Here is a 53,278-nt window from a genome sequence, read left to right on the forward strand (position 1 = left end):
GTACATGCAGAGATCGCCTTTTCAATTCACTCCCCGTTTTTCTATGAATCCAAGAACGACGCCATGTCAGTTCTAACATGTCCTTCATTGTCGGTTGATAATCTATAAAAGTTACTTTTCTTTTCTCTACTTTGACTTTGGGCCGCTGGTTTATTATAGGTTTTATTATTTTATTTGAGCCTTCAAGCTTCAATTCTAATTCATGAGCCTCTGCGTATGTTCGTACAGATTTTCTAATTCTTTTTCCATCAACTGTCACATCGACTTGCCAGCTACTCCCCCTTTGCCTGATCATAATCACACACCATTAATAATGTAATTAGAGAGGGTGAGGAATTTAAATAATTATTTTGATACTTTCAACTGACAATTATTACAGATAGTCTCACTGATGGTATTAATACATTTTATTGTTTCGTCTTAAAAATAGAGGGGCCTTGAAATAGACCCCATCTCACTTTCGACTTTATTCAGGCAAAGCTACGCCGCTCTGGGTTGCGATCCGACGCACTTGGGACTTGCGCTGGGCGATCTCGGCAAGTTTGGCTTTCAGGACCTCTTCCTCGTCGCACAGCGTCATCCATTTTTCTTGAAGTTTCACAGGGTTGGCTTTGGCGGCTTCAACCCGCTCATACTCGGTGGAGGGCTTGGTGTGCTGGCAGAGGTCTTCACCGTAGCCGGTAGCAGCCAGGACGTCGAAGCGAGTGGCAGGAGCATCAGCTTCATCTTCACTCAGGGAAAAAGCAGCGTTACCGTCGGTGTCGAGGTAATCAGGCCCAAGCAACTCTTCGAGCTGTTCATTAACAAAGGAAGCTGTTGCACGGATGTCGGAGCGGTCTTCAGTGGACTTCATCGGGACGGTGGAGGTGGAGACCTCGGAGGTGTCCGATTTTACGGATTCCGTATTTCCGGACACTTGCTTGATCACTTCGTCAACGGTGGATTTACCTACACCGAACAGCTCACCGATCTTACGTACACTCAGCCCTTCCTTGTGCTTCTCCAGAATTGCAGAGTCACGGCGCTCTTTGCACTGCTGGGAAAGGGACGGGCCACCGTTCGGGAAGTAGTCGCTGTATCCAGCATTAACACGAGGACGGGGCGCCCCCAGCGCCTCTGCGATTTTCTTAATGTCCGCCTCGAAGACATTCTTCATGTACTTCCCGTCGCCCAGCTCCATCATTTTCTTGATGATGATGTAGTAGTCAGCCTCAGTGGTGCCTTTGCCGTGGGCCACGTTCGCCCCCATCGCCATGATGCGCACCTCTTCGAGAGAGGACGCAAGGACCACTTCATACTGGTCAGCGGGGATCTCGGTGATGCGCAGGCGTTCGTATGCTTCGAGGCGGTGGAAGCCGTCAGTCAGGTAAATGTTGTCTTCGATTTTGGCAAGGCGAATCTTTGTCTTGAAGGAAATCCCACGTTCGATCAGGTCCATCATTGCGACCACGTTGTCGTCGTCCATGTTGGCGCGGAACTGAGTGTCAGCGAAACGGATGATAGAAGCAATTTTGATGGCGGAAGTAGTCATTAAGTCATTCTCCTATTATCAATCGAGCCACTTGTGGGTCTCTTCGGGCAAAAGAAACCCAAACCCACAGGAGGTAGGTCTGGGCGAGGATCTTCAGGATTACTCAGATCGGGGCGAGATTATAACGACACCGATGCGGGGGGAAAATCAGGAAGCTCACAGACATGCTTATCAAGGTTCGCTGTATTCCCTGAGCACAGGGACCATAGGAAAAGTACCTACAGATTACCTATAGATAACTCCTTCTCCTGCCCTTGCTTGGATGGACAATGTTGATAGGTGATAAAAGGTAGAGCGGGGGGAAACGCTGGTGATGTCCAAATTCTCCAGTCTGACATTTTCGCACAGTCCCAAGTTCCTTCGCTGGGTGTTGCATGTTCCTGGTTCAAGATTTTGTACATGACCACTCACTGAGCCTCATTAGGAGCTCAACATGTTCATCCAACGAATACTGTTGATAGGTCTTCCTTGCTTGTCATCTGTCCTGAAGTCATCACTCGGTTGTCCTATGGATGATCAGGGGGAAGCGACAACAGGACAGCACTTGGGCCATCCTCGGGTAGTCTTAAAGATACCTGTAGTAAGTAGTGTATAGAGAGATAGTATCCAGGGTATCTAATAGAAGTCTTTTAGTATTGGTCTTTTCGTATCCCCCCCTATGGTCAGGGAAAAGTAACTAGCTCCAATTGCCCCTGCTCTGGAGGTCTCTGGAAGGTGTTTTATTGGTGTCTTCGGGATAATCGTCGGGAGTACAGACCTCGGGACAGACCCACGGACAACAAACAGGGGCATTCAGACGAACAAGCGCAGATTCGGCCCCAGGCACCCCCTCTGGTCCCTTCCAGATAGCCTCTCAGACGATCTCTCTGATCACCATACGCATTCCCCCATGTTACCCCACACGCTCACCCCTGCACGATCTCACAGGTCCACAGAGAAAGCCTGAAGACAGCAGGGACACGGATGGAAGGGAGGCAATGAGAAAGGTCCAGAGGGACAGGCGCAGGGTCATCGTCGAGTCCTCCCAAACGACAAACCCCCAAGGTGTCGCGGTGAACAGCCTCGGGGGTCGATTGAAAGATTCGATCAAAGTTGGTTACTCGATCAGTTCTTTCTATTGGTCAGGGTAAATTAGCTTTACCTAATGTTCTTTGGGACAGTCCCAGTGATTGATCCTTTCGATGGTCCCAGGCTCAACCGATAGACACACTCGATCAACTCAGCTCCCCATCTTCTCGCATCCTTGTTGATAGGCGATGGACAGTCGCTCGGCTGACTCCATGAAGCGTAGCGATTTCCCGCAGAGACTTACCGCCTTCCAACAGGGTCGCCTTGATTGCATCCTCGTCGATACTCTTGGGCCTGCCTGTGTACTTCCCCGCAGCCTTAGCTTTGGCGATACCTTCCATCTGACGCTCCTTGCGTAGAGCCGTCTCGAACTCAGCAAAGGCGCCCAGCATGGTGAACATCAGCTTCCCTTGGGCTGTCGTCGTCTCTAGGTTCTGGTCCAGTACACGCAGGGTCACACCCTTAGCTTCCAGTTGTTCCGTAATGTCCAACAGGTCAGCGAGAGAACGGCCCAGACGGTCCAGCTTGGTGATCACCACATCGTCCCCCTCTCGGACATACCGCAGTAGTTCGGCTAGCTGCTCACGGCCATCTGTGCTGGTCCCTGATACCTTCTCTTGGTACACACGCTCACAACCGGCCTTTGTCAGCTTATCCAGTTGAACATCCAGCGATTGACCGACAGAAGACACACGCGCATAACCGATAACCTGTCCCATCACTCTCTCCTACTCAATCCACCAATGCCCAAGCTGTCATAGGGACTTTCCCCGCGTCGTAATGCTTTCCAGCAGCTATCTCTGCTTGCCGGTGGTCAATCGCAGCGATGACCTTCAGTTCCTCTTGGAAGCCCGTAGCAGCAGCCTTATCAAGCATCCTTGGGGCGACTCTATCCAGTGACTTCCTGTCCTTGAATCGGCGAAGCCTGATAACCAAGTCATTCATGCGGAAATCTCCTTCATCTTCTTATTGCTTCAACGTGAGTCCTTGTCGGTGTCACGCTGTCACATTAAGGTCTTAATCCGATGGGACTTAGATTATGAAACAAAAATGAGACAGTCAAGACCCCCGTGTGAAAGAAGTCCATTAGGGTATACCTTTGAAGACGACATAACAGAGCTAGGACAACGGAGTGATAGAGACACAGAGGCGACCGCAGGCATTAGAGAAGGAAGGACCACAGGATGGCGCAGGGACCCCCTACGGGGGGTATTGGCTGGCGGTTTAATCCTCAAGTGTGGACTCACAGTTTTTTCCAAATTTACCGAAGGGTCCCTATTGGGTAAGATGCCATCTTGTCTGGATCTGACTGAGAACCCACATGGATCAAGCTACGAATACCTTGATAGCCCTCGGCGGGGGACTACTACTTGCCCTGCTTGGGTGGGCTTTTTCATCGTCTAAGGTTGAAACCCAAGTGGTTGACGCCGCTGACGCTTGGTCTCGATTTGATGGGGTCACTTCTTTCCAGCTCACCTTCTATCGCCAGTCAGGGAATACCCACCGTGTCGTGCAAATTCATGGCACTAGAGAGGACGTAGAGGCGGAAATCAGGAAGGTGTTCAACCGCGCCGGAATAAGGGACCAGTACATGGTGGAAACACGAGGGGACGCAATTGATTACTGCCGTGCATACCATAACCACCGTGGGTCAAATGAAGGTAAGAAGGTCGGCGGCTGCTTGGTATCAGCCGTGTAATAACAAGGACAGAAGATGAAGCGTGATTGGGATACCGTAAGAGATCTACTCACCAAATTAGAAGGATTACCAAACACAGACCACTACTTGTCACTTGGGAATTTTGAGCTTACCGATGCGAATGCCGCTTATACAATCTCCTACCACATGGAGTTGTTGATTGAAGCGGGGCTAGTTGAAGGGAAAATGAGCCGAGTTCTTGGTCGTGGTCCCATTAACTTCACCGCGACCCGCCTTACATGGACAGGCCATGAATTCCTAGACGCAACCCGCAGCGATACCGTGTGGAACAAGACTAAAGAGACCTTTACAACCAAGGGGCTCGACATGACCTTCGAGACAATCAAAGCGGTGGCTGCTGCTGCAATGACGTCAATGCTAGGGTTATCTGCGTAACATCACTTCTATCCGCGTTCCTGCTTGAAATCTTGGCCCCTGTGGGGCACAGATAGACCTGAAGATTTCAAGCAGGAGTACACCAGCAAAGCCCAGACTAAGGATTTTTATTGGCCTCGTGTGATGCCTGTGGCTATTAAGTGATCATTCAATTGCCCTCTAATACCCATTTGGGTTATAACCGTGCTTTCGTGCAACAACTGGGTCAACCTGCTATAAGTTGTTGAAATTTAGTCAATTAATTTGACGACCAATACGCGATAGAGTTGTAAGGGAGAATTGAAACATGGCTCAATGTACAGCACCAGTTCGGGGACATAGTTCAGCTGCGGCAGCGGCTGCCTGTCCTGCTTGTCGTAATAAAAGTCGAAGTTACGGTGGCGGATACAGCGGTAGTAGTTATGGTGGTAGTAGTTACGGTGGCTACAGCCCTTCATCATCTTCATCGGGAAGCAGCAGCCGTAGTGTGAAACCTAGCTGGTCAAAAGCCGGTTCCGTAGTTTTCTACACTCCCAATGAAGTGACATCACTCACGCCAATCCGTGAAACCGTAGAAACAAGAGCAGCAGCACAGCCAGACCTTCGTGATGTATTTTTGTGTCATGCGTGGGATGACCGTAAAGGCGCGGCCAAAGAGCTACATGATCTGCTTGAAGCGGCGGGAGTCAAAGTCTGGTTCAGTGAGAAGGATCTTGGTCTTGGTGTTCCGATGATGCGGGCAATCGACAGGGGTTTGGCAAACTCCCGAATTGGGCTTGTGCTTGTTACCCCTTCGCTTCTGGAAAGACTGCCCAAAGAGGGGGTTGCTGACAAAGAGCTTTCAGCTCTATTAGCGGGTAACCAGCTTGTCCCAATCGTGCATAACACAACGTATGCTGATCTTCGCAATGTAAGCCCCTTGCTCGCTTCACGCAGCGGCTTGGACACTGGGGAAGATACAATGTCGGTGGTTGCGGCCAAAATTGCAGAATTAGTCGCTGTTTAACTTGGCGACCCGCAGCGGTTCCTAATTCAGGTGCGATTGTTCTATGAGTACGCTTTAGTGATTAGGTAACTGGGCTTGCTTCTGGTTAGCTCAGTTACCGTACTCGTCCACATAGCCAAACCTCGGCCCTGTCTTCCAGACCTGCACACGGCCAGACCTCTTATTCACCTTCCTGTTCTCACCGCCAAGGCAGATTACCCAGGCGATCCCGTTCATAGCGCCGCTTCTATAGCTGCCAAGAGCTTCTCGACGGCAACCCCACCACCGTATCGGTCATAGCTGATGGCACCATTGGTATGCCCCAAGATCGCAGCCGCATACTGAAGCGGTACACCATGATCCTTCAACGCTGTTGCCACAGTATGCCGCAGGCTGTGGAAGTCTTTGTCTACAGGGCGATGACGACTAAACCACTGCCCCCAGAGATGGCTGTAACCGTATTGTCGATGAGGTAACTCAGGGAACAACCGCCCCCCTGCCCTTTCCTGTACGAAGTCGATAAAGCCACCAGCAATCAGCGAGGAGTGAATAGGGATCAGGCGGGCACTGTTGGCCGTTTTGAGCTTCTGGTCTGGGCGGTTGTCCCTGATGTTCAGGCACCATACCCCATCGACCTGCTGCACATCGTCCGCGTACAACTGGCAAATCTCATTGGCTCTCGCTCCGGTATACAGACCGAGCAGCGCAATCCACTTACGGTATGGCTCCTGCTGCTTCGCCCACTGGATCAACTGCTGTTTCTCCGCAGATGTGTACCCACTGCGAGCATTGACCTCTTTGACCCGTTGGAGCTTGAGCCCTGCAAAGTGATTTACGATGCCTTCGTGGTGATTGCCCAGCCAGACGAATAACAGAGAGAGCTTCTGGAGGTACTTGTTGATAGTCGTCGGGCTCTTGCCTGAATTCAGCAATTCGTCCTTGAACTTAACCACATCGGCCTTGCTGTATGCCGTGGGAGGTCTATCCCCCAGCGACTTTATGAAGTAGCCGATGTAGTTCTTCTGGTTGCTGAGCTCTTTCGGTGCCCAGGACAACGCCTTCTCTTTCAGGTAACGCTCACTGAGTTCTGAGAGTACAGGGGATGCAATGGCTGAAGGAGCCGCAGGGACTGACCGAGGAGCTGGATTGGCCGCTGAGAGTGTCTGTTGCGGTAGCTGCTGAGGCTCAGGCAGGGAGCTTGGTTGAGGTTCTAGCTGGACAGCCGCAGGCTTTACCCGAGAACGCACACAGGCAAGCATCTTAGCCACCTGTTCACGAGCGACCAGCTTGTCCCGAGTGCGGAGAGATTTCTTGATGTCTTTGCGGCGACCACAGGGGAGCACTGTCACCTTGCGGTAGTACCAGATACCTTGAGGACTGAGCCAGAGATTCACAGAGAAGACTCCTGATCCATCCACACAAAGTGGATTACCAAGAGGTCTGAAGGGGGTGATTAGCTGTAACTTATTGATTTCCAAAAACAAGTGGTGGCCCTACCAGCCACATCCCGGCACTCGAGTCCCCCGCCTTGGCTGCTACCTTCCGGTCCTGACCAGGTCGACGGGTTATCAATGCGAGAGGACCAATAGGACCACCGGCGAGGAGAATAGGCAAACTGGGCGTTCAATGCAACGGCTTTCTACCCTCCAACAGATCGTTTGCCTTATTTTTCAGCAATCTGCCGAATGAATCAGCTAAACAGCATAAATTTCGCCCCCACCAGCAGCATCAGCAGGGCAAAGGCCTGCTTGAGGCGTGTGGGTGACAGGCGGTGTGCCAGCTTGGCGCCAATGCGGGCGAACTGGGTACTGGTCAGCACAATGCCCAGCAGGGCGGGCAGATAGATGTAGCCCACACTCCACTCGGGCAGATCGGCATGATCCCAACCCGCATAGAGGTAGCTGAGGCTCCCCGCCAGCGCGATGGGCATGCTGCAGGCTGCAGAGGCCGCTACCGCATTGCGCATCGGCACCGAGTTCCAGCTCAGATAAGGGACCGTGAGCGAGCCACCGCCAATACCAAACAGCGCAGACATCCAGCCAATGATGGTACCGGCGATGCCTGTGCCGAGCGGACCCGGCATATGGCGTTCCGCTTTGGGTTTAAGGTTGAGTCCCATCTGTAGCGCCATGCTCCAGGCGAAGCAGCCGATGATGATATTGAGGGTGCTGGTGCTGAGCAGATTGGCGGTCATGCCGCCAAGCCAGCCCCCAATCAGCATGCCGGCGCCGAGTCGGCGGATCATCACCCAATCGACGGCGCCCGCCTCCCGGTGGGCCCGCAATGAGCTGAATCCGGTAAAGATCATGGTGGGCAACGAGGTGCCGAGGGCCAGATGGGTAATGATTTCAGGGTCGATGCCCTGGGCGCGAAAGGTCATGACCAGCACGGGGACAATGATAAGACCGCCGCCGATCCCGAACAGCCCCGCCAGCATGCCGGCAAAGGCGCCCAGCAGGAGGTAACCCATAAACAGCATAAAAATTCCTGTGTTAAACAAAAACTGGCCAACACGGCCGGGCAACAGTGGATATCTGCATGAAAAAAAAGAGATGGCGCGAGGGCCATCTCTTCATTGTGCCGGTTAGTGCAGTGGAATGGTACCGTCCATCACCTTGTAGAAGGCCAGCACGGCACAGCCGAGCAGGGCCGCCGTCATCCCCTGCTCCAATCGGTTAAGGCCGCGCAGACCGTGATGCTGACGCGCCTTCCAGTAGATGAAGATGCCCGGACTATAGAGCAGCGCCACCAGCAACAGGTACTCCACACCGGCAGCGTAGACCAGCCAGCAGCCGTAAACGGTCGCCACCAGGGCCAGCAGCAGGTCACGCTTGCGCTGATGAGGTTGACCCTGATAGGTCTCCCCTTTCAATGCCAGCTTCAGGCCATAGGCACCGGAGAAAACGTAGGGCACCAACGCTGCAGAGGTCGCGATGTTGACCAGCGCCAGATAGGTGCTGCTCTGGAAGTAGATGATGATCAGGAAGATCTGCACCAGACAGGTAGAGCACCAGAGGGATACCTGCGGCGAGCCGTTCTTGTTCTCCTTGGCAAACCAGCCCGGGAACACACCGGTCTTGCCCGCGATGTAGGGCACTTCAGCGGCCAGCACGGTCCAGCTGAGCAGAGCCCCCATCACCGACACCACCAGACCGATGTTGATAAGCCAGGCGCCCCAGGGGCCGACTACGGCTTCAAGGATCATGGCGGTCGAAGGGTTCTTGAGCGCCGCCAGTTGCGGCTGGCTCATGACACCCAGCGAGAACAAGGTCACCATCACGTAAAGCGTCAGGGCGCCGAGCAGCGCCAGCACGGTAGCTCGGCCCACATCCTTGCGATGACGGGCACGGGCAGAGACCACCACGGCCCCTTCAATCCCGATAAAGACCCAGAGGGTCACCTTCATGGTGGACTTGACCTGATCCATCACGGAGCCCAGCTCCATGTTGTTCTGGCCCCAAATATCCAGAGTGAAGGTATCCATGTTGAAAGCCAGCAGGATCGCAACACAGAAGACGATGAGCGGCACCATCTTGGCGATGGTGGTGACGATATTCACCAGCGCAGCAACCTGTACCCCGCGCAGCACCAGCGCATGCACCGACCAGATCAGGATGGAGGCCAGCGTGATGGCCACCGGCGTATTGCCGTCACCGAAGATGACGTTGTCAGGTGTATCGAAGAAGTAGCTCAGGGCGCTGAACACCACGATGGCGTAGGAGACGTTGGCCAGCAGTTGGCAGAGCCAGTAACCCCAGGCGGCGTTGAAACCGATAAAATCGCCGAAACCGGCTTTGGCATAGCTGAAGATACCGCCATCGAGATCGGGGCGGCGCATGGAGAGGTTCTGATAGACCAGCGCGAGACAGATCATGCCCAGACCGGTGATGGCCCAACCCAGGGCGACCGCCCCGGCACTGGCATGCGCAGCAATGTTTTGTGGCAGACTGAAGACCCCGGCGCCGACCATGGAGCCGATCACCAGCGAAATGAGGGCGCCCAGCCCTAGTTTCTTGTCCATTTCAATCCTGTTTATTTAGGCGGCGGCAGAGCGTCCGTATTCATACTGCGCGCAATATGGGAGGGGCTGGGAATCCTGACCCCGTGAAAAAGGCGGCAACTATATTGCATGACTATTCCGACCGCAATCCCTCGTCCCGTCAATCATGCACCGCCTTGACCGCGCGCAATTTTACAGCACTGACCCATATGGCCTGTGAGCTGGCTCAAATTAACCAAGACCCATTGATATTTCTCATTTTTCTGCCAACACAACCTGACTCGCATGGTTCCTATGCATCGCCATTCAGGCACTCTCTGTATAAATAATCTGCATAAAAAAGCCCCGGTGGAAACACCGGGGCCCATTATGTAAATCCCTATAAACGCAAACCACCATCCAGTTCTATCATCCTTCCCGACAGATAGTCGTTGGCAAAAATAAAGCTTACCGTCTCGGCCAGCTGTTGCGCCTCGCCAAGGGTGCCGACCGGAATGGCCTGCTGCATCCGCGCCATCGCCTCCGGCTTCATCGCCGCCGTCATGTCGGTGGCAAACACCCCGGGAGCGATCCCCATCACCCGAATGCCATGGCGCGCCAGCTCCCGCGCCCAGGTCACCACCAGCGAGGCAACCCCCGCCTTGCTGGCGGCATAGTTGCTCTGGCCGATATTGCCAGCGCGGGCGATGGAGGAGATGTTGATGATAACGCCCCCCTGCCCCCCTTGCGCCATCAGCGCCGCCCCTTCGCGACCGCAGAGGAAGGTACCAGTGAGGTTCACATCGATGACGCTCTGCCACTGGGCCAGCGTCATCTTCTCCATCAGATCACCCTCTTTCACCTTGATCAGCATGCCATCGCGCAAAATGCCGGCGCAGTTGATAAGACCGTGCAGCACGCCAAAACGCCCCTTGATGGCAGCAAACACGGCCTCGACCTCGGCTTCGCTCGCCACATTGCAGACAAACAGCTCGCACTGGCTATCTTGATCGCACTGATCATTCTGGCTGTGCACCATGGCTGAGGTCGCCTCCAGATCGGCGCGATTGATGTCGAGCAGCGCCAGCGTCGCCCCCTGTGCGCCCAAGGCCAGCGCAATGGCCCGTCCCAAGCCACGTCCGGCGCCGGTAATAACGATGACCTTATCTTTGATATCCATCAATGCTCCTTGTAGCTGGTCGAAGGGAGATGCCTTGAAGAGAGGTGGCCCGTCAGGCGGGATCCTCTTTATCCAGATAGAGTTCGACGATGCTGGAGAAATCGCGGCTCCCCTGCCCCTGAGCGGCATGCATGTTGAACAGGTTACGCGCGAGCGCCCCCATGGGCACAGCGCTGTGGCCATGCTCGGCCAGCGCCATGGCGAGCCCCAAATCTTTCACCATCAGCCGGGTCATAAAGCCCCCCTGATAGTTGCGGGCGGCAGGGACATTCTCCATCACCCCGGGCCAGGGGTTGTAGCGCTCCAGACTCCAGTTGTTGCCGGAGCTCTTGCCCATGATGGTGGAGAGTACGGCGGGATCCAGTCCCTCCTTCACCCCGAGGGCCAGCGCCTCGGCGGTACCCGCCATATGGATCGCAAGCAGCATGTTATTGCACATCTTGGCTATCTGCCCGGCGCCCAGCGCCCCGGCGTGAAACAGGTTCTGCCCCATGCAGGCGAGCAGAGGTTTCGCCGCCTCGAAATCCGCCGCGTCACCACCAACGATAAAGGTGAGCGTCCCGGCGGCCGCACCGGCGACACCGCCCGATACGGGGGCATCGATAAAGCACAAACCGCGGGCGCGGGCCGCCTCCCCGACCTGACGGGCAGAGTCGACATCGATAGTGGAGCAGTCGATCACCAGTGCACCAACCGGCAGGGCTGCCAGCAGATCCTGCCCCTCAGACAACCAAAGGTCGCGCACATGCTTCCCCGCAGGTAGCATGCTGATCACCACCTCGCAGCCGGTCACCGCCTCTCGGGCATCCCCCGCTGCGATACAGCCAGCGGCGATGGCGCGCTCAATGTTTTGAGCAACCAGATCAAACACCTGCACCGTGTGCCCGGCCCTGGCCAGATTGGCCGCCATGGGGCCGCCCATGTTGCCGAGCCCGATAAACCCTATCCTTGTCATCCCGCTTGCTCCTTGCGTTGCTGATGGCGGCGTCCGCCGGTTGCCAAGATGTTATTCCTGGCAGGCCAACGGATTGCACCCCTGCGGCCAGCGATAGAACTCATCCAGCCATTCCCCCTCCGATGGCAACTGTTGCCAGCGGGGATCTTTATCCTTGTCGATCAGCAGTGCCCGTACCCCTTCCACAAAATCCCCCTTGAGCACGCAGTTGACCGAGAGGGTCAGCTCCTCGGCAAATACCTCTGCCAGTGAGTTGCGGCGAGCCTGCCAATATTGACGCCACAAAATGGCGCGGCTGATGGGGCTGCCGGTGCGGCAAAGCTGCTGCGCCTGCCTGAGTACCGCCTCCTGTTCATCGAAATGGGCGCTGAACAGCCGCGCCAATACCCCTTGCAACGTGCGTCCCGCCAGCAAGGCATCGATCCTCTGTTGATGGGGCAGCAGCACAGGCGCAGGCAAGCGGGCCGCCACCTCACGGTGCAACCCCCTGAACAACTGATCGATCTGCTCACGGGGCTCACCACTGCCAGTCCAGTCGAGCACGGCGAGGCGTAACAACAGCGCACTGCGCTCGCCACTGGCGATGGCGTGATCCGCCAGCTCAAGACCGATGGCATCACTCCCGTTGAAGCGGGCGCCAGTCAAACCAAGCCAGAGCCCGAGTCGCCCCGGCATCCGGCTTAAAAACCAGCTCGCTCCCACGTCGGGGTAGAGTCCTATGGTTACCTCCGGCATGGCGAACAGGCTCTTTTCGGTCACCACCCGAAAATCGGCACCGGCATACAGGCCAATACCGCCCCCCATGCATATACCGTCAGCCACGCAGATAAGGGGCTTGCGGTAAGAGTGGATGTGGTGGTCGAGCCGGTACTCCTGCTCGAAAAAGTCGCGGGCATATTCGAACAGTTCCGCCTCGCTCGCCTCCTGCTTGCGGTAATAGAAGGAGCGGATATCGCCACCGGCACAAAATGCCTTCTCACCCGCCCCCTGCAGCAGCACACAGACGATGGCGGGATCCTGCTCCCAACGGGTCAGCGTCTGTTGCAGGATCTGGATCATCGGCAGGCTCAATGCGTTGAGAGACGCAGGGCTGTCGAGGGTCAATACCCCGATCTGATGACCATCTTCGGTGGGATAACAGCTAACCTTGACCGGCTCACTCATATACAGCTCCGTATGGATTTACTCTGTTGGGCCATATTGCCAGCGCGGTAAGCGTTTCTCCAGGAAGGCGGCCACCCCTTCACGCTGGTTGGCATCGCTAAAGAGATCGAGAAACAGCGACCGCTCAAGGGGCAAGGCGGCATCCCGCGGGCCACTGCGGCCCTGATTGATCAGGGTTTTGCAGGCGCGCAGGGCGCTCGGGCTCTGGCGCTCCACCAGATGGGCCATCTGGTGCGCGGCCTCCCACGCCTGACCGGTTTTCACCACCTCCTCCACCAGCCCCATCTCGTAGGCCAGCGAGGCACTCACCTTCTCGCCGCAGAGGATCATCCGCTTGGCCCAGCCCGGCCCCACCAGCTCGGTCAAACGCTGGGTGCCACCGGCACAGGGAAGCAAGCCCACCGAAGCTTCCGGCAGTCCCAGCAACGCCTGCTGCTCGGCGATACGGATATCACAGGCCAGCGCCACTTCCAGGCCACCGCCCATGGCATAACCATTGATGGCAGCGATACTGACGCCATGGAAACGGGCCAGCGCCTCGAAGGCATTGCCAAAGGCCTCGGCTACTTCGCGGGCCAGCTCGACATTCCCCTCGACAAACATATTGAGGTCGGCACCGGCGCAGAAAAATTTGTCGCCCGCACCACGGATCACCAGCGCCACCACATCGGGACGACTGTCGAGTTCCACCATCATCTGCAAAAAGGCCTGCAGGCTGGCGAGGGTCCAGGTGTTGGCAGGGGGATGGTCGAGGGTGATATAGGCCACGTGGCCATGATATTCGAGTCTGATCCTTGTCATAACCTTGTCCTTGTCGATGAAGCTGCCGTCATGATGACAGGCTTGAATGACACCAACCTGTGGCTGGCTCACAAAGCCGAAACCGGCATGGCATGGTGCAATCGGGTGGCAGGCAACACACCCTTGATGCGACCACCGGTTAGCCCAGCGACAAACCGGGATCGGCCAGCAGGCGGCGCGCGATGATGAGTCGCATCACCTCGTTGGTGCCCTCCAGAATGCGGTGTACCCGGGTATCGCGCAGATAGCGCTCGAGCGGATACTCGCGGATATAACCATAGCCGCCAAAGAGTTGCAGAGCCTCATCACAGATTCGATAACCCACATCGGTAGCATAACGTTTGGCCATGGCGCACCAGGCACTCTTGTCGGGTGCCCCGCGATCCAGCTTGTCGGCGGCCTGACGTACCAGCAGGCGAGCGGCAGCTAGCTCGGTCGCCATGTCGGCCAGGCGAAACTGCACGCTCTGGAATTCGCTGATCGGGTGACCAAATTGCTGGCGCTGCTGCACATAGGCCAGCGCATCGTCCAGCGCCTGCTGGGCGGTGCCCACCGAACAGGTGGCAATATTGATGCGCCCCCCATCGAGGGCCTGCATGGCGAACTTGAATCCTTCCCCCTCTTCGCCCAACCGATAACAGGCAGGAATGCGAACCCCGTTGAAAACAACCTCCCGGGTCGGCTGGCTGTTCCAGCCCATCTTATCTTCCGGCTTGCCATAGACGATACCCGCGCTATCTGCCGGCACCATAAAGGCAGAGATCCCCTTCGCACCTTCACCACCGGTACGGGTCATCACCACCAGCACATCGCTGCTGCCTGCTCCCGAGATAAAGACCTTGGTTCCCTCGATGAGGTAGCTGTCACCCTCGCGCACCGCCCGAGTCTTGAGTGCCGCCGCATCGGAGCCAGCCCCCGGCTCGGTGAGGCAATAGGAGCCCAGCAATTCGCCGCTGGCCAGTTTGGGCACCCACTCCTTGGCAACCTCGGTGGGCAACCAGCTACCCAGCATCCAGCTCACCATGTTGTGGATGGTCAAATACGCCGTGGTCGAGGTACACCCCATGGCGAGGCGCTCGAAGATGAGGCTCGCATCGAGGCGAGGTAGCCCCAATCCGCCAAACGGCTCCGGGGTATAGAGGCCACAAAAACCTAGCCCGGCCGCCTGCTTGATGGTCGGGATCGGAAACTCATGCTCCTTGTCCCAGCGCGCGGCATGGGGTTTGAGCGCCTCATCGGCAAAGGCGGCGGCCGCCTCCACATACGCCTGTTGATCATCGGTCAGGGTAAAATCCATTTTGTCGTTCGCTCCCTTGTTGCCCCGCGCTTACTTTCCTGAGTTGGTGCTTTATAACGCGGCGCCCACACGCTGCGTCATTCGGATCTACCACTATGGCGCTGTTGTCGTGGTAGCTGATGACACTCTCACTACCACCTCTCTATCGACACACAACAGATTAACAATTGATTTACGTTTACGCTAACGTAAACTTGTGGCAAAAGTGAAGTACAAAAATGGACCGACCACTGCCAGCCGTAACGCCGAGTCAGCCGGTCGAGCCAACCTTCCTACCCGACTGTCATATCCGCAAGGAGAGCATGGATGCAGATGGATGAGACCCTGAATGCCCTGACCGAACAGGTTGCGGCCTTCTGCCAGAAAGTGATCGCCCCACGCGCCAGCGAGATCGATCAGAGCAACGCCTTTCCCCGTGATCTCTGGCCCCGGATGGGTGAGCTGGGGCTGCACGGCATCACGGTGGCCGAGGAGTATGACGGGGTGAATCTCGGCTATCTGGCCCATGTGCTGGTGATGGAGCAGGTAAGCCGCGCCAGCGCCTCGGTCGGCCTCTCCTACGGCGCCCACTCCAATCTCTGCATCAATCAGATCCACCGCCACGGCACGGCGGAGCAAAAAGCACGCTACCTGCCCCCGCTGGTGAGCGGCGAGCATGTGGGGGCGCTGGCCATGAGCGAACCGGGAGCCGGGTCCGATGTAGTCAGCATGCGCCTCACCGCGGAGCGCGAGGGCGATCACTTCGTGCTAAACGGCAACAAGATGTGGATCACCAACGGCCCGGATGCCGACACCTTCGTCATCTATGCCAAGACAGATACCAGTGCGGGCCCCAAAGGGATTTCTGCCTTTATCGTTGAAGCCGGCACTCCCGGTTTTTCTACCGCCCAGAAGCTCGACAAGCTGGGGATGCGCGGCTCCAGCACCTGCGAGCTGGTGTTCGACAACTGCCGGGTACCGCAGGAGAACTTGCTGGGCACCTTGCACGGCGGGGTCAAGGTGCTGATGAGCGGGCTCGATTACGAGCGGGTGGTGCTGGCTGCGGGCCCCCTTGGCATCATGCAGGCCTGCATGGATGTAGTGCTGCCCTATGTGCGTGAGCGCAAGCAGTTTGGTCAAGCCATCGGCGAGTTCCAGCTGGTGCAGGGCAAGCTCGCCGACATGTATACCCGTCTCGCCAGCAGCCGGGCGCTGGTCTACTCGGTGGCGAGCGCCTGCGATCAGGGCCGCACCAGCCGCAAGGATTGCGCCGCCGCCATCCTGTTTGCCGCCGAAAACGCCACCCAGATGGCGCTCGATGCCATCCAGTTGCTCGGCGGCAACGGCTACATCAACGAATACCCCACCGGTCGCCTACTGCGGGACGCCAAACTCTACGAGATCGGCGCCGGCACCTCGGAGATCCGCCGCTGGCTCATCGGCCGCGAGCTGATGGGAGAAAATGCATGAGTCGTATCAACTCCCGCCTCGACACGGCGAGCCCAGAATATGCGGCCAATCGGGCCGCCATGCAGGGGCTGGTCGACGATCTCCACGCCCGCATTGCCGAGATCGCGCTAGGGGGCGGCGCGACCAACAACGCCCGCCATCAGGCCCGTGGCAAGCTGCTACCCCGCGAGCGCATCAATCAGCTGCTGGACCCGGGCTCCCCGTTTCTCGAACTCTCGGCGCTGGCTGGCTGGCAGGTCTATGACGAGCCGGTACCCGCCGCCGGTATCATCACCGGCATCGGCCGGGTCTCGGGCAGGCTCTGCATGCTGGTGGTGAACGACGCCACCGTGAAGGGTGGTACCTACTACCCGCTCACGGTGAAAAAACACCTGCGCGCCCAGACCATCGCCGAGCGGCTGCGTCTCCCCTGCCTCTATCTGGTGGATTCCGGAGGCGCCTTCTTGCCGATGCAGGACGAGGTGTTCCCCGACCGGGATCACTTTGGCCGCATCTTCTACAACCAGGCCCGCATGTCGGCCCAAAACATCCCTCAACTGGCGGTGGTGATGGGGCTCTGCACCGCTGGCGGCGCCTACGTGCCCGCCATGGCTGATGAATCCATCATGGTCAGGGAGCAGGCCACCATCTTTCTGGCGGGTCCGCCGCTGGTCAAGGCCGCCACCGGCGAGGAGATCAGCGCCGAGGCCTTGGGCGGCGCCGAGGTACACTGCGCCCACTCGGGAGTTGCTGATCATATGGCCCGTGACGATGCCCATGCGCTGGCCATCGCCCGCACGCTGGTTACTCATCTGGGTAACGAGCCGATAGAGAGCAGCCCCGGCTACGAGCCCCCCTGCTACCCCATAGAGGAGCTCTACGGTCTGGTGGGCACCAGTCTCAAACGCCCTTACGACGCCCGCGAACTGATTGCACGACTGGTGGATAGCTCTGACTTTGACGAATTCAAGGCGCTGTTCGGCACCACTCTGGTGACCGGCTTTGCCCGCATTTGCGGCATGGAGGTGGGGATCCTCGCCAACAACGGCGTGCTGCACAGCGACAGTGCCCAGAAGGGGGCCCACTTTATCCAGCTCTGTAATCGCCGCGCCATCCCGCTACTCTTTTTGCAGAACATCACCGGCTTTATGGTGGGGAGCAACGCAGAAAAGGAGGGGATCGCAAAGCACGGAGCCAAGCTGGTCACCGCAGTGGCCTGCAGCCGGGTGCCCAAGATCACCCTGATCGTCGGCGGCAGCTTTGGCGCTGGCAACTACGGCATGTGCGGCCGCGCTTATGAGCCCGATTTTCTCTTTAGCTGGCCCAACAGCCGCATCTCTGTCATGGGGGGCGAGCAAGCTGCCGGAGTGCTGGTGCAGGTGCGTCGGGACAAGCTGGCTGCCGAGGGCAAGAGCCTGAGCGAGCAGGAAGCAGCCGCCATCCGCGCACCAGTGATAGAACAGTATGAGCGCCAGGGCCACCCCTACTACGCCAGCGCTCGCCTGTGGGATGACGGCGTGATTGACCCGGCCCAGAGCCGCACCGTATTGGCACTGGCACTGGCTGCCTGTAAGGGGGCCCGCATTGCTCCCGAGCAGTACGGCATTTTCCGGATGTAAGGAGCAAACCCATGTCAGATCCACTTACTTCCTCCCAGAACCCGTTTCGGCTGGAGCGGCACGGCCCGCTGGCTGAGCTGGTGCTGTCGCGACCGGCCCGCCACAACGCCTTTGATGCCGACCTGATGCTGGGGCTGCTCGACTGCCTCGATGATCTGGCCCATCTCCATGGTCATGATCTCGCCGAACGCCCTCACGCCCTGCTGCTACGTGCCGAAGGCAAACACTTCTGCGCGGGCGCCGACCTCAACTGGATGCACAATCTGGCCCACGCTGATTTCGAACACAATCGCGAAGACGCCCGGGTACTGGCGCGGCTGATGCAGACCCTCGACGAACTTCCCTTCCCCACGGTAGCGCTGGTGCAAGGGGCCGCCTACGGCGGGGCGCTGGGCCTCATCTGCGCTTGCGATCTGGTGCTCGCCAGCGATGATGCGCGCTTTTGCCTCTCCGAGGTGAGCCTAGGTCTGGTACCTGCGGTGATCAGCCCCTACGTGGTACGCGCCATGGGAATGCGTCAGGCGCGCCGCTACATGCTCACTGCCGAGCCGTTCGATGCCATTACCGCCTGTCGGCTCAATGTGGCGCATCAACTCTGCCAACCGGATCAACTGCTGGCGGAGGGGCGGGCGCAAGCCCTTCGTCTGTGCCGCAACGGGCCGGAAGCGATGAAAGAGACCAAACGGCTGCTGGCGGCGATAGAGGCCCATCCTGCCCGCCTGCACGAAGAGAAAACCGTCGAGACCATCGCCCGGGTTCGGGTGGGGCTCGAAGCCCAAGAGGGGATGCAGGCCTTCTTCGACAAACGTCCTCCCGCCTGGCGTCCCCGTTTCAAGGATGAGACATGACCCATCACTCTCAGATTAAGCGCCTGCTGATTGCCAATCGCGGCGAAATTGCTGTGCGCATCATCAAGACGGCGAAACGCCTCGGCATCCACACCATCGCCCTCTACTCCGATGCCGACGCCCACGCCATGCACACTCGTCTTGCCGATGAGGCCTGGCATCTGGGGCCCGCTCCGGCCAGAGAGAGTTATCTCGACACCGGCAAGGTGCTGAAGATTGCCAAAGAGGCGCACGCCGATGCCATCCATCCCGGTTACGGTTTTCTGTCGGAAAACAGCGATTTTGCCACCGCCTGCGAACAGCGCGGCCTGCGCTTTGTCGGCCCAAGCGGCGACGCCATTCTCGCCATGGGCGACAAATCGGGGGCCAAGGCGCTGATGCAGGCTGCCGGCGTACCTGTGCTGCCCGGCTATCACGGCACGGATCAACGACCGGACTTCTTGCGCGATCAGGCGAGCCTGATTGGCTTCCCGATGCTTATCAAAGCGGCCAGTGGCGGCGGTGGCAAGGGGATGCGCCGGGTCGATCAGCTGGCCGACTTTCACGAGTCGCTGGCGGCAGTCAAACGGGAAGCCAAGGCTGCCTTTGGTGACGATCTGGTACTGCTGGAGCGCTATCTGCCCCAAGCTCGCCATGTGGAAGTACAGGTCTTTGCCGATAGCCTCGGCAACGCCATCTATCTGGGGGACAGGGACTGCTCCTTGCAGCGACGCCATCAGAAGGTGATCGAAGAGGCGCCCGCCCCCGACATCCCTCCGGCTCTGCGCCGCGCCATGGGGGAGGCAGCCGTGGCCGCAGCCAAAGCCATCCATTATCAGGGGGCTGGCACCATCGAGTTCCTGCTCTGCAAAGATGAGTTCTTCTTTATGGAGATGAACACCCGGCTGCAGGTGGAGCATCCGGTCACCGAAGCGGTGACCGGGCAGGATCTGGTGGCCTGGCAACTGGCCGTGGCAGAAGGCAAGCCGCTGCCACTCACTCAGGAGGAAGTTGTGCTGCGCGGCCATGCGGTGGAAGCGCGCCTCTACGCCGAGGATGTGGCGGCCGGTTTTCTGCCTGCCAGCGGGCCTATCCACTGGCTCCACTGGCCCGTTGGCGTGCGCATCGACACCGGCGTCACCGCTGGCGATGAGGTGAGCCCCTATTACGATCCCATGATCGCCAAGCTGATCGCCCACGGCCAGAGCCGCACCGAGGCGTTCGCCAAACTGGCCGATGCGCTGGCGGCACTGGATCTCGGCCCGCTGGTACACAACGGCACGCTCTTGCTGCGCCTTTGTGAAGAGCCTGACGTCCTGGCCATGGGCCACCATACCCAGTGGCCCATACCCACCACAGCACGGCCCATTCCTGAGCTCGCCTGGCCGCTGGCCACCCTCTGGCTGGCGAGCCGCCCTGCGGGCACCTCCCCCTGGCAGCAAGCCTGCGGATTTCGGCTAGGGCCGGATCGCTGCTGGACAGCGGCGGTGCGCATCGGTAATGAGCACCGGGTATTGACTCTTAACGATCATGGCGGCCAGTTTGAGTGGCAAGGGGAGACTCATTGCTACCAGAGAGGTGATGATCATATCCGGCTGCAGCAGGGCGGCGGCTGGCAACAGATCCCCATTCAGACGGTCGAAGGCTCGGAGGCAACCTTCATCATGACCCTGGGGGGCCAGCGCATCCCCTTCGCGGCCGATGATCGGCAGCACAGCCACCACCATGATCAGGCAAACGAGAAGGCGCAGGGCGCCATCGCCCCCATGCACGGCATAGTGGTAGCCGTGCTGATCGAGCAGGGGCAAACGGTCAGCAAGGGGCAACCCCTGCTGGTGCTGGAGGCGATGAAGATGGAACACCAGTTGCGCGCAGAGCGGGACGGGGTAATTGAAGCCCTGCAGTGCAAGCAGGGTGAGCAGGTGAGCCAGGGGGCCGTGCTGGTGCGCTTTGCCGAAGAGACTGCTTCACAGGAGGAACACCCATGAACCGATCACAGGACGTCCGTGACGACAGGGTCAGTTTAGTGGAGATGGGGCCACGAGATGGCCTGCAAAATGAAGCTGCGCACCTCTCCCTGGTACAACGGCTGGAGCTGATCCAGCGCCTTACCGACAGCGGCCTGCAACGCATCGAGGTGGGTGCCTTTGTCTCTGCCAAAAAAGTGCCACAGATGGCGGACTCCGCAGCGCTGTTCGAGGCACTGCCGCGCAAGGGCTCAACCCGATACGGTGCCCTGGTGCCCAATCTGCAAGGCTTGCAGGCTGCCATTGCCGCTCACGCCGACGAGATTGGCCTCTTCACCGCCTGCTCCGACGGCTTTACCCGTGCCAATATCGGCATCAGCGTGGAGGAGTCGCTGGTGCGCTTCGCCCCCTTGGTACAGGAGGCGCGCCGACTCGGCATCAAGGTGCGCGGCTACCTCTCCACCGTCATCGCCTGCCCGTTCGATGGCCCGACCCGCCCGAAACGGGTCGCCGCCATGGCCGAACAGTTGCTGGATCTCGGCTGCCACGAAATTTCGCTGGGAGACACCATCGGCGTTGGCACCCCGGGCACGGTGGCGCCCATGCTGGATGCGGTGCTGCACGAGATCCCGGCGGGTCGACTCGCGGTCCATTTTCACGACACCTACGGTCAGGGCTTGGCCAACCTGCTACCCGCGCTGGAGCGTGGCATTCGCACCATCGACTGCTCGGTGGCGGGGCTTGGCGGCTGCCCCTATGCGCCGGGCGCCTCCGGCAATGTGGCGTCAGAAGAGGTGGTCTACCTGCTACACGGCCTTGGCATGACGACGGGGGTGGATCTCGACAAACTGGCGGCCACCGGCCAGTGGGTGAGCGAACAGCTCGCTCGCCCCAACGGCTCGCGGGTCGGTCAGGCCCTGCACGCCAATGCCGAGCGGCTGCGTGCCCGCCTCTGCCAGCCACACGCCCAGCAACAGGAGTCATGACCATGTCCCGTTCCCTGCCCGGCAAGGAGATCACCTACAGCATTTCGGAGCTGGCCCACGAATTCGATGTCACGCCGCGCACCATCCGCTACTACGAGGATGAGGGGCTGCTCACTCCCCAGCGGGAGGGGCAAACCCGCATCTACAGCCATCGGGACAAGATCCGGCTCAAGTTGACCCTGCGCGGCAAACGGCTGGGGTTTAGCCTGGCCGAGATCCGCGAGCTGTTCGATATGTACGACACTGACAAATCGAGCAAAACCCAGCTCCACTCCATGATCCAGCTGATCGAGGAAAAGCGCCGTGCCCTGCACCAGCAGCTGGAAGATATCCAGATGGTGATGGCCGAGCTGGAAGCCGCCGAACAACGCTGTGTTAATTCCCTTAACAGCTTGAAAACTGGCGCAGATTAACCGAATCTGGGAGCAAGCTATTGCCCTGGGGATCCCATGAGATATTGGTGCTGGTTTTTGCTCTTGTTCAGCCTCTCTGGCTGGAGCCATCCCCTCATCAAGGTTGGTGGATACCCCTATGCCCCCTTTGTGGTCAAACTCCCCGATTCCAGCTATGAAGGGCTGACGCTGGACCTCATCGCCAAGCTAAACGAGATCCAGCAAGAGGTAAGATTCGTGTTTGTTCCCACCTCGGCCGCCAACCGTTACAAGGCGCTCGATCTGGGCCGTTTCTCGCTGATGCTGTTTGAAGACACCAAGTGGGGCTGGGACACAGATAAATTCAAGATGACAGCACCCTTCCTCGGTGGTGGCGAGGTCTATGTGGCCCTGAACAAAACGGGTCGGGATCAGCGCTTTTTCGATGACCCCTCTCGGCATCATCTTATCGGGGTGACCGGCTACCACTACGGCGTCGGCCAGTTCAATGCCGATCCTATCTACCTGCAGCGCAAGCTCAATATCACCCTGGTCAAGGACAACGTCAGTGCCTTGCAAGCGCTACTCAAAGGGCGTGGCGAGGTAGCCATTCTCAACGTTTCCTACCTTAACCAGTATCTGCTGGCCCACCCCGACACCGCCGACCAGTTGCTGATCTCGCAGAAATGGGATCAACGATATCAACACCGCGCCATCCTTCACCCTGAGGCCCCCATTACCCCTGCCCAGCTGGAACAGTGGCTGGCAGCGCTGCAACAAAAGGGTGAACTGGATCGCCTTTGGACAAAGTACGGCGTACAACAGCACGCAACCCCATGATTACTATCCAGCTTTTCTGTACCATGGCGGGAACCAAATGGGAGTGCACCAAATGAACACCACCGAGCCCGCGTCCCCCAAGCTCCGCTTGCTGCGCTACCTTGCCTACGCTTTCCTGCTGCTTCTTATCCTGATCACCCTGCTGCTGTGGCAAACCCCCCGTCTGATCCAGCACTATCTGCCCGGCTGGCTGGCCGAGCACTATGGTCTGCAACTGACGCTGGGGGAGATTGACGTAGGGCTGCGCAACCCTTCTCTCACCCTCGGCGCGACCGCCCTGCTCGATGCCAAACAGCAGCCCATCATCGGTTTTGAGCAGCTCTTTATCACCCCCGACCTGCAAGCCAGCTGGCAGCAGAAAGGGGTCGTGCTTTCCACCGTCACCCTGACCAAACCCGTGGTGCTGCTGCAACGGCTGACAGACAAAAAAGGGGATGTTCGACTCAATCTGACCGATGCACTGGCCACCCTGCTCGCCCCTGCGCCCTCCCCCGAGCCCGAAACAGCCAGCGCCCCGCTGCTGGTCGATATTGCCAGTGTCAATGTCACTGACGGTCATGTGCGCTATCAGGATCAACGCAAGGAGAGCGAACCCGGCTGGTTACCGCCTCTCAATCTGGAGAAAGTGACCCTCAAGCTCGATAACCTGCGCACCGAGGCAAATCACCCGACCGCCTATCAGCTGAGCGCCGCCATCAACGGCAAAAGCAGCCTCGCCGCTCACGGCAAACTCGATGTGATGAGCGGCATGGGTCAGGGTAAGGTGAGCCTCAAGCAGGTCGACCTGAAACCCTTCGCCCCGCTCTGGGCACCCTATCTCAAGCTGGATCTGGCCAAGGGCCACGCCAATGCAGAGGTGGAGTACCAGCTTAAAGAGGGCAAGCAAGGAGTGCTGTGGCAATTGTCCAAAGGCAAGCTGACCCTGGACAACTGGCAGCTTAAAAAACACAAGGGCGACGAATTTGCACGCTTCGGCCAGCTGGCCCTTAGCGATTTGGCTGTCGATGGCCAGAAACAGTCGCTCCAGATCGGCAAGGTGACCCTGCAACAGCCCCTGCTCAAGGCCACCCTCAACCCACAGCAGGAGCTGGATCTGGCTGACTTGCTGATTGAACAGGCCCCCGCCAAGCCCGTCAAAGGAGCCCACGCCGCAAACGAGGTGGCCAACAATGCGGCGCCCAAGTCGGCACAGCAAGCAAAGGCAGCCGGTAACGGCAAGAAACACGGGGCAGACAAACCCTGGCAGTGGCAGATCAAGCAGATCCTTATCGACAAGGGCGATCTCACTCTCACCGAATCGAGCAGCGGCAAACCGCAGGCACGCCAGCTCTCCGGCCTCAAGCTGGCGCTGGGGCCACTGGGCAGCAAGGGGGAGCAACCGAGCAAACTGACTCTGGCCACCCAGTTCAACCAGAGCAGCCCCCTCGCCTTTGATGGCCAACTGACCCTGACTCCTTTCACCTTAAGCGGCGAGATCAACCAGCAGGGGCTACCCCTCACGCTGGCACAGCCCTATCTGGCCGATCTGGTACGCATCAAGGTGCAAAACGGGCTGCTGAGCAGCAAAACCCGCCTCGATCTCGCCACCACCCCCCAGGGAGATCTCAGCAGGCTGACCCTGCAAGGGGGGCTCGATATCAACGGGCTCAAAGTAGTCGATCGGGCAGACAATCAGCGGCTGCTGGAGTTCAACACCCTGGCTCTCAGCGGTCTGACGTACGACGGCATCAGCCAGCAGATGCGGATCAAGGAGATTGCTCTGAACAAGCCCTTCGCCCGCATCGAGATCAACGAAGATGGCACCACCAACCTGCAACAGCTGCTGTTGCCACAACCGGCGGCAACCAACAGCACTCAAGCGGCGGCTGGCAGCAAGGCTCCCGATTTTCGTTTCACCATCGACCAGCTGCGCACCGAGCAGGGCAACCTGCGCTTTGCTGATCGCAGTCTGAGTCAGGATTTTGTGGCCGATATCGCCTCGCTGGGCGGCCAGAGCCGCCATATCAGCAATATTCCGGGGCAACGCTCCGATCTCGCCTTCAACGGCAAGGTGGATCGCTATGCGCCGGTGACCATTCGCGGCGGTACCAACCTGCTGGTCGCCAACCCGATCCTCGACATCGCGGTGGCCTTCCACAATCTGGAGCTCACCACCTTTACCCCCTATTCGGGCACCTATGCCGGTTATGCCATCGACAAGGGGCAGCTCTCCATGAAGCTGCACTACAAGCTGGAGGGCAACCGGCTGGAGGGGGATAACGACATCACCATCAAGAAGCTGCAACTGGGCGAGAAGATCAAGAGCGATCAGGCCAAGGATCTGCCGCTGGGGCTGGCCATCGCCCTGCTGAGCGATGCCAACGGAGTGATACAGATGAACCTCAAGGTGAAGGGGGATCTCGATCAACCGGACTTCAGCATCGGCAATATCTTCTGGGATGTGCTGGGCAACACCCTGAGCAAGGCGATCACCTCCCCCTTCTCCCTGCTCGCCTCGCTGGCCGATGGCACCGAAGATCTCGACGAGCTCCCCTTCCTGCCGGGGGAACCCGATCTCACCCCCACCCAGCAGGAGAAACTGGTCAAGCTGGCGCAGGCCCTCAAGGATAGACCCAAGCTCAGCATGAACATTCGCGGCAAGGTCAACTTCAACGAGGAGCGCCCCATCTTGCAACGGCAAAAGCTGGAGCGGGTACTGGCCAAGCTCACCGGCAATCAGGCGGATCTCGACCTGCTGGAACAGGACCCCGCCCTGCAAGAGGCGCTGGCCCAAGCCTATGAAGAGCGCTTTGGCGAAGATCTGGATGATCTGGCCGATCGCCTCCATCTGGATGAAGAGAGCGCAGCACTGCGGGCCCAGGCGGTGATCCTGCTGCGGGATCAGCAGCTCATCACCGCCAAATCCCTGCGTAATCTTGCCATGCGCCGGGCGCAAAATACCAAGGAGTTTCTGGTCGACAGCCAGGGGATCGCACCGGAGCGGCTGTTCGTGCTCGACAGCCAAGTCAAGGAAGAGGACAAGGAAGCCAAAGTGATCCTGACACTGGATCAGTGACGCCGCCGCACTGCGCAAAAGCGTAATAAAAATACAACCCCTCAACTATTTTGACACCTTTTGCTCACCAAACAGCCTGCCTTGGTGAGCATTTGGCCTCTGATGCAAATAATCACGTAGTTTTTTTACGATTTACCCCTCTTGCCCCCTTGCGGGCGCGCCACAGCCTGCCTAAAATCGCGCGTCTTTTGTTAACCCCCACCTCTATTTTTGGAGAACGCCACGTGAGCGAAAAATTGGCCAACCCTGCCCCTCTGGGTCTGATGGGTTTCGGTATGACCACCATCCTGCTGAACATCCATAACGCAGGTTTCTTCCCCATCAGCGCCATGATCCTGGCCATGGGCCTGTGCTACGGCGGCATCGCCCAGATCATCGCTGGCATCATGGAGTACAAGCGTGGCAACACCTTTGGTGTGACCGCATTCACCTCCTACGGCCTGTTCTGGCTGAGCCTGGTGTTCCTGCTGATCATGCCGACCATGGGTCTGGCCGAAGCCACTCCGCACGCCTACATGGGTTGGTATCTGCTGATGTGGGGCATGTTCACCCTGTTCATGCTGGTTGGCACCATCAACTACCCGCGCGCCAAGCAGTTCGTGTTCGCCTCCCTGACCGTGCTGTTCTTCCTGCTGGCCGCCCGTGACTTCACCGGCAGCACCCTGATCGGCACCATCGCCGGTTTCGAAGGCATCATCTGTGGCGCCAGCGCCATCTACCTGGCCATGGCCACCGTGATCAACGAGCAGTTCGGCCGCACCGTGATGCCGATCGGCGATCACAAGAAAGCAGCCGCCGTACAGCTGAAAGCCGCTGCCTGATAGGCAAGCCACTCAGATTGTAAAAAAGGCACCCTCGGGTGCCTTTTTGCTATCTCGAATAACCGTTTAACAGCTCGGTTATCAGTCAAGTGACTCGACGTCGACGTCCACCTCCCCCGCCAGCAAGCGGGTTGCGGGGAAACGCAGTGCGGGATCCTGGCTAAAGAACTGGCGCAGTTGCCGGTATACCGCGGGATAGACCTGCTGCAGCCGCAGCGGATCAGTAAAGAAGCACTCGCAGCTGACGGCAAAAAACTCCGCGGGATGTTCGGCAGCATAGGGATCGATATCGGTCACTTCGTCCCGATCAAGCTGCTGGCACAGCGTATCGAAGGCGCTCTGAAATGCCTGTTGCCACAGCAGGCTGCTCATCTGCCCCGGCAACGGCGGCGCGCCGTCCGCCTCACCGCCCAGCATATCGAGCTTGTGGGCCAGCTCGTGGATCACCAGATTAAAGCCGTCCCAGTCGCCATCTTGCTGCAGTTCGCTCCAGGCCAGCACCAGCGGCCCTTGCGGCCAGGATTCGCCGGCGTTCTCCTCTTCAAACTCGCTCACCAGACCGAACTCATCCTGCACCTCCTGACGCCGGGTCACGGGCTCGGGGATGATGATGATTTCGTGAAAGCCGCGATACCAGTCAAGGCCAAGGTGCAAGATGGGCAACGCCGCCTGCAGCGCCAGCACCGCCTGTTGACGGCGGCTGAGCTCTACCCCGATCAGGGTCAGGGTCTTGCGCTTGAGTAGCTGTTGCCCCAAGCCGATAAGCGTTGTCTGCTCGGTGTCGCTGAGCCCTTGCAAGATGGGCACTGCCGCCAGCGCCTGACGCCACAGCGCCAACTCATCCTCACTCATGGGCGTTTGCGGGCGACCACCCAGCCATTTGAACCATCCCAGCACGCCTACTCCTTCTTTTGATGCAAAAAACAGGTTACAGCAGTTTGACGAACCGTTTCGGCCGCTCCTGATAATCCTGCGCCAGATAGAAACGGTGGGCCGCCTCGCGCTTGAGACTGCTGGATAGCTCCAGCTGGGCGCAACCTGCGGCCCGCGCCATCTCTTCGGCGCCCTTGAGCAGGGCTGCGCCCACTCCCGCCCCTCTTGCCCCTTCATCGACAACCAGCGCCGAGATCAGTCCCCAAGCTGGTGCAACATGCAGCGGTGCCAGTTTGTGCCACACCAGCACGCCGACCACCTTGTCGGCCAGGGATGCGAGCAGCACAACGCTCGCGGGATCCGGCGCCAACAGGCGCGCCGTGACGTCAGCGCCTTCGGCAGGATACCCCAATTGGGTGAACAGGTGGGCGATGGCGCTCCCGTCGTCGGCCTCAGGGGGACGGATCGTCAACGTTTCAGGGTCATTTTTCATTGTTGGCCTCATGTTTGCTTTCCATTGTGTTACGCCCGTCACATTGTCCGGCGCAGATCAACAAGGAGGATCTCATCTTTACTCATAGAAAACGCTGCCTGCCATTATCCCCCCACCCTTGTCAATTCACAAATTTGCAACAAGGCAACATTTTTCGCTGGGAAGCACTGATACAACTCGATATGTTACAAGCCATGCATAGCGCGTGTTTGCGCTCTGCTTAACCCCTCAACCCCGCGCTCATTTGTTAACTGGATTGTTAACAAACAGGGCCAAAAACAGTGACAGAGAGCGAGGCCAAGATCTCGCCAAGACAGCGCCACAAACACAACAAAGGAGTTGTTGTACATGAATGAAATCGTCAATGCCATCAATGGTGTAATCTGGAGCCCTGCGCTCATCTACCTGTGTCTGGGGGTCGGTCTTTACTTCTCCCTGCGCACCCGTTTTTTGCAACTGCGTCATATCAAAGAGATGGTGCGCCTGATGTTTGATGGCAAGAGCACCGATGCCGGTGTCTCCTCCTTCCAGGCGCTGGCCATGACCCTGGCCGGTCGCGTGGGTACCGGTAACATCGCCGGTGTGGCCACCGCCATCACCTTCGGTGGCCCGGGCGCCCTGTTCTGGATGTGGATGGTCGCCTTCCTCGGCGCCAGCTCCGCCTTCGTGGAGTCCACCCTGGGTCAGGTTTACAAAGAGAAGATCAACGGTGAATACCGCGGCGGCCCGGCCTTCTATATCGAGAAAGGGCTTGGCATGAAGTGGTACGCCTGGACCTTCGCCATCGCTACCGTCTTCGCCTGCGGCGTGCTGCTGCCGGGCGTGCAGGCCAACTCCATCGGCTCCAGCCTGCAGACCGCCTTTAATATCGATCCGAACGTCACCGCCGCCGGTCTGGCGCTGCTGCTCGGCTTTATTATCTTCGGCGGCGTCAAGCGTATCGCCAGCTTTGCCAGTACCGTGGTGCCCTTTATGGCGCTGGGCTACATCATCGTGGCTTGTGTCATCATCGCCCTCAATATCGGCCAGCTGCCGGGCGTGATCCTGCTGATCTGGAAGAGCGCCTTCGGTCTGGATGCCGGTTTCGGTGCCATTCTGGGTCTAGCCATCATGTGGGGCGTGAAGCGCGGGGTCTACTCCAACGAAGCGGGTCAGGGTACCGGGCCGCACGCCTCCTCTGCGGCGGCAGTGAGTCACCCGGCCAAGCAGGGTCTGGTGCAGGCGTTCTCCGTCTATATCGACACCCTGTTCGTCTGCTCCGCCACCGGCTTTATGCTGCTGATCACCGGTCTCTATAACGTACAAGGGCCAGACGGCGCTGCTATCTACACGGGTATTGCCGGTATCGCAGCAGGCCCAGGCTATGTGCAGACCGCTATGGAGAGCATGATGCCGGGCTTTGGCAGCATTTTCGTGGCCATCGCGCTGTTCTTCTTCGCGTTCACCACCATCGTTGCCTACTACTACATCGCCGAAACCAACATCGCCTACATCAACCGCAAGATTAATCGCCCTTGGCTCACCTTCTTGCTGAAGATTGCGCTGATGGCTGCCACTGTCTACGGCACCGTCAAGACGGCAGATCTGGCGTGGGGCATGGGTGATATCGGGGTTGGTCTGATGGCATGGCTCAACATCATCGCCATCCTGCTGCTGCAAAAGACCGCCTTCACCTGTCTGAAGGATTATGAAGCGCAGCAGGCACAAGGTATTGACCCCGTATTCCACCCGGAGAAGCTCGGCATCAAGAATGCCGATTACTGGGTGGGCAAGCGCTCCGAAGAGAACCTGGAGCGGGAGAAATCGGGCCATCAGTTCGAGCCGGATCAGGATCGCAAGACCTCCTGAACCAGAACAACATAAGAGATCAATAAAAATGGCAGCCTCGGCTGCCATTTTTTATTTATTTAATTTCAATAATTTACTTTCAAATCAAGAAGTTAAGTGCCACGCAAGGGGACACTTTGGGACGTGAAAAGACACCAAAATTGGCAAGATGTGGGCACTTTTTTCTGCCCATTCCTGGGGGAAATCACGCTGGTTTAAGATGGTTTTCCAGCGGGTTAAAGCGGACCGCATCATTCAGATAATCCGGTGCAAAGTGGGCGTATGTCATCGTCTGATGAAATATCAAGTGGCAGCCCTCAAACGGTGGAACGCTCCAGTTTATGGATTTCGCGTGTGCGAGGCTCACCACGACGGCACCCCGCACTGGCATCTGCTGCTATTTATGCGCCCGGAAGATCGCAACCGGGTGATCGGCATCCTGCAACGCTATGCCCTGACCGATGACCACGAGGAGCTGGTACGGGATATCAAGGGCGCCCCACCCTTTACCGACTTTACTCCCCGCTTTGACTGGAAAGAGATAGACCCGGCCAAGGGGGATGCCGCCGGCTATCTCGCCAAATACATTGCCAAGAACATCGACGGCGCCTATCTGGACGATGACGAAGAGGCGGGTACCGCCGCCGATGAAGGCGCCCTGCATGCCGTGGCTTGGGCCAGTTGGTGGGGTATTCGCACCTTCCAGCAGATCGGCGGCGCCCCGGTCGGGGTATGGCGCGAGCTGCGCCGCATCAGCAACGCCAAGAAGCATGCCGGTCTGGTGGGCCCACCCAAGCCCGTGCTGCAAGACCCACGATTTGAGGCTGCTCGCTTTGCCGCTAATAACGGCATCTTTCGCTGCTATCTGCACGCCATGGGCGGTGCACTGGCGACCCGCGCCGAACACCCCATCAAGCTGGCCCACCTCATCAAGGAGCAGGCCAACAGCTATGGCGAAGACATCAAGCGCCTGATGGGCATGACCTCCGCTCGCCTGGGCATCAAGACCCGCCTGCAAGGGTGGGAAATTGTGCCCGCCGGCACCCATGAAGCCAGGAAAGCCGCCGAGGCTGCAGCGAAGGGGGTTGGGGTTAAGACGGGCGACAGCCCGGCACCTTGGAGCTCTGACAATAACTGTACGCTACCGGATCCTGATGCCTTCACAGACCAGACCATGAGGGAACAATGGGGGTTATCCCCCTTCTCCATCGACCGATTGCGGGCTGGCGCCAGCGTCACGACAGATGGTTTCACCCTTTGGCTGGAGAACGGACAGTTGCAGTCAAGTCAATCGCTCCCGAGCGAGCCAGATTGGATAGCAGATTGCCAACCACCAACCGAACTGGACCAGCCGGATGAGTACGCGGTACCGGAAGACGATCCGGACTGGCCGATGCTGGTTGAGCTGTGCGGCAAGGTCTATGAGGCACAAGGCCACACCGGGGCACACCGCTGGATAGAGATGCTGCAGGCCCCCTATCAGTCAGAGATGTGGAGGGTACTGGAAGGGCTGGATGCGCCGGAGTGGCTGCAGGAACAGGACGACTACAGGGAGGAGTTGGCATTAACAACAAGAAAACCTCCTGCCGCAAAAAGTGGTGGTCAAGCGAATACGTCTAGACAATTGATATATGTTAGTAATATTCTGATTTTAAAGTGAGCTTTTTGTGACGATTACCGATTTGATACTGTGTTGTATAGATGTTTATATAAACGAATTAATACCACCTTCCATCTAATCACTGTTTTTCGGAGAATATATGAGCATTGAAGGCTTTCTGCTTAAGTTGTGTGATGAAGTATATCGTGGAGAAGAAAAGGCTCAGGCAGAACGAAAGCGAGAGCTTTTTGGCAATCGATTCGTTCCAGAGTTTCTACTTATGCGAAAGGATAAAGTTAGAGTAGAAATCAGAAAAGAGAATGTGAGCCACAACGTACCACACATCCATATAACTCACTCCGATAAAATTGATGTTTCAATCAGTCTTAACGATTTTTCAGTACTAGCGGGAAATATTGATAGGAAAACCCAAAAACAGCTTCTTGCCATTCTTATCCCAAAAAAAGATGAACTTAATAAAATATGGATAGAATTGAATGAGAAGGACAACTCGGTTGGTGCGGAAAAGATGATAAGCAATCTGGGCCTATGATAGGCTAACAAATTACCACACTCGGTTAAATTACTCATTGTGCTCACTATTCACCGGTGAGTAAAGTGTTATGAACCATTAAGGAGTATTTACGTGCTCGACGCCATAAACATGGAATCCAAAGATGTAGTCATGACAATTGCAGTAGTTATAGGACCAATTCTTGCCGTACAAGCTCAAAAGTTCATAGAGGCTCTTCAAGAGAAGAGAACACGCAGAATGTCTCTCTTCCAAACCCTGATGTCTACCAGAGCAGAACGCCTCAACCGTGACCATGTGAAAGCTCTAAATATGATTGACATAGAGTTTTATGGTCGAATGTTGCCTTTCATTCGAACTCGTTACCAAACATCCCATGAGCAGGCAGTAACTCACAGTTGGAAAAGCTACAATAGCCATCTAAATCAAAAAAATGAATATGAGTCGCTTGACCTTTGGGCAAAGAAATCAGACGAGCTATTTACAAATATGCTTTACACAATTGCACAGTGTTTGAACTATGACTATGACAAAGTCCAGCTTCAAAGAGACTGTTATCGTCCAATTGCTCATGGGAATCTTGAAAATACACAGCTAGCCATCCTTGACGGTCTCGACCAAGTTGTAAACAAAGGCCGCCCTTTACCAATGTACGTTGTAAATCTTCATGCCTCCGAGGCACAGCAAGCACCAGAAAACCCACCATCGAGCTGAAATGAGGGCGCTATTGCGCCCCAAGTCCTTTCAATACCAACTGCCGCCCCTCTGGCGTGAGCGACCCAATCAGGCTCAATATCAGCTGGTTGGTGGTCTTGGCTGAGAGGGGCTTAAGGTATGGGTGAACGACAGGGTGGCTACCCAGCTGTGACCACACTCTGTATCGGAGCTTTGGCAAAGATGGGGCTTGAAGAACTCACTTCACCACCGGCAGCTCGCCGAGCGCGGTGGTCTAACGGGGGATTAACTGTTCCTGCTTCATCATCCACTCCCGGGGGGCGCGGCCGCGGGCCGCGAAGTAGACCTTCCCCAGCCGCCCCTGGTTGATCTTGTCAATGACCTGCATCAGCGCCTCGCTGCGCGGATATTGCTGCTGTGCGGCGAACAGGTCGCCCTGCTGCATGTTGGCGGGGGGAAATCAGCAAGCATGCCCCCCCTTTTCTGGTAACGCACCTCTACGCGCCAGATGCGGAGGAGCAGTTCAGGGATCAGGGCCAACAAGGCCCGAGTGTCATGGGTGGGCATAGCCAGCTTGGTCAGCTTGGTGCTCACTTGGTTGCCGTCGGCCGCTAAGCCAGCTGGAGCGGATGAACAGAGTCACAGATTCGTGTTTCTAACACACGATAAAGCGTGACTCATACTCATATGAGTTAGTATTATACGCGCGTGGCCATGTTTGTTATTTATACCACTAATGACATTGCATACTTTAAATGAGTAAATTAAGTTTAAACAACTATCAAACTGTTATTTTACTTCATAGTGTCTTTTAAGAAAGGGATAAAATGATCACGTTGACTTTATTTAATAACAAAGGTGGGGTTGGAAAAACAACTTCAACTTGGAATGTTGCAACATCCTTGGCTGAAAAGGGGAAAAAAGTACTTCTTATTGATTTTGACCCACAGTGTAATTTATCAATCGCTGTCCTCAGTGAGCCAGTATTCACGAACATTTTAACAAAATCTTCTCAAGCCCCATTAGGCTCTACAATACGTGCATATGTTCAGCCTTTCATCCAGCAGAATATGCTGCCTATTGTCAACTGTTTCCTTCCAAAAATCCAACCAACGAATGGCATTATTCATATAGTGCCAGGTGATTTCTGGTTAAATACAATGTCTGACTTTCTAAACGTTGGTAATGATGTTGTTTCAGGTGCTGGCTTATATCGCTTCCTACTTCCATCACTAATTACAAATGCTGCAATACAAAGATATCAAACGAATTATGACTATGTAATAATTGATGTTCCACCATCATTTAATACACTTGTAAGGTCTGCGCTGTATTGCTCTGATTATTTTTTAGTGCCGTGCACAGCTGATGTTTTTTCTGCTTACTGTATTGGTCTCATTGGGGAAATGCTGCCAAGGTTCGTTCAGGACTGGGAAAGTGGAAAATATAGACACCTACAAGGAAATCCACAGGACACATTTATTTCAACAAAAGGAAAACCAAAATTTGCAGGCTGGTTATTTAATGGTTTTGATACTAGAAAAAAACCAGGAACATCAACACCTACTGCCGTAGGCGCGGATCTAGCTCACTTAAGAATGATTGAAGATGCTGTGGACACGAGTCTCACCCCACTTTTGAGAAGCCAGATCCCTGGATATCAAGCAGTACCTAGTTTTGTATCAAGAACTGCTTGCGCTCAAATTGAAGACTTGAACGTTATGGCGCCTGATAGTATTTATCAAAGCGTGCCTCTGAAAAATTTAAGTAATTTTCACCCCACAAGAGCTCTTCAAGTTAGTGGAAGATGGGCTCCTAATCAGTTGGCGCTTATGTCAAAAATGGACCAAGAATTTGACCGTTTAGCCGATTATATAATTAATAATTGTGTCTAGCTTTCCTGAAGACACTGCATAAAAACTTTAACATCTAAGTTTAATAATAAGGGAGCTATAGTGCCCCCAGTCCTTTCAATACCAGCTGCTGCCCTTCTGGCGTCAGCGACCCCATTAAGCTCAGCACCAGCTGGTTGGTGGTTTTGGCCGAGGGGCTTAGGGTGTGGGCGAACGACAAAGTGGCCACCCAGCTGTGGCCACACTCTGCATCGGTGCACTGGCAGTAGAGATCCGAGACATCATCACTCAGTCGGTTGGTCTTGGTAATGCGGCCCCGCTGGCCACACACTTTGCAATAAACCCGCATTACGCCCCTTTTCTATCCAAATCAACAGCCTATCTTGCCACAGCAAACACTGTTTGTTTATACAGTTGAACCGATATTCTCCCGAAAATCGGCCCGCAGGGAGACGGGAGTCCCGCGCTGTTGATGGCATCCTGGATAAGCTCGCACAGCGGCAGCAGCTCGTTGCGGGCATAGGTCGCATCGTACTTCTCGGGATCCCCGAGCCCTCCCCCACCATTGGTCGGAATGATACCAGCCAGCGCCGCCGGGAAGCGGTGGCTGGTCAGTACATCCTGGGCGGTGATCCCCTTGATGGCCGCGAACTCGTCCTTGGTGGCGATATCCCCCACCGGGATCAACTTGATGCCATCGGGTTTGCCGTCCGGGATGTTGACGAACATGGAGCGGAAGTTCCCGACACCCTTGCTGCTCGCAATCATCTCCTTCATCTCTTCCTCGGTGTCGTCGTCCATGTGCGGGTCGGTGGCGTAGAAGATGAACCCCATATGGGCGCCGTTGAGGAAGTATTTGCGCCGAAACAGGGTGGCATCCTGATTGAGCAGGGCCGACTGCAGGCCACCCAAGTAGTCGGGCATACCGTAGATCGCTCGTGCAGCTCGCAGTCAGAGCGGATTGCGGCGCGGCCCGAAGGGCAGCCGCCAGCGAAACAGGCTGTTAAGGGTGGCCCGCCACTGGTTGGGTCGCCCCAGGATCTGCTTTTGCAGCCGGGTCTCTTCCTTCAGCATCGCCTCATCGCTGCGGGCCCAGGCCTGGCTGTAAAGCTGCTTGATCCCCGCCAGTGCATCCGGCGACTTGGTGATAAGGGTGCGGGCAAACTCCCGCGCCTCCACCAGCGGATCGGCGCAGACCCGGCTCACCATCCCGAGAGATTTGGCCTCGACGGCATCCAGTTCGCGCCCGCTCATGGCCAGCTCCATGGCGGTATCCACTCCCATCAGGTTGCGCATGGTGACGCTGCCACTCATGTCGGGGATGATCCCCCACTTGATCTCCATCACCGAGAAGCGGCAATCGGGGGTGCTGAAGCGAAAATCGGCACCGAGGGCGATCTGCAAACCACCGCCAAAACAGACTCCCTGGGTCACCGCAATCACCGGCACCGGCAGCTGATGCCAGCCATAGGCGACCCGCTGGGCCAGATTGGTCGCTTCGTCTGCTTCACGCTTGAGAATATCGAGCGCCGCTACCGGCTGTCTCAGCATGGATTTCACATCCAGCCCGGCGCAGAAGGCCCGCCCCTCTCCGTGCAGGATCACCGCCCGCAGCCCCTTGTGCTGAGCGAGCTGCGTCAATGTCTCATCGATGGCGCTGAACATGGCGCGGTCCAGCGCATTGAGTTTATCCCCCCGCGTCAGCATCACTTCGGCAATCCCGTCGTGGATCTCGCACTTGATCCTTGGTTTTTCCATCTCCCTTGTCCTCTCCTTGATCCCTGAAACTGACTCACTGGTCATACCACCACGTTATCAGAGTGTGAACAGGTGGTACAGCTGAGACTAAAGTCGGCTGGTCGCCTCCCCCTCCCTTTGTCACACTGGGAGCTGCATGAGTGCCGCAAGCCAGCAGAGGACGCTGTCATGTCAACCCTGTTCAATTTTGCCAGACCACCGTTCGACCGACTGGATGAGGAGGCGCGCGAGCGGCTCTCCCGCCACCTATCGCTCTGCTATTTTCGGGCCGGGGATCTGCTGCTCCAGGAGGGGGACGAGCCTCCCGGCCTCTATCTCATCATCAAGGGGGCGGTGGAAGAGTCGGCCCCTCACCACCAGTTTGGTGATTACGGGGTTGATGACCTGTTCGATGTGCGCGCCCAGTTTGATGGCCGCTGCCGCCACCGCTTCACCGCGCTGGAAGATAGCCTCTGCCAACTCATTCCTCGCCACACCTTTCTGGCGCTCTGTGAGCAGGATCCGCAGTTTGCCAGCTACTTCACCGCCAATCTGGCCGAGCGTCAGCGCCAGCAGGAGCAGCGCGAACAACTGGGTCAGAAGAATCTGGCGGAATTTATCCTGACCCGCATCGAACCCGGCCACCTGCAAGCACCGCTTATCGTCGACAGCAAGCTGTCACTGCTGGCGGCGACCGAAGCCATGGTGAGCAAAGGAATCGATTGCCTGCTCTACCCGGCCCACGACGGCTCCCTCACGCTGGCCACCCGCAAGACCCTGCTCCACGCCCTGACCCTCAAGGGATTGCCGCTGACGGCCCCCCTCTCTGTGCTGACCCCTACTCCTCTGATTGGTCTGCCGCTGGAGAGCTATCTGTTTGATGCCCTGCTGCTGATGACCCGCCATCGCATCAAGCGACTGGTGGTGTGGCGCGGCAATGAGGTGGCGGGGATCCTGCAACTGACCCAGGTGCTCGGGCTCTTCTCGACCCACTCCCACGTGCTGACGTTGCGTATCGCCCGCGCCGACAGCCTGCCGGCGCTGGAGGCGGTGGCCCGCGAACAGCAACAATTGACCCGCTCGCTGTTTGCTCAGGGGATCCACACCGCCTTTTTGATGAAGCTCATCGCCACCATCAACGAGCAGCTGATCGCCAAAGCCTTTGCGCTGGTGATCCCCCCCGAGGTGCAGGATAGAGTCTGCCTGTTGATGCTGGGCTCGGAGGGGCGCGGCGAGCAGATCCTCAAAACCGATCAGGACAACGCCCTGATCCTGCCAGAAGGGCTGGCATGGCCCACCCAGGCAGCCGATCTGGCCGAATTCAGCGCCCTGCTGGAGCGACTCGGCTACCCCCTCTGCCCCGGGCAGGTGATGGTGAGCAATCCGGCCTGGGTAAAAACAGGCGATGAGTGGCAAAGCGCCATTGCCAGCGCCTGCACCACGGCAAAAGAGGATGAGCTGCTCTGGCTCGCCACCCTGGCCGACGCTCACCCCATCGCGGGGGATCGACAGCTCCATCTGCCGGTTGCCAGAGCGCTGCGCGAGCAGTTGGCGGACAGACGGGATCTGCTGGCTGAGATGGTGCGACCAGCGGTGGCCTTTCACGCGCCGCTCACCCTGTTTGGCAGGCTGGAGCAGCCACCGGAAGGGCTGGATCTGAAGCGAGGCGGCCTGTTTCCGCTGGTGCACGGCATCCGGATGCTGGCCCTTGAGGCAGGCATTCTGGAGACCTCAACCCTGGGGCGTATCGATGCGCTGGTGGCCGCCGATCGGCTCAGTGCCGACTATGGCAGCAATCTGGCGGAGGCGTTCCGGCTCTTTATCCGGCTGAGGCTGCGCAGCCAGCTCAAGGGGGGCAATAGTCGGGTGCAGACAAGCGAGCTCAGCCACAGCGAGCGGGATCTGCTGCGTCAGGCGCTGCATCAGGTGAAGAAGTTCCAGCAGTGGCTCACCTTGCACTTTCGTCTGAGACAATAGCCATGTTGAGCCGCGTTCGACGCTACTGGTATGGCCGTGCGTTCCGAACGAGCGAGTTCGCGCCGCTCTTTGCCACCCCACCGGAAGATGAACGGATCGCCCTCGATTTCGAGACCACCAGTCTCGATCCCGAGCAGGCCGAGATCGTCTCCATCGGGGCGGTGCGCATTCAGGGCAACCGGCTGCTGACCGGCGAGGCCCTCGCCATCAAGGTACAGCCACCGGCCAGCCTGACCAGCCAATCTGTGGTGATCCACGGTCTGCGCCATCAGGATCTGCAACAGGGAATGGAGCTGGAAGCCGCGCTGCGCTTGCTGCTTCACTTTATCGGCCCGCGCGAACTGGTGGGCTATCACATCGCCTACGACCTGCGCATTCTCAATCTCGCCTGCCAGAAATTGTGGGGATTGACCCTGCCCCAGCGAGGGATCGAGGTGAGCCAGCTCTATCACGACCACCTCTATCGCCGCTATCCCGATGCGGCCATTGACCTCCACTTAAGTGCCATCTGCAGCCACCTTGAACTGCCATCCCTGCCCGCCCACGATGCCCTTGCCGATGCCACCACGGCCGCGCTCATCTACCTGCGCCTGACCTGTGGCTCGCCGCTCACTTATCCCAAAGTCTAATTGTCGAGAAATAACATTTAACTCACATTTTGCTTACATGAGCAGATTGCCTGCTCGTCGGGGTTACCCCATCCACCGCTGACACTCATGTCATGGAGAACTGCAATGGAACAGCAAAGCTATCTGAGGATCCAGCAAGATCCCAACTTCCAGGAGCTGGTCGCCAAGCGCCAGCGTTTTGCCTGGGCCCTCTCGGCTCTGATGCTGGGACTCTACCTGGCGTTTATTCTGCTCATCGCCTTTGCCCCCGGTTGGCTCGGCACCCCGCTCAGCGACAGCACCACCGTCACCCGTGGCATTCCGGTCGGGGTGGGACTGATCCTCTCCTCCTTCGTGTTGACCGGCATCTATGTGTTTCGGGCCAACGGCGAGTTTGACGAGCTGAATCAGAAAATCCTCAAGGGAGTGCAGTCATGAGCGCAAAAAGCATGAAAGGCAAGTGGCTGCTGTTGGCCTCACTGGCCTCCTCCCCCCTGCTGGCAGCGGATGCGCTGACCGGCGAGGTACAACGCCAACCCCTCAATGTGTCGGCCATCGTGATGTTCGTGGTCTTTGTGGCCGCCACCTTGTTCATCACCTACTGGGCCTCCAAGCGCAACCGCTCGGCTTCCGACTACTATGCGGCCGGTGGCCGTATCACCGGCTTCCAGAACGGTCTGGCCATCGCCGGTGACTATATGTCCGCCGCCTCCTTCCTCGGGATCTCCGCGCTGGTCTACACCTCCGGTTATGACGGCCTCATCTACTCCATCGGCTTTCTGGTGGGCTGGCCCATCATTCTGTTTCTGATCGCCGAGCGGCTGCGCAACCTCGGCAAATACACCTTCGCCGATGTCGCCTCCTATCGTCTCAAGCAGACTGAAGTCCGCACCCTCTCCGCCTGTGGTTCGCTGGTGGTGGTCGCCCTCTACCTGATCGCCCAGATGGTCGGTGCCGGCAAGCTGATCGAGCTGCTGTTTGGCCTGCAATACCATGTGGCCGTGGTGCTGGTCGGTATCCTGATGGTGCTCTACGTGCTGTTTGGCGGCATGCTGGCCACCACTTGGGTGCAGATCATCAAGGCAGTGATGCTGCTCTCCGGTGCCAGCTTCATGGCCATCATGGTCATGAAATCGGTCAACTTCGATATCGGTGCCCTGTTTAGCGAAGCGGTCAAGGTGCACGAAAAAGGGATTGCCATCATGAGCCCGGGTGGCCTGGTTGCTGACCCCATCTCCGCCATCTCGCTCGGTCTGGCATTGATGTTCGGTACCGCCGGTCTGCCTCATATCCTGATGCGTTTCTTCACCGTGAGTGACGCCAAAGAGGCGCGTAAATCGGTGTTCTACGCCACCGGCTTTATCGGCTACTTCTACATCCTCACCTTCATCATCGGCTTTGGCGCCATCTTGCTGGTGAGCACCAACCCTGCCTTCAAGGACGCCTCCGGCGCCCTGCTGGGCGGCACCAACATGGCGGCAGTCCATCTGGCCAATGCGGTCGGTGGCAGCCTGTTCCTCGGCTTCATCTCCGCCGTGGCATTTGCCACCATTCTGGCGGTGGTTGCCGGATTGACCCTGGCCGGAGCCTCTGCGGTCTCCCATGACCTCTATGCCAGCGTGTTGAAGAAGGGCAAGGCTAACGAGACCGATGAACTGCGTGTCTCCAAGATGACGACTCTGGTGCTGGGTGTGGTTGCCATTGGTCTGGGGATCCTGTTCGAGAAGCAGAACATCGCCTTCATGGTCGGTCTGGCCTTCTCCATCGCCGCCAGCTGCAACTTCCCGGTACTCTTCCTCTCCATGTTCTGGTCACGCCTGACCACCCGTGGCGCCGTTTACGGTGGCTGGCTGGGACTGGTGAGCGCCGTAACCCTGATGATCCTTGGCCCGACCGTGTGGGTGAAAGTGCTGGGCCATGCCCAGGCCATCTTCCCCTACGAATACCCTGCCCTCTTCTCCATGGGGTTGGCCTTCGTCGGGATCTGGTTCTTCTCCATCACCGACAGCTCCCAGAACGCCGCCGACGAACATGCCAAGTTCCTGCCGCAGTTCGTTCGCTCCCAGACCGGGCTGGGTGCCTCTGGCGCCACCTCCCACTGATGAGTCAATCACACTACCAAGCCGGCCTCATGCCGGCTTTTTTTATTTCCCATCAATCGGCTGCACGCCCCGCTTGCCCCGATCAAGATCACACTTCTCGCTAAAACTTTCGGGGGATCTGTGCCATAATGCGCGCCATTTGACAGACCAATCGGGACACATACCTTGTTAAGTAGCAACAACATCACCATGCAGTTCGGCGCCAAGCCGCTGTTTGAGAACATCAACGTCAAGTTTGGCGGCGGCAACCGCTATGGCCTTATCGGCGCCAACGGCTGTGGCAAGTCCACCTTTATGAAGATCCTCGGCGGTGATCTGGAGCCCACTGGCGGTAATGTGAGCCTGGACGTCAACGAGCGCATCGGTAAGCTGCGTCAGGATCAGTTCGCCTACGAAGATATGCGTGTACTGGACGTGGTCATGATGGGTCACACCGAGTTGTGGGCGGCCATCGCCGAGCGCGATGCCATCTACGCCAACCTCGAAGCGACCGACGACGACTACATGAAGGCCGCCGAGCTGGAAGGTCTGGTCGCCGAGTATGACGGCTATACCGCCGAATCTCGCGCAGGCGAACTGCTGCTTGGTGCCGGTATTCCCATCGAGCAGCACAACGGCCCGATGAGCGAAGTAGCCCCTGGCTGGAAACTGCGTGTGCTGCTGGCACAGGCGCTGTTCTCCAACCCCGACATCCTGTTGCTGGACGAACCGACCAACAACCTGGATATCAACACCATTCGCTGGCTGGAGCAGGTGCTCAACGAACGTGAAAGCACCATGATCATCATCTCTCACGACCGTCACTTCCTTAACTCCGTCTGTACCCACATGGCGGATCTGGACTACGGCGAGCTGCGCGTCTACCCGGGCAACTACGATGACTACATGCTGGCCGCCACTCAGGCGCGCGAGCGTCTGCTGGCCGACAACGCCAAGAAGAAGGCCCAGATCGCCGATCTGCAATCCTTCGTCTCCCGTTTCAGTGCCAACGCCTCCAAGTCCAGCCAGGCGACCTCCCGCCTCAAGCAGATCGACAAGATCAAGATTGAGGAAGTGAAGGTCTCCAGCCGTCAGAACCCCTTCATCCGCTTCGAGCAGGAGAAGAAGCTCTACCGCAACATTCTGGAGATCGAAGGCCTGTCCAAAGGTTATGGCGAGGCGCCCCTGTTCAAGGGCCTCAACATGATGCTGGAAGTGGGTGAGAAGGTCGCCATTCTGGGTACCAACGGTATCGGTAAATCGACCCTGATCAAGACGCTGGTCGGGGATCTGGCACCGGATACCGGTACCATCAAGTGGTCCGAGAACGCCCAGATCGGTTACTACGCCCAGGATCACGCCGAAGATTTCGACACCGACCTCAACGTGTTCGACTGGATGGCCCAGTGGAAACAGGATAACGAAGACGAGCAGGCTGTGCGCTCCGTATTGGGCCGTCTGCTGTTCTCCCAGGACGACATCAAGAAGCCGGTCAAGGTGCTCTCCGGTGGTGAACAGGGCCGCATGCTGTTCGGCAAGCTGATGATGCAGCGCCCCAACATCCTGATCATGGATGAGCCGACCAACCACCTGGACATGGAATCTATCGAATCCTTGAACCTGGCCCTCGAGATGTACAAAGGCACCCTGATCTTCGTCTCCCACGACCGCGAATTCGTCTCCTCTCTGGCGACCCGCATCCTGGAGCTGAGCGAAGATGGTATCCGCGACTTCGGCGGCACCTACGAGGATTACCTGCGCACCCAGGGCGTGGTATAACCCCGCTCCTGCGCAAGTGCGCAATGCAAAACCGGCACTCAGGTGCCGGTTTTTTTATATCCCGTATTTAGACGACTGAGATGGCGTATATATAGCAGTGGTGTGACTACACGCCACAGAGCAGAGAGCAGAAAGCAGAGAGCAGAGAGCAGAGAGCAGAGAGCAGAGAGCAGAGAGCAGAGCTTGAGTATCCCCCCTCTTTTGCCCACAGATAAAAAAACGGCTACATCAAGGAGCCGTTTTCAATGGATTGCGCAGTGCCGATTACTCGACGGTCGCTTCCACACTGGTGAAGTACTCGATCTTGGCTGCTTTGCGCAACTCGTCGATCAGAGACTTGTAATCCACCTGAGCTTTGCCCTGACCCAGCTGAGCTTGCAGCATGGCGGCCATGCCGGATGCGGCGGCAGGGACGTTGACCTTGTCCAGCGCAACCACAACGCGGTCACCATTGGTCTCGGCAACCAGAGCCACGCTCGGCTTGCCGTCGATCGGATGGGGCAGTGTGAACGCCTGGGCAATCAGGTTCTGATCCAGCTCGCGATCGAAGCGGGCAACCCCTTTGTGGGTCTCCACTTTCAGACCGAGTGCAGTCAGATCAGCGGTGATGCTCTCACCGACCTTCAGCTTGTCTAGCAGGCCCTGGGCCTTGCCACGGGCCACTTCGCTGGCCTTGTCATGCTTGATGGCGGCAATCACCTGCTCTTTCACCTCGGCCAGCGGCTTGACCGCTTTGGGCTTGTGACCAGTGATGTGCAGCACCAGCGCCTTGCCGTCAGCCAGCTCGATCACGTCGGAGTTGGTATTGTCATCGCGCAGCTGTTCGGAGAACGCAACAGAGAGCACCTTGGGATCGTTCAGCGGAGCCGGAGCAGTCGCCTGGGTGAAGAAATCGGAAGATTGAACCTTCATCCCCATGGCATCAGCGGTCAGATCCAGCGAATCCGGGTTTTCGAAGCTGTTGTCAGCCATCTTCTGCTGCTCGGCGAAGAACTTCTCCTTGGCCTTGTCAGCTTGCAGACGAGTGATGGTCTCTTCTTTCACATCGGCAAACGGCTTGGTCTGGGCTGCTTCAACCCCCAGCAGCTTGATGATGTGGAAACCGAACGGGCTCTTCACCACGCCGGAGAGATCGCCGGCCTTGTTCAGGGCGAATGCGGCTTTCTCGAAGGCCGGATCCATCACCCCTTTCTCGAACCAGTCCAGCTCGCCGCCTTTTTTGGCAGAGAAGGTATCGGAAGAGTCAGCCTTGGCCAGCGCAGCGAAATCTTCACCCGCCTTGGCTTTGGCCAACACGGCTTCTGCTTTCTGCTCGGCCGCTTTCTCATCCTTGCCAAACGGGATCAGGATATGAGCCACATGGCGACGCTCGGCACGCTGGAACAGATCCTGGTGCTGATCGTAGTAATCCTGGGCATCCTGCTCGGTGACCTTGATATCCTTGGCGAGGTTGGCAGCGTCCAGCAGCAGATAGTCGACCTTGACCTGCTCGTCGTTCATGAAACGGGCGCCATTGGTCTTGTAGTACTGCTCCAGCTCGTTGTCGGAGGCCTGAACGTCAGCCATGTAGTTGGCAGCAGCCAGACGCACCAGACGCAGATCGCGAGTCTGGTTGTAGAGCTTGTCGAGCTGCTCCGCTTCGCCCTTGAGGGAGAATTCGGTGCCCAGCAGGGCGCTCATCAACTGTTGACGCACCATGTCCTGACGCAGGGAGTCACGGAACATTTCAGGAGTCATGCCGGCACGACGGATCAGCTGCAGATAGCGGTCATTGTTGAACTTGCCATTCTCGGCAAACTCCGGCATGGCCACGATGGCTTGCTTGATCTGTTCATCGCTGATGCGCAGACCCAGTTCACGGGCCTTGCTGTCCAGCAGCGCCTGATCGATCAGGCGATCCAGCACACCGCGACGGAACTGTTTCATGTAATCAGGGTTCGCGGCCAGCTGGCTGAATGCCTCTCCCATCTGGGATTCCATGCGGGCGCGCTCGTTACGGTAGGCATTTTCCAGTGCCGCAGCACTGATCTCGGTGCCATTGACGGTGGCGGGGGCGGTACGGGCCGGGCCGTTCAGGTAACTACCTACACCAGCCAAGGCAAAGGAGAGGATGATCAGGCCCAAGATAACCTTGGCTACCTTGCCCTGCGCCCCTTCGCGTAGTTTATCCAACATCATGTTTGTACTTATGCTCCCGAACTCGATGGGCGTAAACAATAAAAAGGCGCACCGATTGCGATGCGCCTTGGTCAATCAGTATGAGAGAAGACTCTCTAACTTGTCTGGTCTGCGACCAAGGACGGTAGCCGACGGATATCAGCGACCGACTTAGTTAACAGCGTCTTTCAGGGCCTTACCGGCTTTGAAGGCAGGAACTTTACCAGCAGCGATTTCGATGGTCGCGCCAGTCTGCGGGTTACGGCCTGAACGGGCAGCACGCTCGCGTACAGCGAAAGTACCGAAACCAACCAGAGCAACCTGGTCACCCTCTTTCAGCGCTTCACCCACAGCATCAATGAAGGCATCCAACGCACGGCCAGCGGCAGCTTTGGAGATATCGGCACCGTCTGCAATCTTGTCAATCAGTTGAGATTTATTCACTCTTATATTCCCCTTTTATCAAACACCGCTGCGGCGCTGATTTCCCTGGCCACAACAAGTGGAGGTTTTATAGCAAGCCTCCTGATCAGTTGCAAGTGACAATCTGGCGCAAACCCGCGCCACACAACGCATTGCGACTCATCACGAGTACCCGATCGGTGGTCAAGGCTACTTCCGTTATCGGGCGCATGCAAGCCTTAACCACCCGCCGAATGCGCCAAATTTGCGGCGCATCAACATTTACACGACAGAAACGCGCTCAAACCCCTGTGGATTGTCCTGCAACGCCAATTCCAGCACCTCGTCAATCCAGCGAACCGGATAAATTTCAAGGTCTTGTTTGACGTTTGCCGGGATCTCCTCAAGGTCACGCTCGTTCTCTTTCGGAATAAGCACTCGCTTGATGCCGCCACGATGGGCTGCCAGCAACTTCTCCTTGAGACCACCGATGGGCAGCACTTCGCCGCGCAAGGTGATCTCCCCTGTCATCGCCACATCAGCACGAACCGGATTACCGGTCAAGCTGGAGACCAGGGCAGTACACATGGCGATACCGGCGCTCGGACCATCTTTCGGGGTTGCCCCTTCCGGTACGTGCACGTGGATATCGCGCTTCTCGTAGAAGTCGGCGTTGATGCGCAGCTTCTCGGCACGGGCTCGTACGACCGTCATGGCCGCCTGGATGGACTCCTGCATCACGTCACCGAGGGAACCGGTATAAGTGAGCTTGCCCTTGCCCGGCATGTTGGTGGTCTCGATGGTGAGCAGATCGCCCCCCACTTCGGTCCACGCCAGACCACACACCTGACCCACTTGATTCTGGTCGGTGGCCTTGCCGTAATCGAAACGCTGCACCCCGAGGAACTCCTTGAGGTTCTCCTGATTGACCTGAACATGCTTGATGCTCTTGTCCAGCAGGATGCGCTTGACCGCCTTGCGACAAATCTTGGAGATCTCGCGCTCCAGACTCCGCACACCCGCCTCGCGGGTGTAGTAACGGATCACTCCGACCAGGGCAGAATCTTCGATGGTGATCTCGGACTCTTTCAGGCCGTTACGCTGGATCTGCTTGGCAACCAGATGCTGCTTGGCAATGTTGAGCTTCTCATCTTCGGTGTAACCGGAGAGACGGATCACTTCCATCCGGTCCAGCAAGGGGCCCGGGATGTTCATGGAGTTGGAGGTAGCCACGAACATGACGTCCGACAGGTCATAATCCACTTCCAGATAGTGATCGTTGAAGCTGTTGTTCTGTTCCGGATCCAGCACTTCCAGCAAGGCGGATGCAGGATCGCCACGCATGTCCGAGCTCATCTTGTCGATCTCGTCGAGCAGGAACAGCGGGTTCTTCACGCCGACTTTCGCCATCTTCTGGATGAGTTTGCCGGGCATGGAACCGATATAGGTACGGCGGTGACCGCGGATCTCCGCTTCGTCACGCACCCCACCCAAGGCCATCCGCACATATTTGCGGCCTGTCGCCTTGGCGATGGATTGGCCCAGCGAGGTCTTGCCCACACCGGGAGGCCCAACCAGACAGAGGATGGGGCCCTTGAGCTTGTTCACCCGTGCCTGTACCGCCAGATATTCGAGGATGCGATCCTTGACCTTCTCGAGGCCATAGTGATCGGCATCCAGCACCTCTTGCGCCTTGCCAAGGTCTTTTTTGACCTTGGAGCGCGCCTTCCAGGGCACCTGTACCATCCAGTCCACATAGCTGCGCACCACGGTAGCCTCGGCGGACATGGGAGACATCATCTTCAGCTTGGCAAGCTCGGCCTGGGCCTTTTCACGGGCATCTTCCGGCATGCCAGCCTCTTCAATCTTGCGATTGAGGGCTTCAAACTCATCCGGGCTATCTTCCAGCTCACCCAGCTCTTTCTGGATGGCCTTCATCTGCTCGTTGAGGTAATACTCGCGCTGGCTCTTTTCCATCTGCTTCTTGACGCGAGTACGGATGCGCTTCTCGACCTGCAGCAGGTCAATTTCCGACTCCATCATCGCCATCAGGAATTCGATGCGCTCGGAAACCGAGACGATCTCCAGCACCTTCTGCTTGTCTTCCAGCTTGAGCGGCATGTGGGCCGCCATGGTGTCAGCCAGACGCGCAGCATCGTCGATCGCCGAGATCGAGGTCAGTACCTCGGGCGGGATCTTCTTGTTGAGCTTGATATAGCCTTCAAACTGGCCGATGGCGGAGCGAACCAGCACTTCCTGATCCTTCTCCTCAATGGCTTGGGAAGGGATGTACTGGGCCTCGCAGACAAAGAAATCCTTGTCGTCGATCATCCGCTCCAGGCGGGCACGCTGCCCCCCCTCTACCAGCACCTTGACGGTGCCGTCCGGCAGCTTGAGCATCTGCAGAATATTGGCCACTGTCCCGACGGTGAAGATCTCCTCCACAGTCGGCTCATCGGTTGACGCATCCTTCTGGGCCACCAGCAGAACTTTCTTGTCCTGCTCCATGGCCGCTTCCAGACAGCGAATGGATTTTTCCCGCCCCACAAAGAGTGGAATGACCATGTGGGGATAAACCACCACGTCACGAAGAGGCAGGACGGGAATCTCGATGCGTTCTGAACGCTCTAGGTTCATATATGTCCTCTCGGCTTGTTATACCGTTGGCAAAGCGCTTGGCTGAGTATATGGGGGCGCAGAGATGAGATTCAATCGCCGAAACCGTAAAAAGCATGAAAGGGGCAAAAAGCCCCTTCCATTCGATTAAAAATCAGACATTTACTCTGATGCAGCTGCCTGGGTTTCGGGATTTTCGTAGATCATCAAGGGCGCGGAGTCCCCTTTGATCACGGTCTCGTCGATCACCACCTTGCTGACCCCTTCCAGAGAAGGCAGGTCATACATGGTATCCAGCAGCACGGCTTCCACGATGGAACGCAGACCACGAGCACCGGTTTTACGCTCCATCGCCTTGCGGGCAATGGCGTTGAGTGCGTCGTCACGGAACTCCAGCTCAACACCTTCCAGATCGAACAACGCCGCGTACTGTTTGGTCAGCGCGTTTTTCGGCTCTTTCAGGATCTGGATAAGGGCAGACTCATCCAGCTCGGTCAGGGTCGCGACCACCGGCAGACGGCCGATGAACTCGGGGATCAGACCATACTTGATCAGATCTTCCGGCTCTACCTTGGCGAAGGTCTCGCTCAGGGTGGCCTTGGCATCCTTGGATTTCACCTCGGCGCCAAAACCGATACCGGTTCCCTTCACGGAACGCTGCTCGATCACCTTGTCCAGACCGGCAAAGGCACCGCCACAGATGAAGAGGATCTTGGAGGTATCAACCTGCAAGAACTCCTGCTGCGGGTGCTTGCGACCACCTTGCGGCGGTACGGAAGCGATGGTCCCTTCGATCAGCTTGAGCAGTGCCTGCTGTACCCCTTCCCCGGAGACATCGCGGGTAATGGAGGGGTTGTCCGACTTGCGGGAGATCTTGTCGATCTCGTCGATATAGACGATGCCACGCTGGGCCTTCTCTACGTCGTAGTCACACTTTTGCAGCAGCTTCTGGATGATGTTCTCCACGTCCTCGCCCACATAACCGGCTTCGGTCAGGGTGGTCGCATCGGCCATGGTGAACGGCACATCCAGCAGACGAGCCAGAGTCTCGGCCAGCAGGGTTTTACCGCTACCGGTCGGGCCAATCAGCAGGATGTTGGATTTGCCGAGCTCCACACCACTGTTTTCGCCGCTGTTGCGCAGACGCTTGTAGTGGTTGTAGACGGCAACGGCCAACACCTTCTTGGCATACTCCTGCCCGATCACATAGTCATCGAGATGAGCGCGGATCTGATGAGGGGTTGGCAGCTCGTTACCATCGCGCTTGGGAGAGATCTCGCGGATCTCTTCGCGGATGATGTCGTTGCACAGCTCGACACACTCATCACATATGTAGACGGAAGGGCCAGCGATCAGCTTGCGCACTTCATGCTGGCTTTTGCCGCAAAAAGAGCAGTAGAGCAGCTTATCACCCTCACCCTTGCGTTTCTCTGTCATTCAGCAACCTCGTTTTATCAATAGAGGATGGATCGGCCTGTTGAGTTTACAACAGACCGGGACACCCTGCTCAGCTACGCTGGCTCAGGACACCGTCTACCAGACCATAGGCCACGGCCTGCTCGGCGGACATGAAGTTGTCACGATCGGTGTCACGCTCGATGGTAGCCATGTCCTGACCGGTGTGGAACGCCAGGCGCTCGTTCAGGGTATTTTTGATCTTCAGGATCTCCTGGGCGTGGATCTGGATATCAGATGCCTGACCCTGGAAGCCACCCAGCGGCTGGTGGATCATCACACGGGCGTTAGGCAGGCAGAAACGCTTACCCTTGGCGCCACCGGCCAGCAGGAAGGCACCCATGGAGCAGGCCTGCCCCATGCACACAGTGCTGACATCCGGCTTGATGAACTGCATGGTGTCATAGATAGACATGCCCGCAGTCACCGAACCACCCGGCGAGTTGATGTAGATATAGATGTCCTTGTCCGGATTCTCGGACTCGAGGAACAGCAGCTGGGCAACCACCAGATTGGCCATGTGATCTTCAACCTGACCAGTCAGGAAGATCACCCGCTCTTTCAGCAGACGGGAGTAAATATCGTAGGAACGTTCACCCTTGGCAGTCTGTTCGACCACGATGGGGACCAGCGCATTGCTGGGAGAATCGGTCATATCGTTATAGTTCTTGTACATAAGGCATTGTCCCTAAAATAAAATGGCCCGAGTGGAGATCACACGAGCCATTATACTTAACAGTCTTGACCTTAAGTCAAATGTTCTTAGGCAGCAGCGCCAGACTTGTTGATCACTTCGTCAAAGGCAACTTCTTTTTCGGTAACTTGCGCTTTGGACAGGATCAGGTCGATGGCTTGATCTTCTACTGCCAGGTTACGAACGCCGTTCAGCATCTGTTCGTTCTTCTGGTAGTACTCGATCACTTCCTTCGGATCTTCGTAGGCAGTCGCCATGGACTCGATGATGCTGTTTACACGGGCATCGTCAGCCTTGATCTCGTTGGTGCGGATCACGTCACCCAGCAGCAGGCCTACGCGTACACGACGCTCGGCTTGAGCTTGGAACAGTTCAGCCGGCAGCTCGGGAGCGTTACCGCCCTGGAAACCACCGAAGCGCTGCAGAGCCTGCTGACGCAGTGCGTCGATCTCTTGAGCAACAGCTGCTTTCGGCAGGTCGATTTGGTTGGCTTCAACCAGACCGTTCAGAACCTGCTCTTTCACGCTGTTTTTCAGGGCTTGAGCCAGTTCGCGCTCCATGTTCTTGCGCACTTCGGCTTTCAGCTCTTCAACAGAACCGCTCTCGATACCGAAACGCTTAACGAACTCTTCGGTCAGCTCAGGCAGGATCTGCTCTTCAACCTTGATCAGCTTGGAAGCGAACTTGGCTTCTTTGCCTTTCAGGTTTTCAGCGTGGTAGTCAGCCGGGAAGGTCACTTCGATGGTGAACTCGTCGCCTGCTTTCTTGCCCAGGATAGCGTCTTCGAAGCCCGGGATCATACGGCCTGCGCCCAGCACCAGGTTGAAGCCTTCAGCTTTGCCGCCGTCGAACTCTTCACCGTCGATGGAACCGACGAAGTCCATGGTCACACGCATGCCATTGGCAGCGGCAACATCGGCATCAGCCCAGGTAGCGTGCTGCTTGCGCAGGGTGTCGATCATGTTGGCCAGATCTTCATCCTTGACGGTCGCAACCGGCTTCTCGACCTTGATGGTCTCGAGACCTGCAACTTCAAACTCCGGATACACTTCGAAAGTGGCGGTGAATTCGAAATCCTGACCTTCTTTGATCTCTTTCGGATCCATGGTCGGGGCACCGGCCGGGCTCAGTTTGTTTTCGATGATGGCTTTGATGAAGTTGCTCTGCATCATTTCATCAGCAACGCGAGCGTGAGCCATGGCGCCGAACATCTTCTTGATGATGGCAACCGGAGCCTTGCCAGGACGGAAACCGTCGATGCGACGAGTTTTGGCCAGGCCATTCAATTCTTTACGCACAGCGGCGTCTACGGTAGCAGCCGGTACAGTGATGGTAAGACGGCGTTCCAGACCCTGGGTTGTCTCTACAGAAACTTGCATTCTTCTACCTCGTTCAACTCAGCACTGTGTGCTGACCCTTTATTGCCCCTGGGCAAAGCCCGGAGTCTTCCTGTTTATAAAGACAACGATATGTCTTTGTGATGAGAAAATATGACGCGGCATTATAGCGGCGCACTTTGGTCGAGTCGAGCCACACATCCCCCACATTGAGCGGCGTGCAAGCACAATTCGTGCAAAACTGCCCTTTATATGGGGAGATAGGAGCCCGACTTCAACTATCCGATGGCAATAATTTTGCGTTTGCTCACCTTTTTTCATCCGAACGCCGCTTTATTGCCCATCTTTCGCCGAAAAACAGCCCACCGTTGCGGGCGGCGACTCAATTTGACCAGCCAAATGGCGATTGGACCAATCAACCATTGCGTCCCTACCCCTCCCTCGTTATGGTGGCAACCAAATTGATGATCTGGAGTCACTCACATGGCCTTTTTCCGCTTCTTGTTCAATCTGCTCTGGTTTGTACTGGGAGGTGTCTTTATGGGCCTGGCCTGGTGGCTGGCCGGTCTTGTCTGCTTTATCTCGCTAGTAGGCATCCCCTGGGGACGTGCCTGCTTCGTGATCGGCACCTTTACCTTCTTCCCGTTTGGCAAGCAGGCGGTCAACCGCAAGACCATAACCGGCCAGAGCGATATCGGCACCGGCACTCTGGGGCTGATTGGCAATATCCTCTGGTTCGTGCTGATCGGTGTCTGGCTCGCCATCGGCCACATCGCTTCCGCGCTGGCCTGCTTCGTGACCATTATCGGTATCCCGTTCGGTATCCAGCACCTCAAGCTGGCACTCATCAGTCTGGCGCCCATCGGCCAGATGATTGTGACCAACCAAGAGGCGGAATCGGGCCGCTATATCCGCTAACTACGGGAAATGCGCGGGCAGACGCTGCCCTGCAACGAAAAAAAGGGCAGACTAGGGTCTGCCCTTTTCTATTCTCTTTTGTTGAGGCCATCATGTTACCCAGCCACTTTTTCGCCAATCTCGCCCGCATGAAACTCATCTACCGCTGGCCCCTGATGCGCAACATCCAGCCGGAAAACATTGCCGAACACAGCCTGCAGGTCGCCATGGTGGCCCATGCCCTCGGCATCATCAAAAACCGGCTGTTTGGCGGCAGCGTGAATGCCGACCGTGCCGCGGTGATGGCCCTCTATCACGACAGCAGTGAGGTGCTGACCGGCGATCTGCCTACCCCGGTCAAATACTTCAACCCCGAGATCGCCCGCGAGTACAAGAAGATCGAGCTGGCCGCCGAACAGCGTCTGCTCGGCATGCTGCCGCCGGAACTGGTGGAGGACTTTCGCCCCCTGCTCGATTCGGCAGCCCAGGATGGCGAGCTGGCCAGGCTGGTCAAGGATGCCGACACCCTCTGCGCCTATACCAAGTGTCTGGAGGAGATCAACGCGGGCAACCGGGAGTTCGAACCGGCTCGCAAGCGCCTTGAAGCCATGCTGGCAGCCCGGATGAGCGAGGAGATGCGCTACTTTATCGACACCTTCGTGGCCAGCTTCTCCCTGCCGCTCGATGAGCTGAACGCCCACTAAGCCACGTCACTCGACCTCAAAACAGAAGGGCCC

The 53,278-nt window shown here is 57.4% G+C and carries 45 protein-coding genes, 1 other RNA gene and 3 pseudogenes; 23 read left to right on the forward strand and 26 right to left on the reverse strand.

Going from position 1 to position 53,278, the window contains the following annotated elements; genetic code table 11:
- The 4 genes from AB5Z05_RS11335 to AB5Z05_RS11350 all read right to left on the reverse strand — a co-directional run.
- On the reverse strand, window positions 1-295 hold a 295-nt coding region (locus AB5Z05_RS11335), incomplete at its 3' end, for a hypothetical protein (protein WP_368151558.1).
- A 171-nt stretch (window positions 296-466) separates the two neighbouring features.
- Complete coding sequence (locus AB5Z05_RS11340; RefSeq protein ID WP_368151560.1) at window positions 467-1,531, reverse strand: hypothetical protein; 1,065 nt, start codon at window positions 1,529-1,531, stop codon at window positions 467-469.
- Between the two features lie 1,214 nt (window positions 1,532-2,745).
- On the reverse strand, window positions 2,746-3,318 hold the full coding sequence (locus AB5Z05_RS11345) for a recombinase family protein (protein WP_017779893.1): 573 nt from the start codon (window positions 3,316-3,318) through the stop codon (window positions 2,746-2,748).
- A 13-nt stretch (window positions 3,319-3,331) separates the two neighbouring features.
- Window positions 3,332-3,544 (reverse strand): Hha/YmoA family nucleoid-associated regulatory protein, encoded by a 213-nt coding sequence (locus AB5Z05_RS11350; RefSeq protein ID WP_024941646.1) that lies wholly within the window; start codon window positions 3,542-3,544, stop codon window positions 3,332-3,334.
- Window positions 3,545-4,313: 769 nt separating this feature from the next.
- Here AB5Z05_RS11350 and AB5Z05_RS11355 point away from each other — a divergent pair.
- Complete coding sequence (locus tag AB5Z05_RS11355; RefSeq protein ID WP_265468058.1) at window positions 4,314-4,694, forward strand: DUF2513 domain-containing protein; 381 nt, start codon at window positions 4,314-4,316, stop codon at window positions 4,692-4,694.
- 466 nt (window positions 4,695-5,160) lie between these two features.
- Window positions 5,161-5,679: a toll/interleukin-1 receptor domain-containing protein gene (locus AB5Z05_RS11360; RefSeq protein ID WP_265468059.1), complete on the forward strand. Its 519-nt coding sequence runs from the start codon at window positions 5,161-5,163 to the stop codon at window positions 5,677-5,679.
- A 212-nt stretch (window positions 5,680-5,891) separates the two neighbouring features.
- Here the strand turns inward: AB5Z05_RS11360 and AB5Z05_RS11365 are convergent, their stop codons facing one another.
- The 9 genes from AB5Z05_RS11365 to AB5Z05_RS11405 form a co-directional block, all read right to left on the reverse strand.
- Entirely contained in the window at window positions 5,892-7,052 is a 1,161-nt protein-coding gene (locus AB5Z05_RS11365; protein ID WP_368151563.1) for a tyrosine-type recombinase/integrase, read from the reverse strand.
- A 97-nt stretch (window positions 7,053-7,149) separates the two neighbouring features.
- Window positions 7,150-7,246: signal recognition particle sRNA small type (gene ffs, locus AB5Z05_RS11370), an RNA gene on the reverse strand.
- Between the two features lie 102 nt (window positions 7,247-7,348).
- Window positions 7,349-8,137 carry a sulfite exporter TauE/SafE family protein gene (locus AB5Z05_RS11375; protein WP_005360120.1) on the reverse strand — a complete coding sequence of 263 codons (789 nt, stop codon included), beginning with the start codon at window positions 8,135-8,137 and terminating at the stop codon, window positions 7,349-7,351.
- Window positions 8,138-8,242: 105 nt separating this feature from the next.
- Window positions 8,243-9,679 carry an arginine-ornithine antiporter gene (gene arcD / locus AB5Z05_RS11380; protein WP_005336921.1) on the reverse strand — a complete coding sequence of 479 codons (1,437 nt, stop codon included), beginning with the start codon at window positions 9,677-9,679 and terminating at the stop codon, window positions 8,243-8,245.
- A gap of 358 nt (window positions 9,680-10,037) precedes the next feature.
- Window positions 10,038-10,817, reverse strand: a complete 780-nt coding sequence (locus tag AB5Z05_RS11385) for an SDR family oxidoreductase (protein ID WP_368151565.1) — start codon at window positions 10,815-10,817, stop codon at window positions 10,038-10,040.
- 52 nt (window positions 10,818-10,869) lie between these two features.
- Window positions 10,870-11,772 carry a 3-hydroxyisobutyrate dehydrogenase gene (gene mmsB / locus AB5Z05_RS11390; protein WP_368151567.1) on the reverse strand — a complete coding sequence of 301 codons (903 nt, stop codon included), beginning with the start codon at window positions 11,770-11,772 and terminating at the stop codon, window positions 10,870-10,872.
- A gap of 51 nt (window positions 11,773-11,823) precedes the next feature.
- Window positions 11,824-12,936 (reverse strand): enoyl-CoA hydratase/isomerase family protein, encoded by a 1,113-nt coding sequence (locus AB5Z05_RS11395; RefSeq protein ID WP_368151569.1) that lies wholly within the window; start codon window positions 12,934-12,936, stop codon window positions 11,824-11,826.
- An 18-nt stretch (window positions 12,937-12,954) separates the two neighbouring features.
- The gene (locus tag AB5Z05_RS11400; protein ID WP_368151571.1) at window positions 12,955-13,737 is read right to left on the reverse strand and encodes an enoyl-CoA hydratase; all 783 of its coding nucleotides are present in this window, start codon (window positions 13,735-13,737) and stop codon (window positions 12,955-12,957) included.
- A gap of 139 nt (window positions 13,738-13,876) precedes the next feature.
- Complete coding sequence (locus AB5Z05_RS11405) at window positions 13,877-15,034, reverse strand: acyl-CoA dehydrogenase family protein (protein ID WP_368151573.1); 1,158 nt, start codon at window positions 15,032-15,034, stop codon at window positions 13,877-13,879.
- 306 nt (window positions 15,035-15,340) lie between these two features.
- Here AB5Z05_RS11405 and AB5Z05_RS11410 point away from each other — a divergent pair, with 306 nt between their 5' ends.
- The 9 genes from AB5Z05_RS11410 to AB5Z05_RS11450 all read left to right on the forward strand — a co-directional run bounded on the left by AB5Z05_RS11410 (window position 15,341) and on the right by AB5Z05_RS11450 (window position 26,948).
- A complete protein-coding gene (locus tag AB5Z05_RS11410) occupies window positions 15,341-16,483 on the forward strand; it encodes an isovaleryl-CoA dehydrogenase (protein WP_100645989.1) in 1,143 nt (380 codons plus the stop codon).
- On the forward strand, window positions 16,480-18,081 hold the full coding sequence (locus AB5Z05_RS11415; RefSeq protein WP_368151576.1) for a carboxyl transferase domain-containing protein: 1,602 nt from the start codon (window positions 16,480-16,482) through the stop codon (window positions 18,079-18,081). The genes AB5Z05_RS11410 and AB5Z05_RS11415 overlap by 4 nt, the downstream gene beginning before the upstream one ends.
- 11 nt (window positions 18,082-18,092) lie before the next feature.
- Window positions 18,093-18,929: an enoyl-CoA hydratase-related protein gene (locus AB5Z05_RS11420; protein WP_368151578.1), complete on the forward strand. Its 837-nt coding sequence runs from the start codon at window positions 18,093-18,095 to the stop codon at window positions 18,927-18,929.
- Window positions 18,926-20,896: a biotin carboxylase N-terminal domain-containing protein gene (locus AB5Z05_RS11425; RefSeq protein ID WP_368151580.1), complete on the forward strand. Its 1,971-nt coding sequence runs from the start codon at window positions 18,926-18,928 to the stop codon at window positions 20,894-20,896. The genes AB5Z05_RS11420 and AB5Z05_RS11425 overlap by 4 nt, the downstream gene beginning before the upstream one ends.
- On the forward strand, window positions 20,893-21,861 hold the full coding sequence (locus tag AB5Z05_RS11430; RefSeq protein WP_368151582.1) for a hydroxymethylglutaryl-CoA lyase: 969 nt from the start codon (window positions 20,893-20,895) through the stop codon (window positions 21,859-21,861). Before AB5Z05_RS11425 ends, AB5Z05_RS11430 begins: the two co-directional genes overlap by 4 nt.
- 2 nt (window positions 21,862-21,863) lie before the next feature.
- Window positions 21,864-22,274, forward strand: coding sequence for a MerR family DNA-binding transcriptional regulator (locus AB5Z05_RS11435; RefSeq protein WP_279487791.1), 411 nt, complete (start codon window positions 21,864-21,866; stop codon window positions 22,272-22,274).
- A gap of 36 nt (window positions 22,275-22,310) precedes the next feature.
- Complete coding sequence (locus AB5Z05_RS11440; protein ID WP_331378597.1) at window positions 22,311-23,072, forward strand: transporter substrate-binding domain-containing protein; 762 nt, start codon at window positions 22,311-22,313, stop codon at window positions 23,070-23,072.
- A gap of 52 nt (window positions 23,073-23,124) precedes the next feature.
- Window positions 23,125-26,127: a DUF748 domain-containing protein gene (locus tag AB5Z05_RS11445; RefSeq protein ID WP_368151584.1), complete on the forward strand. Its 3,003-nt coding sequence runs from the start codon at window positions 23,125-23,127 to the stop codon at window positions 26,125-26,127.
- 224 nt (window positions 26,128-26,351) lie between these two features.
- Entirely contained in the window at window positions 26,352-26,948 is a 597-nt protein-coding gene (locus AB5Z05_RS11450; RefSeq protein WP_005336948.1) for a GPR1/FUN34/YaaH family transporter, read from the forward strand.
- Window positions 26,949-27,029: 81 nt separating this feature from the next.
- Here the strand turns inward: AB5Z05_RS11450 and AB5Z05_RS11455 are convergent, their stop codons facing one another.
- Window positions 27,030-27,800 carry a zinc-dependent peptidase gene (locus tag AB5Z05_RS11455; RefSeq protein WP_368151599.1) on the reverse strand — a complete coding sequence of 257 codons (771 nt, stop codon included), beginning with the start codon at window positions 27,798-27,800 and terminating at the stop codon, window positions 27,030-27,032.
- Window positions 27,801-27,876: 76 nt separating this feature from the next.
- Window positions 27,877-28,314: a GNAT family N-acetyltransferase gene (locus AB5Z05_RS11460; RefSeq protein ID WP_106843772.1), complete on the reverse strand. Its 438-nt coding sequence runs from the start codon at window positions 28,312-28,314 to the stop codon at window positions 27,877-27,879.
- Window positions 28,315-28,662: 348 nt separating this feature from the next.
- On the opposite strand from AB5Z05_RS11460, the gene AB5Z05_RS11465 reads away from it, so the two are divergent.
- The 4 genes and pseudogenes from AB5Z05_RS11465 (at window position 28,663) to AB5Z05_RS11480 (ending at window position 32,987) form a co-directional block, all read left to right on the forward strand.
- On the forward strand, window positions 28,663-30,162 hold the full coding sequence (locus AB5Z05_RS11465; RefSeq protein WP_005360093.1) for a sodium:alanine symporter family protein: 1,500 nt from the start codon (window positions 28,663-28,665) through the stop codon (window positions 30,160-30,162).
- A 289-nt stretch (window positions 30,163-30,451) separates the two neighbouring features.
- A pseudogene (locus AB5Z05_RS11470) lies at window positions 30,452-31,699 on the forward strand (replication endonuclease); the annotation flags it as partial.
- Window positions 31,700-31,901: 202 nt separating this feature from the next.
- Window positions 31,902-32,294 carry a DUF4160 domain-containing protein gene (locus AB5Z05_RS11475; RefSeq protein ID WP_108611827.1) on the forward strand — a complete coding sequence of 131 codons (393 nt, stop codon included), beginning with the start codon at window positions 31,902-31,904 and terminating at the stop codon, window positions 32,292-32,294.
- A gap of 93 nt (window positions 32,295-32,387) precedes the next feature.
- On the forward strand, window positions 32,388-32,987 hold the full coding sequence (locus tag AB5Z05_RS11480) for a DUF6680 family protein (RefSeq protein ID WP_368151587.1): 600 nt from the start codon (window positions 32,388-32,390) through the stop codon (window positions 32,985-32,987).
- 10 nt (window positions 32,988-32,997) lie between these two features.
- Here AB5Z05_RS11480 and AB5Z05_RS11485 read toward each other — a convergent pair.
- Together AB5Z05_RS11485 and AB5Z05_RS11490 are read right to left on the reverse strand one after the other, a co-directional pair.
- Window positions 32,998-33,167: pseudogene (locus tag AB5Z05_RS11485) on the reverse strand (transcriptional regulator); the annotation flags it as partial.
- Between the two features lie 55 nt (window positions 33,168-33,222).
- On the reverse strand, window positions 33,223-33,393 hold the full coding sequence (locus AB5Z05_RS11490; RefSeq protein WP_368151589.1) for a DUF4113 domain-containing protein: 171 nt from the start codon (window positions 33,391-33,393) through the stop codon (window positions 33,223-33,225).
- Window positions 33,394-33,775: 382 nt separating this feature from the next.
- On the opposite strand from AB5Z05_RS11490, the gene AB5Z05_RS11495 reads away from it, so the two are divergent.
- Window positions 33,776-34,843, forward strand: coding sequence for a ParA family protein (locus AB5Z05_RS11495; RefSeq protein WP_368151591.1), 1,068 nt, complete (start codon window positions 33,776-33,778; stop codon window positions 34,841-34,843).
- A gap of 55 nt (window positions 34,844-34,898) precedes the next feature.
- Here AB5Z05_RS11495 and AB5Z05_RS11500 read toward each other — a convergent pair whose 3' ends face one another.
- From AB5Z05_RS11500 to AB5Z05_RS11510, 3 genes and pseudogenes are all read right to left on the reverse strand, one after another.
- The gene (locus AB5Z05_RS11500; protein WP_042052851.1) at window positions 34,899-35,150 is read right to left on the reverse strand and encodes an ogr/Delta-like zinc finger family protein; all 252 of its coding nucleotides are present in this window, start codon (window positions 35,148-35,150) and stop codon (window positions 34,899-34,901) included.
- A 57-nt stretch (window positions 35,151-35,207) separates the two neighbouring features.
- Window positions 35,208-35,734: pseudogene (locus AB5Z05_RS11505) on the reverse strand (phage portal protein); the annotation flags it as partial.
- An 18-nt stretch (window positions 35,735-35,752) separates the two neighbouring features.
- Window positions 35,753-36,559: a crotonase/enoyl-CoA hydratase family protein gene (locus tag AB5Z05_RS11510; RefSeq protein ID WP_058057481.1), complete on the reverse strand. Its 807-nt coding sequence runs from the start codon at window positions 36,557-36,559 to the stop codon at window positions 35,753-35,755.
- Window positions 36,560-36,727: 168 nt separating this feature from the next.
- On the opposite strand from AB5Z05_RS11510, the gene AB5Z05_RS11515 reads away from it, so the two are divergent.
- The 5 genes from AB5Z05_RS11515 (at window position 36,728) to AB5Z05_RS11535 (ending at window position 42,983) form a co-directional block, all read left to right on the forward strand.
- Window positions 36,728-38,515 carry a putative nucleotidyltransferase substrate binding domain-containing protein gene (locus AB5Z05_RS11515; RefSeq protein WP_368151594.1) on the forward strand — a complete coding sequence of 596 codons (1,788 nt, stop codon included), beginning with the start codon at window positions 36,728-36,730 and terminating at the stop codon, window positions 38,513-38,515.
- A 2-nt stretch (window positions 38,516-38,517) separates the two neighbouring features.
- Entirely contained in the window at window positions 38,518-39,144 is a 627-nt protein-coding gene (locus AB5Z05_RS11520; RefSeq protein ID WP_368151596.1) for a 3'-5' exonuclease, read from the forward strand.
- A gap of 105 nt (window positions 39,145-39,249) precedes the next feature.
- Window positions 39,250-39,561: a DUF485 domain-containing protein gene (locus tag AB5Z05_RS11525; RefSeq protein WP_005336970.1), complete on the forward strand. Its 312-nt coding sequence runs from the start codon at window positions 39,250-39,252 to the stop codon at window positions 39,559-39,561.
- An 11-nt stretch (window positions 39,562-39,572) separates the two neighbouring features.
- Window positions 39,573-41,225: a cation acetate symporter gene (locus AB5Z05_RS11530; RefSeq protein WP_368151600.1), complete on the forward strand. Its 1,653-nt coding sequence runs from the start codon at window positions 39,573-39,575 to the stop codon at window positions 41,223-41,225.
- 165 nt (window positions 41,226-41,390) lie between these two features.
- On the forward strand, window positions 41,391-42,983 hold the full coding sequence (locus AB5Z05_RS11535) for an ABC-F family ATPase (RefSeq protein WP_005336974.1): 1,593 nt from the start codon (window positions 41,391-41,393) through the stop codon (window positions 42,981-42,983).
- Between the two features lie 264 nt (window positions 42,984-43,247).
- Here AB5Z05_RS11535 and ppiD read toward each other — a convergent pair whose 3' ends face one another.
- From ppiD to tig, 6 genes are all read right to left on the reverse strand, one after another.
- A complete protein-coding gene (ppiD, locus tag AB5Z05_RS11540) occupies window positions 43,248-45,161 on the reverse strand; it encodes a peptidylprolyl isomerase (RefSeq protein ID WP_368151597.1) in 1,914 nt (637 codons plus the stop codon).
- 150 nt (window positions 45,162-45,311) lie between these two features.
- Window positions 45,312-45,584, reverse strand: a complete 273-nt coding sequence (hupB, locus tag AB5Z05_RS11545; RefSeq protein WP_005315375.1) for a nucleoid-associated protein HU-beta — start codon at window positions 45,582-45,584, stop codon at window positions 45,312-45,314.
- 240 nt (window positions 45,585-45,824) lie between these two features.
- Window positions 45,825-48,179 carry an endopeptidase La gene (lon, locus tag AB5Z05_RS11550; protein ID WP_005336976.1) on the reverse strand — a complete coding sequence of 785 codons (2,355 nt, stop codon included), beginning with the start codon at window positions 48,177-48,179 and terminating at the stop codon, window positions 45,825-45,827.
- Between the two features lie 141 nt (window positions 48,180-48,320).
- Entirely contained in the window at window positions 48,321-49,595 is a 1,275-nt protein-coding gene (gene clpX, locus AB5Z05_RS11555) for an ATP-dependent protease ATP-binding subunit ClpX (protein WP_005336977.1), read from the reverse strand.
- Between the two features lie 70 nt (window positions 49,596-49,665).
- A complete protein-coding gene (clpP, locus tag AB5Z05_RS11560; protein ID WP_005336979.1) occupies window positions 49,666-50,289 on the reverse strand; it encodes an ATP-dependent Clp endopeptidase proteolytic subunit ClpP in 624 nt (207 codons plus the stop codon).
- Window positions 50,290-50,375: 86 nt separating this feature from the next.
- Window positions 50,376-51,686, reverse strand: coding sequence for a trigger factor (tig, locus tag AB5Z05_RS11565; RefSeq protein WP_005345092.1), 1,311 nt, complete (start codon window positions 51,684-51,686; stop codon window positions 50,376-50,378).
- A gap of 441 nt (window positions 51,687-52,127) precedes the next feature.
- Between tig and AB5Z05_RS11570 the strand changes: the two genes are divergently transcribed.
- Together AB5Z05_RS11570 and yfbR are read left to right on the forward strand one after the other, a co-directional pair.
- Window positions 52,128-52,562 carry a YccF domain-containing protein gene (locus AB5Z05_RS11570; RefSeq protein WP_106843766.1) on the forward strand — a complete coding sequence of 145 codons (435 nt, stop codon included), beginning with the start codon at window positions 52,128-52,130 and terminating at the stop codon, window positions 52,560-52,562.
- Between the two features lie 92 nt (window positions 52,563-52,654).
- A complete protein-coding gene (yfbR, locus tag AB5Z05_RS11575; RefSeq protein ID WP_021230589.1) occupies window positions 52,655-53,245 on the forward strand; it encodes a 5'-deoxynucleotidase in 591 nt (196 codons plus the stop codon).
- Window positions 53,246-53,278 lie beyond the last annotated feature (33 nt).

It is taken from the genome of Aeromonas sp. R2-4, from assembly GCF_040908365.1.
Classification (GTDB): domain Bacteria; phylum Pseudomonadota; class Gammaproteobacteria; order Enterobacterales; family Aeromonadaceae; genus Aeromonas; species Aeromonas veronii.

Bases quoted from the DNA above. Each gene is read 5' to 3' on its own strand.
- AB5Z05_RS11340 (WP_368151560.1), bottom strand. From the start codon at position 1,531: ATGACTACTTCCGCCATCAAAATTGCTTCTATCATCCGTTTCGCTGAC.
- AB5Z05_RS11345 (WP_017779893.1), bottom strand. From the start codon at position 3,318: ATGGGACAGGTTATCGGTTATGCGCGTGTGTCTTCTGTCGGTCAATCG.
- AB5Z05_RS11350 (WP_024941646.1), bottom strand. From the start codon at position 3,544: ATGAATGACTTGGTTATCAGGCTTCGCCGATTCAAGGACAGGAAGTCA.
- AB5Z05_RS11355 (WP_265468058.1), top strand. From the start codon at position 4,314: ATGAAGCGTGATTGGGATACCGTAAGAGATCTACTCACCAAATTAGAA.
- AB5Z05_RS11375 (WP_005360120.1), bottom strand. From the start codon at position 8,137: ATGCTGTTTATGGGTTACCTCCTGCTGGGCGCCTTTGCCGGCATGCTG.
- arcD (WP_005336921.1), bottom strand. From the start codon at position 9,679: ATGGACAAGAAACTAGGGCTGGGCGCCCTCATTTCGCTGGTGATCGGC.
- AB5Z05_RS11385 (WP_368151565.1), bottom strand. From the start codon at position 10,817: ATGGATATCAAAGATAAGGTCATCGTTATTACCGGCGCCGGACGTGGC.
- mmsB (WP_368151567.1), bottom strand. From the start codon at position 11,772: ATGACAAGGATAGGGTTTATCGGGCTCGGCAACATGGGCGGCCCCATG.
- AB5Z05_RS11395 (WP_368151569.1), bottom strand. From the start codon at position 12,936: ATGAGTGAGCCGGTCAAGGTTAGCTGTTATCCCACCGAAGATGGTCAT.
- AB5Z05_RS11400 (WP_368151571.1), bottom strand. From the start codon at position 13,737: ATGACAAGGATCAGACTCGAATATCATGGCCACGTGGCCTATATCACC.
- AB5Z05_RS11405 (WP_368151573.1), bottom strand. From the start codon at position 15,034: ATGGATTTTACCCTGACCGATGATCAACAGGCGTATGTGGAGGCGGCC.
- AB5Z05_RS11410 (WP_100645989.1), top strand. From the start codon at position 15,341: ATGCAGATGGATGAGACCCTGAATGCCCTGACCGAACAGGTTGCGGCC.
- AB5Z05_RS11415 (WP_368151576.1), top strand. From the start codon at position 16,480: ATGAGTCGTATCAACTCCCGCCTCGACACGGCGAGCCCAGAATATGCG.
- AB5Z05_RS11420 (WP_368151578.1), top strand. From the start codon at position 18,093: ATGTCAGATCCACTTACTTCCTCCCAGAACCCGTTTCGGCTGGAGCGG.
- AB5Z05_RS11425 (WP_368151580.1), top strand. From the start codon at position 18,926: ATGACCCATCACTCTCAGATTAAGCGCCTGCTGATTGCCAATCGCGGC.
- AB5Z05_RS11430 (WP_368151582.1), top strand. From the start codon at position 20,893: ATGAACCGATCACAGGACGTCCGTGACGACAGGGTCAGTTTAGTGGAG.
- AB5Z05_RS11435 (WP_279487791.1), top strand. From the start codon at position 21,864: ATGTCCCGTTCCCTGCCCGGCAAGGAGATCACCTACAGCATTTCGGAG.
- AB5Z05_RS11440 (WP_331378597.1), top strand. From the start codon at position 22,311: ATGAGATATTGGTGCTGGTTTTTGCTCTTGTTCAGCCTCTCTGGCTGG.
- AB5Z05_RS11445 (WP_368151584.1), top strand. From the start codon at position 23,125: ATGAACACCACCGAGCCCGCGTCCCCCAAGCTCCGCTTGCTGCGCTAC.
- AB5Z05_RS11455 (WP_368151599.1), bottom strand. From the start codon at position 27,800: ATGAGTGAGGATGAGTTGGCGCTGTGGCGTCAGGCGCTGGCGGCAGTG.
- AB5Z05_RS11460 (WP_106843772.1), bottom strand. From the start codon at position 28,314: ATGAAAAATGACCCTGAAACGTTGACGATCCGTCCCCCTGAGGCCGAC.
- AB5Z05_RS11465 (WP_005360093.1), top strand. From the start codon at position 28,663: ATGAATGAAATCGTCAATGCCATCAATGGTGTAATCTGGAGCCCTGCG.
- AB5Z05_RS11475 (WP_108611827.1), top strand. From the start codon at position 31,902: ATGAGCATTGAAGGCTTTCTGCTTAAGTTGTGTGATGAAGTATATCGT.
- AB5Z05_RS11490 (WP_368151589.1), bottom strand. From the start codon at position 33,393: ATGCAGCAGGGCGACCTGTTCGCCGCACAGCAGCAATATCCGCGCAGC.
- AB5Z05_RS11495 (WP_368151591.1), top strand. From the start codon at position 33,776: ATGATCACGTTGACTTTATTTAATAACAAAGGTGGGGTTGGAAAAACA.
- AB5Z05_RS11500 (WP_042052851.1), bottom strand. From the start codon at position 35,150: ATGCGGGTTTATTGCAAAGTGTGTGGCCAGCGGGGCCGCATTACCAAG.
- AB5Z05_RS11510 (WP_058057481.1), bottom strand. From the start codon at position 36,559: ATGGAAAAACCAAGGATCAAGTGCGAGATCCACGACGGGATTGCCGAA.
- AB5Z05_RS11515 (WP_368151594.1), top strand. From the start codon at position 36,728: ATGTCAACCCTGTTCAATTTTGCCAGACCACCGTTCGACCGACTGGAT.
- AB5Z05_RS11520 (WP_368151596.1), top strand. From the start codon at position 38,518: ATGTTGAGCCGCGTTCGACGCTACTGGTATGGCCGTGCGTTCCGAACG.
- AB5Z05_RS11525 (WP_005336970.1), top strand. From the start codon at position 39,250: ATGGAACAGCAAAGCTATCTGAGGATCCAGCAAGATCCCAACTTCCAG.
- AB5Z05_RS11530 (WP_368151600.1), top strand. From the start codon at position 39,573: ATGAAAGGCAAGTGGCTGCTGTTGGCCTCACTGGCCTCCTCCCCCCTG.
- ppiD (WP_368151597.1), bottom strand. From the start codon at position 45,161: ATGATGTTGGATAAACTACGCGAAGGGGCGCAGGGCAAGGTAGCCAAG.
- lon (WP_005336976.1), bottom strand. From the start codon at position 48,179: ATGAACCTAGAGCGTTCAGAACGCATCGAGATTCCCGTCCTGCCTCTT.
- clpX (WP_005336977.1), bottom strand. From the start codon at position 49,595: ATGACAGAGAAACGCAAGGGTGAGGGTGATAAGCTGCTCTACTGCTCT.
- clpP (WP_005336979.1), bottom strand. From the start codon at position 50,289: ATGTACAAGAACTATAACGATATGACCGATTCTCCCAGCAATGCGCTG.
- tig (WP_005345092.1), bottom strand. From the start codon at position 51,686: ATGCAAGTTTCTGTAGAGACAACCCAGGGTCTGGAACGCCGTCTTACC.
- AB5Z05_RS11570 (WP_106843766.1), top strand. From the start codon at position 52,128: ATGGCCTTTTTCCGCTTCTTGTTCAATCTGCTCTGGTTTGTACTGGGA.
- yfbR (WP_021230589.1), top strand. From the start codon at position 52,655: ATGTTACCCAGCCACTTTTTCGCCAATCTCGCCCGCATGAAACTCATC.